Origin of the sequence: Nocardiopsis sp. NPDC006139 (genome assembly GCF_040614155.1) — a bacterium.
GTDB lineage: Bacteria > Actinomycetota > Actinomycetes > Streptosporangiales > Streptosporangiaceae > Nocardiopsis > Nocardiopsis changdeensis.
Genome location: NZ_JBEXTT010000004.1, coordinates 1 through 56,039, shown reverse-complemented (window position 1 = coordinate 56,039; position 56,039 = coordinate 1). Strand labels below are relative to the sequence as shown.

The following is a 56,039-nucleotide window of genomic DNA, read 5'->3' as shown; positions in this document are numbered from 1 at the left end:
TCCGCCTCTTGGGGGTCAGCGCCAGGAACGCGACGGTCATCGCCAGGGCCAGGCCCATGAAGGCCAGCCGGATGCCCAGGCTCGGCATCAGCGGGTCGATGTCGCGGTCGGTCAGGCTGTCCCGCCAGAACAGCCAGTCGCTGCTGAGCCGGTCGGAGATGGGCACGGCCAGCACGGCGGTGGTGCCCAGCACGACGAGCGAGGCCAGGCGCAGCCACAGCCTGTCGAGCCACAGGAAGTGCTCGCGGCGCAGGCTCAGGCCCAGCACGAAGAACGGCAGGAAGCTCACCACGCGGCCCAGGGACAGGGTGTCGCTGAGGCTGGTGGTGGCGGCGAACAGCGAGATCGCGAACGCGATGAGGACCGGCGCCCGCAGCCGCTTCCACACCGGCACGCTCAGCCGCCACAGGAACAGGGCGACGAGGAACCACAGGGTCCAGGTCGGCTTGAGCAGCGACAGGGAGTCGCCCAGGCCGCCCCGCTCGACGGTGTAGATGGACTGGTGGATCGTCCAGAAGATCAGGTAGGGGACGGCGACGGTCAGGACCAGCTTCTCCACGCGGTTGGAGGAGCCGTCGAAGGACCTCGACAGGTACCCGCTGATCACGATGAACGCGGGCATGTGGAAGAAGTAGATCCAGTAGTACAGGGCACTGACGGCCGGGATGTCGCGCAGCGGCTCGATCGCGTGGCCGACGACGACCAGCACGATCAGGAGGAACTTGGCGTTGTCCAGGCGGGCGTCGCGGTACGGGGCCGTGCCTGGCGCCCCGGCCGCCGAGCCTGCGCCGGCCGGGGCGGCGGCGCCGGGCCCGGGCTTCGTGCGGTCGGTTTCCGGTCTGGTCATGGATGAGGCCACGAGTGGACTCCGGGGTCGGTGGACTTCACAGGGGCGTGTGCGTCGACGGGTTCCGCTCCGGGACTCGGGCGGGGGTTCCACGCCGTTCGGGCGTTGCGGTGCCGCGTGGCGCGCGAGGGGGGCACCGGAACATCGGATGAATCGGATCGTGCTGCGTTACCCTACTGTGATGTAAGAAGGTGCGCCAGCGGTTCTCCGGATTTCGGCGGAATCTTCTCCCGGTCTCTGCCCGCTCCTTGGTGCGAACGGGGAGCGGAATGACCCGTGTGACACGTGAGCATGTTTCGGGTGCGAAGACGCCGTTCCGTGTGCAGACCTTAACCCATCCGAGTCGCCTGGCCGCACTTCGGGACCCCGGCGGTGGTGCGGACCGGGACGAACATGTCAGTGTGGGTGCGTGACGGTCGCGCCGATAAGCTGTGCCGTCAGGTGGCGCCCGCCGGGCGCGACAGGCCCGGTCGAGTATTGAAGAAGGCGGTGGAATACCGTGCCGCACGCGGTGGACCCCAACCGTGCAGCCCAGCACGGGGGAGTGGTCATGCGACTCCTCGACGAGCTCTTCCCCCTCGTGGAGGGGTTCTATGTCGATCTCCACAAGAACCCGGAACTCTCCCACGCGGAGCACCGCACCGCCAGCGGCGTCGCCGAATGGCTGACCCGCACCGGCTACGAGGTCCACAAGGGCGTCGGGGGCACCGGCGTCGTCGGCATCCTCCGCAACGGGCCCGGCCCCACGGTGATGCTCCGCGCCGACATGGACGCGCTCCCCGTCGAGGAGAAGACCGGGCTGCCCTACGCCAGCACCCTGCGCGCCGAGGACGAGACCGGGACCGAGGTCCCCGTCATGCACGCCTGCGGCCACGACGCCCACACCGCCTGCCTGGTCGGAGCCGCCGACCTCCTCTCGGAGACCCGCGAGGAATGGTCCGGCACCGTGATGATCGTCGCCCAGCCCGGTGAGGAGACCCTCGACGGCGCCCAGAGGATGCTGGCCGACGGCCTCTTCGAGCGCTTCGGCCGCCCCGACGTCGTCCTGGGCCAGCACCTGGGCCCCCAGCCCGCCGGGCTCATCTCCCACCGCGCGGGGGTCATCCTCGGCTCCTCGGCCTCCTACCGGATCCGGGTGCACGGCGAGGGCGGGCACGCCTCCCAGCCGCACACCGCCGTCGACCCGGTGCTGATCGCCGCCAACATCGTCACCCGCCTCCAGGGCGTGGTGTCCCGCGAGGTCAGCCCCAGCGAGATGGCCGTCCTCACCGTCGGCCGCATCCAGGCCGGGACCAAGGCCAACATCATCCCCGACGAGGCCTACCTGGAGATCAACACCCGGGCCCTCAACGACGCGGTCGCCGCCCGGCTGGAGGAGTCCATCGAGCGCATCGTGCGCGCCGAGGCCGCCGCCTCCGGCGCCGCCCGCGAGCCCGAGATCGAGCGCTTCCAGGGCGCCGGGGTCACCCGCAACGACCCCGAGACCGTGTCCGCGGTCGCCGCCGCCCACCGCGCCTACTTCGGCGACCAGTACGTCATCCACCTGCCCGACCCGTCCCCGGCCACCGAGGACTTCGGGTACTTCGGGCTGCCCGACGACCCGCAGCCCATCCCGTACGTGTTCTGGTTCGTCGGCGCCACCCCGCACGACGTGTGGGACGCCGCCCCCGGCGACACGCCCTACGAGAAGCTCGGCAACGTGCCCAGCAACCACTCGCCGTTCTTCGCCCCCGCGCGCGAGCCCGCCCTGCGGGCCGGGCTGGCCGCCCTCACCGTCGCAGCCCTGTCCTACCTGGGCAGCGACCGCGAGGGCGCCCCCGCCCCCGCGCCCGCCGGCTCGGTGTTCCCCGGCCCCGCGCCCGACGACGCCCCGGTGCCGGTGCCCGTGCCCGCCGCCGACGTGCGCCCGGCGCCCGAGGAGCCCGCGATCGACCCGGCCGGGCCGCCCTCCGGGCCGCAGGAGGCCGGCGACTACGGCAACGACGCCTACGACAGCGCCTTCCTGGCCTCCTCCTGGGACGCGCCGCCCAAGGCGGCCGACTCCACCCACGACGCCGACATGGGCGCCGTGTTCCAGGCCCAGGACGAGGAGCTGCGCGAGGAGTGGCGCAACGAGAAGGTCGAGGAGTCGACCCTCTCCGCGGACATGGCCGCGTTCCTCGACGAGGACGAGGAGCCGCGCCGGCCCCCGGCGGGCCCGGCGTTCGGCGGACCGCCGCCCCAGGGCAGCGCCCACCACGCGCCGCCCCCCGGGCCGGACGAGGAGCGGCCCGGTCCCGACCACCGCTACTGACCCGGGGTGGGGGTCCTCCCCCGCAGCTGGGGAGACCCCGGGAGCGTCCGCCCCCTGCGGCACCCGCGGGAGATCCCGCTGCTGGTGATGTGCGTCGGAGTGACCCTGTTCACCGTGGCGGGGGCGGTCAGTCGCGCCTACTCCGGCGACCCCAACGAGCCGCTGCTGCTGCTCAGCATCCCCGCGCTGGTGTACTTCGTGCGCGGCCAGCTGTACGCGCGCCAGCGGGTCAACGGGGTGCGGATCACCGAGGAGCAGTTCCCCGAGGCGCACCGGATGGTGGTCGAGGCCGCGCGGGCGTTCGGGATGCGGGAGGTGCCCGAGGCGTACGTGGTGCCCGGCAACGGGGTGCTGAACGCCTTCGCCTCAGGGCACGGGTCGCGGCGCTACGTCGCCGTCAACAGCGACCTGTTCGAGGTGGGCGTGCGGCTGGGCGACCCGGACGCGCTGCGGTTCTTCATCGGGCACGAGGTCGGGCACATCGCCGCCGGGCACACGTCGTTCTGGCGGCAGTTCGGGATCTCCGTCGCCAACGTCATCCCCGGGGTGGGCAGCAGCCTGGGCCGGGCGCAGGAGTACACGGCGGACAACCACGCCTACGCGTTCTGCCCCGAGGGCGTGCAGGGCTTCCGGGTGATGGCCGCGGGCAAGTACCTGTACCGCTCCGTCGACTTCCAGGACATCGCCGACCGCGCCCACACCGACGCCGGGTTCTTCGTGCTCCTGGTCAACCTCCTGTCCGGCCACCCCGTGAACACGTTCAGGTTCGCCGCCCTGGCCGACCGCGGCCGGCCCGGGCGGGTGTTCTGACGCTCAGGCGTCGTCGCGCCGCCGGGGCAGCCTGGCCGCCACCTGCGGCGGCAGCGGCTCGTGGCGCAGGTAGCGGCGGGTGAACACGCCCGTCCCGTGCGACAGCGAGCGCAGCTCCACCGCGTAGCGGGTGATCTCCAGCTCGGGGACCTCGGCCCGGATGACCGCCCGGCCGCCCGGGGCCGGCTCGGAGCCCACCACCCGGCCGCGGCGCGCCGACAGGTCGCTCATCACGGTCCCCAGCAGCTCGTCGTCGACCTCGACCTCCACCGAGTCCACCGGCTCCAGCATCGCCAGCTCCGCGGCGGCCGCCGCGTCCTTGAGCGCCAGCCGGGCCGCCTTCTGGAACGCCATGTCGGAGGAGTCCACCGAGTGGGCCTTGCCGTCGTAGAGGGTCACCCGGATGTCCACCAGCGGGTAGCCGGCGTCCACGCCGTCGGCCATCTGGGCGCGCACGCCCTTCTCCACGGACGGGATGTACTGGCGCGGGACCACGCCGCCCACGATCCTGTCGACGAACTCCAGGCCCGCCCCGGACTCCAGCGGCTCCACCTTGATCCGGCAGATGCCGAACTCGCCGTGGCCGCCGCTCTGCTTGACGTTGCGGCCCATGCCCTCGGCCGGGCAGGAGAACGTGGTGCGCAGCGGCACGCGCACCTCGCCGGTCTCCACCCGCACCCCGTACCGGTGCTCCAGCCGGTCCAGCGCCGCGTCCAGGTGCGCCTCGCCCAGGGTCCACAGCACCATCTGGTGGGTCTCCGGGTTCACCTCCACCCGCAGCGACGGGTCCTCGGCCACCAGCCGCGCCACCGAGTGCGACAGCCTGTCCTCGTCGGCGGAGGACGCGGCGGAGATCGCCACCGGCAGCAGCGGCTCCGGGAAGCGCCACGGCGCCACCCGCAGCGGGCGCTCCGGCGAGGAGAGCGTGTCACCGGTGCGGGCGTCGGGCAGCTTGGCCACCAGGCACACGTCGCCCGCGCCCACCGCACCCACCGGGTGGTTGTCCCGGCCCACCGGCACCGACAGGCCGCCCACCCGCTCGTCGCGGCCCGAGGTGTCCAGCTCGTCCGAGCCGGTCAGCCCCGACGGGACGCCGTGGCCGTGCAGGTGGACCACCGAGTCAGGGGACAGGGTCCCCGAGAACACCCGGACCAGGCTGGTGCGGCCCACGTACGGGTCGCTGGCGGTCGCCAGCACCTCCGCCACCAGCGGTCCGTCCGGGTCGCAGGACAGGCCGGGCACCGGCCGGGTCTGCGGGTCCACCACCTCCGGGAAGGGGCGGCGGGTCGGGTCCGGGCAGGAGACCGGCAGCTCGCGCAGGAGCTCGCGCACGCCCACGCCCGTGGTGGTGCCGATCGCCAGCACCGGGTGGAAGCCGCCCGCGGCCACGGCCTTCTGGAGGTCGGCGATGAGCAGGTCCGGGTCGAGCGCGCCGCCCTCCATGTAGCGCTCCATGAGGACCTCGTCCTCGCTCTCGGTGATGACCTCCTCCACGAGGGTCTCCCGCAGCGCCGCGGCCCGGTCGCTCAGGTTCTCCGGCGGGGTGCCGCCCCCGGCGGAGTCGTAGTCGTGGTAGCGCTCGGAGACCAGGCCCCACAGGCCGACCAGCCGCCGGTCCTCGCCGGAGCCCTCGAATGCCGGGAGGTAGGCGGCGTGGACGCCGCCGCCGAAGGCCTCGCGGCACTGGGCGACCACGTCCTCGAAGTCGGCGCGGGGGTGGTCCACCTTGGTGACCGCGACCGCGCGCGGCATGCCCACCGCGGCGCACTCCTCCCACAGCACCCGGGTGCGGCCGTCGACGCCCTCCAGGGCGGAGACGACGAACAGGGCGGCGTCGGCGCCGCGCAGCCCGGCGCGCATGGCGCCGATGAAGTCGGCGTAGCCGGGGGTGTCCAGGAGGTTCACCTTGACGTCGCCGACCATGACCGGGTTGACGGTCAGGTGCACCGAGCGCTTCTGGCGGATCTCGACCTCGTCACGATCGCTGACGGTCGTGCCCTCCTCCACGCTGCCGGGCCGGTGGATCGTCCCGGCGGCGGAGAGGAGGGCCTCGACCAGGCTCGTCTTCCCGGCGCCGGCCGGTCCGACCAGAGCGATGTTGCGGATCTGCGCGGGCCCTGCGGCCCTCGGTACGTCTACGGCTCGATCGACCATCCCCACTGCCCTGCCCTTCGGGATCCGTCCGGGGCCGGCCGGCCACCGACCCCTATGTGACCTGTGACACTCTCTCTACGGTCGCCCCTGGCCGGGATAACCACAAGGGGACGATGACCGGGATGTGCTCTATGACTCGTTTCGGACCCCTACTATTGCCCCGTGCCATGGTCCGAGACACTTCCTCAGTTCAGCCTCGCGGGGACCCTGCTGACGGTCCTGCTGCTCTTCTTCGCGGCGTTCGGCGAGCCCTATCTCGGCAGGCGGGCCTTCGCCTGGCTGTCGCGCCGCCGTGACACGGACGCGAACGCGCTGGTCAGGGTGCACGCCGTGACCATGGGCGTGCACGCGCTGTGGGGCGTGCTGGTGGTGGCCGTGCTGTTCACCTCCCCGGGGCTGGCCGCGGCCGACCTCGGGTTCCGGCTGCCGCACGCGCTGGGGCCGGTGGTGGGCGGAGCCCTGGGCGGACTGCTCGCCCTGGCCGCCCTGTGGGTGCTGGTCAACGGCCTGCCGTCGTGGCTGCGGGGCCGGCTGCCCCAGGGCGGGGCGAAGGGGCGCAAGCGCGGCGGCCGCCGCGCGGCCGCGGACCGGCCGGCGTCCCTGCCCGAACCCGAGCGGGACCGGTGGCTGCTGATCCCCTACACGCGCAACGAGCGCCTGGCCGCGGTCGGCGCCGCGGTGACCGGCGGCCTGTGCGCGGAGCTGCTCTACCGGGGGCTGTTCATCGTCCTGCTGGCGAGCATGGGCGTGCCCCTGTGGTTCGGCGCGGTGCTGTCGGTGCTGCTCTTCGCGGTGGCCTACCTGTACCAGGGCTGGTGGGGGCTGGTCAGCGCGGGGGCGTCGGGGACCCTCTTCGTGGTGCTGTACCTGGGCACGGGCAGCCTCTGGGTGCCGGTCCTGGTCCACGTGGCGCTGAACCTGCGCTCCCTGGCCTTCCCCCCGGCCGCGCTCCGCGAGGAGTCGTACGCCTACGACGACTACGAGGACGAGGACGGGGGAGGGGACGACGGCTCCGCCCCCGCGACCCCTCCGCACGGGAGCCCGGCCCTCGAATCCCCCCTCGCCCCGCCGCCCCCGGGCACCGGCCCCCACCCGGCCGCCCCCGCCGGGGCCTTGCCGTCGTCCGGCGGTCCGCAGTTCCGGCCGGATGCCCCCGGGACTCCCGCACTGGGCCCCGGCACCGGTGCGCACAGCGGCCCGCAGTCCCAGCCGGGCGCTCCTGTTGCCGATGTCTCGACGCCGGTCACCGGTCCTCACCCGCCTGCTCCCGCGTGGGGTACGCCCGCTGGGGGTTCGCCGTCGTTCGGCGGTCCGCAGTTCCAGTCGGGTGCTCCTGGGACCCCTGTGTCGGGCCCGGGCGCTGGTGCGCACAGTGGTCCGCAGTCGGGTGCCTCCGCGTGGGACGCCTCCGCCGGGGGTGCGCCGTCGTTCGGTGGTCCGGGCACCGGTCCTCGCCCTGCGGCTCCGGAGTGGGGTGCGCCTGCCGAGGCTTCGCCGTCGTTCGGTGGCCAGCAGCAGGGCGCCCCCGCGTGGGGTACGCCCGCTGGGGGTTCGCCGTCCCTCGGTGGTCCGCAGTTCCAGTCGGGTGCTCCTGGGACCCCTGTGTCGGGCCCGGGCGCCGGTGCGCACAGCGGTCCGCAGCCGGGTGCCCCCGCGTGGGATGCCCCCACCGGCGGCTCGCCGTCGCCGGACGGACCCCGCCCCGCTGCTCCGGCATGGGGTACCCCCGCTGAGGGGTCGCCGTCGTTCGGTGGTCCGCGGTCGGGTGCTCCTGCGTGGGACTCCTCCACCGGGGGCTTTTCGGCGCCGGACGGTCCACAGTTCCGTCCTGCCGCCCCCGGGGCGGGTGCTCCGATGCCGGGCACCGGTCCTCACCCCGTGGCTCCGGTGTGGGGCACGCCTGCCGAGGGTTCGCCTTCGTTCGGCGGTCCGCAGTTCCAGTCGGGTGCCCCCGGGGCTCCTGTGTCAGGCCCGGGTGCCGGTGCGCACAGTGGCCCGCAGGCGGGTGCCCCCGCGTGGGACGCCTCCGCCGGGGGCGCGCCGTCGTTCGGCGGTACGGGCACCGGCCCCCACACGGCCGGTCCCGCGTGGGGCGGCGACACCCTCGGCGGGTACGACGGCGACTTCCTCGGCGGCGACCCCGCCGACGGGGACGGGAACCGCCCGCTCTACCCCGACGAGCGCATCGACCGGCGCTTCGGCGACCGCTGACCGAGCCGCCCGGAGCATCCGTTCCGGGCCCGGGCGTCGTGTCCGACACACCCGGGGCGGGTTTTCCGAACGGGACGGATCGGGCACGATGGGAGTGTGTCCGACGCCATCGACCACCCGCAGCCGACCTCCCACCGCTACTGGCTCACCACCGCCGACGGTGTCGGCATCGACTCCGTGCTGCTGCGCGGCGCCCCCGGCCGCACCGCCGCCGTCGTGCTCGCCAACGGCTTCACCGGCAGCTACCGCAGCCCCCACACCCGGGCGATCGCCGAATCGCTCGGCTCCATCGCGGACGTCATGACCTTCGACTTCCGCGGCCACCACGGCTCCGGGGGGCACAGCACCGTCGGCAACGCCGAGATCCACGACCTGGAGGCCGTCGTCTCCCACCTGCGGGGGCTGGGCTACACCTCCATCGCCACGGTCGGCTTCTCCATGGGCGCCGCCGTCGTCGTGCGCCACGCCGCGGTCTACAAGGGCGTCGTCGCCGCCGTCTCCATCAGCGCGCCGAGCCGCTGGTACTACCGCGGCACCCGCAGGATGCGTCTGATCCACCTGGGCGTCGGCCGCACCGCGGGCCGCTTCTTCCTGCGCAGCTTCCGCAAGGTCCGCGTCGACGACCGCGGCTGGCAGACCCGGCCCGCCGAACCCCGCGAGATCGCCGGGGACATCGCCCCCACCCCGCTGCTGGTCGTGCACGGCGAGGCCGACACCTACTTCCCCACCTCCCACGCCACCGCCATCTACGAGGCCGCCGCCGAGCCCAAGGAGCTGTGGCTCGTCCCCGGCATGGGCCACGCCGAGCCCGCCGTGTCCCCGGAGCTGGCGCTCCGGCTGCGCTCCTGGCTGCGGGAGCACCTCCCCGAGACGGAGTACATGGGCTAAAAAGGGAGGATGATCCCCTCATCTCCCGTCGGTGCGGCCCCGGGCCTCAGAGGCCGCGGCTTCGCCCTGCTCATCGTCGCCACCGCCGTCGGACTGTGCGGCTTCGCCGCCGTCCTGCCCCTGGTGCCGCTGTGGGCGGTCCGGGGCGGGGCGGGGGAGTTCGGCGCCGGGAGCACCACGGCGGCGTTCATGCTCACCACCGTCCTCACCCAGCTGGCCATGCCCCGGATACTCGACCACGGCGGCTACCGCTGGGCCTTCCCCGTCGGCTCGCTCATCATGGGCCTGCCCGCCCCGCTGTTCGCCCTCAGCACCGACCTGGCCCCCCTCATCGCGATCTCCGCGGTCCGCGGGGTGGGCTTCGGCATGGCCAGCGTCGCCGGGACGGCGCTGGCCGCCCGGCTGGTCCCGCCCGAGCAGGTGGGCAGGGCCACCGGCTACTACGGGCTGGCGGTGGGCCTGCCGCAGGTCCTCATCCTGCCGGGCGGCGTCGCCCTGGCACTCGACCTCGGCTTCGACACCGCGTTCTGGCTCACCGGCCTGTGCTCCCTGATCGGCGCCGCCCTGTCGGCGGGCATCTGGTTCGCCGACGGCGGCCGCAACCGCCCGCTGCTGAGCGCCGCGCCGCGCTCGCCGGCGGCCGCCGGCCGCGGCGCCTCCCTGGCCGCTCCGCTGGTGCTCATGCTGCTGACCGCCTCGTCGGCCGGGGCCGTCGTCACCTTCGTCGCGGTGCCCCTGGCCGACACCCCCTGGCTCGTGGGCACGACCCTGGCGGCCTACGCGGCGACGGTGGTGGTCGGCCGGTGGAGCGCCGGGGCCTCCTACGACCGCTACGGCCGCACCCTGCTGCTGCTCCCCGGGATGGCGGCCGCCGTCTGCGGCACCGCCCTGATCGCGGTGGGCCTGTGGGGCCAGGCCGGCTGGGTCCTGGCCGGGGCCGCCCTGTTCGGCCTGGGGTTCGGCGCGGTCCAGAACGAGACCGTCACCCTCATGCTGAACCGCGCCGGCCCGACCGGTCAGGGTCGGGCCAGCGCGGTGTGGAACATCGGCTACGACGCCGGGGCGGGGGCCGGGGCGATGGCCCTGGGCCTGTTCATCCAGACGCTGGGCTACGGCCCCGCCTTCGCGGTGCTGGCCGTGGCGCTGGCGGCCGTCCTGCCCCTGGCACGGGTCAGTAGGCGGTGATGTGCACGTGGTCGTAGTGGTTCTGGGTGATGCTGCCCCGGTCGTTCATGAACCGCCACGAGCGGTTGCCCGAGTGCCAGATCTGCTGCTCCCAGATCACGTACTCCACGCCGAGCCGGTCGGCGTTGTTGATCGCGTAGTCGGCGATCCGCTGCCCCCACGCCTGGTTGTCCGCGGAGGGGTGGGTGCCGTAGCTGACCATGAAGTCGCAGGCCCGGCCCTCGCCGTGGTCGTCGGCGCTGCCGCGCCAGCAGCCCACCGGGAGCGGGACGCCGACGTTGCGGATGATCTCGTCGCGGATCGCGGCCATGCGGGGGGTGGTCTGCTCCCACCCGCTGCCGACGGCGCTCTGCGGGATGTCGCCGGTGCCGCCGCCCGCGGGCGGGTCGGGCACCTGTGACTCCTCGTACTCCTCGATCTTCTCCGCGACCTCCTCCTTGTTCTCCTCCAGCTCCTCGATGAGCTCCTCGGCGTCCTCGAGCTCGGTCTCGAGCTCGTCGCGGACCTCCTGGGCCTCGTCGCGGGTCTCGATCAGGCCGGAGATCTGCTCGGCCTGGCTCTCGCCGAGGTAGGTGAGGGTGGCGGCGTCCCCGTACACGTCCTGGGGGTCGCTGGAGAAGATCACGGAGAACGCGGGGTCGAAGCCGTTGCTGCTCGTCTTGTACTGGGTGGAGACGATGGCCGAGACCCCCGACCGGGAGCCCTCGAGCCGCTCCTCGATCTCCTGGAGGTCCTCCTCGGCCTTCTCGACGCGCTCCTTGATCTCGGTGAACTGCAGCAGTTCGCCCTGGTAGGTCTCTTCGAGCTCTTCGGCTCGCCGCTCCAGCTCCTCGATGTCCACCTCGTCGTCGTCCGGCTCCGCGAGGGCCGTTCCGGGCAGGGCGACGGCGAGGGCGGCGACGGCGGCCGCCAGCGACAGCGCGGCGCGCCTACCGCGCCGTGAACGGGGCGTGGGTGTCATGTCTGCTCCGAGAGAGGTCAGGGGGCATCCGGGCGGGGGGCACCGTGGCGGAGGATGCTCAGCCGACCCTATGAGATCGTGGCGTTACATGCCTAGTGCGTTGACTCACGGGACTGTGGGGGAGTGTGCGGGGATGCGTCCGAAGATACCCGTACCGGAGGACCGGAGTGACCCCTTCGCCCCGGGTTCAGCCGATTCCGCCGAAGGCACTGGGCAGCGGGCCCGCGGGCCGGGGCTCCTCCTGCGGCATGAACCAGTCCGAGCGCCGGATGTCGCGCAGCGCCTGCTTGCGCAGCTCGGGGGTGAGCCGCTCGATGTACAGCACCCCGTCCAGGTGCTGGGTCTCGTGCTGGAGGGCGCGCGCCATGAGGCCCTCCCCGGACACGGTGACCGGCTCGTTGCGCAGGTCCACGCCGGTGACGACCGCGCGCATGGCCCGCTGCGTGGGGTACCAGAGCCGGGGGATGGACAGGCAGCCCTCCTCGCCGTCCTGGGTCTCCTCGGAGAGCTCGGTCAGCTCGGGGTTGATGACGTAGCCGATGCGCCCCTCGACGTTGTAGCTGAACACCCGCAGGCCCACCCCGATCTGGGTGGCGGCCACTCCGGCGCGGCCGGGGGCGTCGACGGTGTCCAGCAGGTCCTTGACCAGGGCTTCGGTGTGCCGGTCGAACTTGGTGACGGGCGTGGTCGGGGTGACGAGGACGGGATCGCCGAAGCGGACGATGGGGCGCAGGGTCATGCCCACAGGGTAGTCGCTGCGCCACGCGGGCGTTCCGGCCGCCCGCGACGGGGCCTCAGGCGGCGGCCAGGCCGGGGCGCAGGGCGTCGTCCAGGACCATCTCGATGTAGTCCAGGGCGGCCCGGCGGCGGGCCAGGGCGCTCTCGTACAGGGAGGGCGCGCCGCTGCCCCGGCGGACGCGCAGGCACTCGTTGACGATGCGCTGCCATCTCTCGGGGAAGGCGTGCAGGGCGTAGGCGCCGGCGCTGGACTTGGAGGTGATCTCGCCGGTCTTGAGGGTGAAGTGCAGGCGGCTGACGCTGAGCACGCTCCAGGAGGGGGCCAGGGACCCCAGGACGGCGAGGCCGCGCGGGGTGACCAGGCGGCCGGCCTTCTCCCGCCACCGGCGCCACTGCTCGTCCAGGGAGCCCAGCGACCAGGTGCGCAGGCTCTCGCGCTCGTCCCACACGTCGAGTTCGAGCGGGTGGGGGCCGCGCAGGGTGACGCCGTGGCGGGCCAGGATGTGCCAGGTGACCGGGTTGACGTCGGCGGCGGCCCGGTCGCGGAACCGGCCTCCGATGACGGAGGGGACGGAGCCGCACCGCGCGGGGTCGTGGGTGAGGTCGTCCCAGGTCACGTGGATGCCGTTGAACTGGGGGCGGGGGATGTCGGCGCGGGTGCGCGCGTGCGCCTGGCGGAGCAGGTCGCCCTCCCGCGCGCCGGGGCGCCGGGAGGTGACGACGACGAAGTCGACGTCGCTGGTGTGCGGGCGGAAGTCGCCCAGGGCCACCGAACCGGTCAGGTAGAGGCCCTCCACCAGGCCGGGGGAGACCCGGTCGGCGTGTTCGAGGAAGGTCTGCGCGAGTGTCCGTACCCGAGGGTGGACGGCCATGCTCACTCCAGTCTGGACGATGCGGTGCTCCGGCGGAGCACGGGACCCGGAGTCGGGGGAACCTCCGGGGCCGATGTGCCGGGCGGGGCCGTTGAGGCTCCCGGGCCTGCGGTGACATCAGTGCTCCACTTCTCAAGTGTGGGTCCCCTTTCGGGGCGATGGCAAGTGATGGCACCGCACTCGCACCCTGCCCCCACGGGGTGAGTGGTGCGCGGTCCAGGGTGAAAGATGGGACTGTGCACCCTTGACGCACCGGCGGGGGACGTGCTATTAGATGCGCGGGCGGGGGTCCCTCCGGCCGCTTTTCGGGCACCGGCCCGCGAATCGGTACCGGGTGTCATTTCGGGCGTTATGTCGGGAGGTGTGGCGCGCACATTCTGCGGCACGTGCATCGGCACGAGGCGAATGCATGGGAATTGCTTTGCCGGGAATTTCTCCAGAGAACTTCCCGGTAAATTCCGGCGTTGCCTCGGGCGGGCCGTCCGGGGCGGTGTCCCCCGCGTTCCTCCGGTCGGCCTCCCCCGTGGCGCGGACTTTCGGGAAGTCCTACCAGGTAGGGGGTGGAGTGTGCGCGGTGCGCCGGGAGGCGCCGGGGTGACGGGGCTCCGGATGAGGTGTAGACCACTGTCCCGAGAAGTGGACACGCCCGAATTTTTCGGCGATTGTTATGGTTCACCAAGAGATGCTCTGGTGATAACCATCACAGCCATTGTCCGCTGTTTTCCTGTGCGTAACACGGGGCCACCCCCATGAAACCGTGCCCCTTTAGCCTCGCAGAACGGCAGCGATCCGAAAAGACGACGAAGGAGCCGCGCATGGTCCCCACGATGGTCCTCGTAGCCGACGACTCGCGTGACGCCCAACGACGTGAGGCCCTGTGCGGACTGGCCGAGGCGGTGGCCGGCCGGGGGGAGGCGCCCGTCGCGGCCGCCTTCGGCAGCCCCGACGAGGTGGCCGCCGCACTCCGCTCCGTCCGCGGGCCCAAGGTGGTCGTGCCGGCGTTCGTCGCCGGAGGCGACGTCGCCAGCGCCCACCTGCTCTCCCGCCTCGGCCTCGGCGGGATGCCCGACGCCTGCCGCACCCCGCCCCTGGGCGCGGTGCCCTCGATCGTGGCCGACCTGGCCGCCCGCCTGTCCGACTCCGGGTGGGGGAGGGGGGACGGTGTCGTCCTGGCCGCCGACGGCACGACCGGCACCGAGGAGCGCCAGGTCGTGATGGACGTGGCCCGCATGCTCAGCCGCCGGCTGGGCTCCCCGGTGCAGGTCGGCTACCTGCGCACCTGGGCGCCGTCGGTGTTCGACGCGGTCGACCGGCTGCGCCGCGACGGCCACGAGAACGTGGCGGTCGCCGCCTGGAGGCTCGTCGACGGGCCCGACTTCGACCTGCTGCGGGGGCTGGACGTCACCGCCATCACCACGCCGCTGTGGCCGTCGGAACTGGTCGTGGACACCCTGCTGGCCCAGCACCGGGCCGCGAAGGGGCGGCTCGTGTGAGATGTCCGGAACGACCGCGCGGACCTCACCCGAGGTGACATGATGACCCCCGAGGGCGACGGCGTCGGCGGAACGGGAGAACGCCCCGGCGAGGGGACGGCCGCGGGCCGTTACCCCTCCGACGGGTCTGGGTATGGGCCTTGAGGGCGGGAACTCCCCGCACCCGCGGCACGGCCCGGACCGCGCCCGCGCCCACGGAGCGCGCGACCGCCCGGAACGCGTCCCCTCCCCGACCCCGCGGCCGGGACGCGGGGGCGCGTACGACCCGGTGAACGGCCCGGAGCCCCGGACACGCCCGCGCGTCGGAGGCTCGACCCCGGCAGGCAGCGACGTGAGCGGACCGAAGGTGGATGTATGAACGACGTCACTACGCAGTTCGTCGACGACCGGCAGCGCCGTCGTCTGGAACGGCGCTTCGGCGTGCACGTGGGCGAATGGCTGGCCGGACTGCCCGCCGTCGTGGACGAGCTCGCCACCGAGTGGCGGCTCACCGTCGAGGGCGCGGCGCCCCACGGCCGCACCTCCGTGGTCCTGCACGTCCTGGGCGCCGACGGGCGCAGGGGAGTGGTCAAGCTCTCCCCGGACAGCGGCCTGGCGGTCGCCGAGGCCGGGCTGCTGCGCCTGTGGGAGCCGACCGGGAGGGTGCCGCAGGTCTGGGGGCTGGACCCGCGCCACGGCGCGGTGTTCATGGAGCGCGTGGAGGGCGACACCGTCGCCGCCCGGGGAGAGGTCCCGGAGATGGAGACGGTCGGGGCGCTCATCGCCGACCTGCACGCGGCCGAGGTGTCCCGCGAACGGCGCCAGGAGCTGCCGCCGCTCACCTCCCGGGTGCAGTTCGTCTTCGACCTGTGGGAGCGCGAACGCTCCGAGGGACCGGCCGGCGAGGTCGTCCCGGCGTCGGTCATGCACCGTGCCCGCGCCCTGGCCCGCGACCTCGCCAACGGCCGCGAGGGGGGTGTCCCCCTGCACGGAGACCTCCACCCCGGCAACGTCATCGACGGGGGAGAGCGCGGCCTGGTCGCGCTGGACCCGCGCGGCTGCCTGGGCGACGGCGCCGTGGACGCGGTGGACTGGGCGATGTGGAAGGCCGGCGACAGCGGGGAGGTGGAGCGACGGGTGTCCGTCCTGTCCCGCGTGATGGACGTCGACGCCGAGCGCATGATGCTCTGGGTGCGCGCCTTCGCCCCCTGCCTGGCCGTCTCCAAGATCAACCGGGGGCACCTCGGCGCCGACGAGTTCGACCTGCTCATGGGGCTGGCCGCGGGGGACCCCGCCCCCGCCCGCTGATCGGGGCCGGGGCGGGCCCCGGCCGGCCCGGGGTCAGGTCGTGTTCTCGAACCGGTACCCCCGGCCCGCCTCCGTGATGAGGTACCGGGGCCGGCCCGGGTCGGGCTCCAGCTTGCGCCGCAGCTGAGCCATGTACACCCGCAGGTAGTTCGTCTCGCTCTGGTAGGCGGGCCCCCACACGTCGTGCAGCAGGCGGCGCTGGCTCACCAGCTGACCGGCGTTGCGGGCCAGGATCTCCAGGATGTGCCACTCGGTGGGGGTGAGCCGCACCTCCTCGCCGCCGCGCACCACACGCTTGGCGCCCAGGTCCACGCTGAAGGAGTCGGTGCGTACCACCGGGGCCTCCTCCGCGCGCACCGACCGCCGCTCGGCCGCCCGCATCCGGGCCAGCAGCTCGTCCATCCCGAACGGCTTGGTCACGTAGTCGTCGGCGCCCGAGTCCAGGCAGCGCACCTTCTCCCCGGCCGAGTGCCGCGCCGACAGCACGATGATCGGGACCTGCGACCAGCCGCGCAGCCGCCGGATGACCTCCAGCCCCTCCATGTCGGGCAGCCCCAGGTCGAGCAGGACCACGTCGGGGTTGTGGTCGGCGGCCAGCCGCAGCGCGGCGGCCCCGTCGGCGGCGGTGTCCACGTCGTGCCCGCGCGCCCGCAGGTTGATCGTCATGGCCCGGATGATCTGGATGTCGTCGTCAACGACCAGGACCCGCATCGGCCCCCCTCGTGCTCTCGTCGTCCGTGCCGCCGGTACCGGTCGCGGCCCCGTCCCCGTCCGGGTCCACCGCTCTCAGGGTGAACACCATCGTCAGCCCGCCGCCGGGGGTGTCCTCGGGGGTGAGGGTGCCGTGCATCGCCTCAACGAAACCACGGGCCACCGCCAGTCCCAGCCCCACCCCCGTGCCCTGTGGCGCGTCGCCCAGGCGCTGGAACGCCTCGAACATCCGCTGCTTGCCCTCGTCCGACACCCCGGGGCCGCGGTCCACCACCCGCAGCTGCACCTCGTCGCCGTGGGTGCTGGCCGCCACCAGGACCGGGGTGCGAGGGTCGGGGTTGTGGCGCACCGCGTTGGAGACCACGTTGGCGACCGCCCGCTCCAGCAGCCCGGCGTCGGCCACCACCCGGGGCAGGCAGTCGGGGACGTCCACGGTGACGGCGTCGTGCGGCAGCCCCAGCAGCGTGATCGGGACGACCTCCTCCAGGCCCACCGGGCCCAGCTTGGGGCGCACGCTGTCGGTGTGCACCCGGCTCATGTCGAGCAGGTTGTCGATGAGCCGGTTGAGGCGGTCGGTGGACTCCTCCACGGTCTCCAGCAGCGCCTCCCGGTCCTCCTCGGTCAGCGTGATGTCGGTGGCGCGCAGGCTCGACAGGCTCGCCTTGATCGAGGTCAGCGGAGTGCGCAGGTCGTGGGAGACCGCGGCCAGCAGGGCGGTGCGTATCCGGTTGCCCGCCGCCTGGCGCCGGGCCTCGGCCGCGTCCCACTCCAGCCGCTGGTGCTCCAGGGCGATCCCGATGTGCGCCGCGAACGCCCGCAGCACCCCCCGGTCGGCCGCGGGCAGCACCCGGCCGCGCAGCGCCAGCGCCAGGGTGTCGGAGATCGACACCAGCACGTCCGCCTCCTCGGGGGAGTCGGCCGCCGGGGTCCCGACCCTGTGCACCGGCCGCCACCGTTCGCCGTCCAGCGGCCCGCCCTCGTCGTCGCCCCCCTCCCCGGCGGAGGCGTCGACCCGTTCCAGCAGGGTCGCCGACCGCTGCCCGAAGGTCTCCCGGATGCGCCGCAGCAGCGCGTGCAGGGGCTCGTTGCCGGACAGGACGCTGCCGGCCAGCAGCGTCACCGCGTCGGCCTCGGCCCGGGCCCGCGCCGCCTGCGCCGACCGGCGGGCCGCCATCTCCACCACGATCGCCACCAGCGTGCCGACCAGGGTGAACGCCACCAGCGCCAGCATGTTGTCCACCGACACCGAGGGCCGCCCGTGCAACGGCGACAGCAGCGCGGTGAGCAGGATCGCGCTCCACAGCGCCGAGACCAGCGCCGGGCGCAGGCCGCCGACGGCCGCCGTGGACACGGTGATCAGGAGCAGCAGCATCGCGTCGGAGGCCGGGCCGCTGTCGGTGAACGGCGGCAGCGCCAGCACCAGGGACATCAGGGTGGGCGCCAGCAGGGCCAGCGACCAGCCCGCCAGCCTGCGGTGCTCGCCCAGCCCGCGCCCCGGCGGCGGCAGCGGCCAGCGCCCGCTGCCCACCTCCTCGTGCGTGACGATGTGCACGTCGATGTCGCCGGACTCGCGGGCGACGATGGCTCCCACGCCCGGCCCGAACATGTACTGCCAGGCGCGCCGCCGCGACGAGCCCAGCACGATCTGGGTGGCGTGCACCCCGCGGGCGAACTCCAGCAGCCCTGTGGGCACGTCGTTGGCGACCACCTGGTGGTAGGTGCCGCCCAGCTCGGCGAGCAGCCGCCGCTGCCGCAGCAGGTCGTCGCCGGGCGCCCGGGAGATCCCCTGCGGGGGGACCACGTGCACGGCCAGCAGGTGGCTGGGCTGGGGGTGGCCGCCCCGGGAGCGGGCCGCCACCCGGGCGGCGCGGCGGATCAGGGTCTCGCCCTCGGGCCCGCCCGTCAGCGCGACGACGACCCGCTCGCGCGCCTCCCAGGTGCGGCGGATCTCGTGCTCGCCCCGGTAGCGGGCCAGTCCCGCCTCCACCTGGTCGGCGGTCCACAGCAGCGCCAGCTCGCGCAGGGCGGCCAGGTTGCCCTCGCGGTAGTAGTCGGCCAGCGCGGCGTCCACCCGCTCGGCCGGGTGGATGTCGCCGTGCGCCATCCGGCGGCGCAGCTCCTGGGGGGTGACGTCGACCAGTTCGACCTCGGCGGCCCGGCGCACCACGTGGTCGGGGACGGTGCGGTCGGGGCGGACGCCGGTGATCTGGTGGACGACGTCGTTGAGCGACTCCAGGTGGTGGATGCCCACGGTGGACAGCACGTCGATGCCCGCCTCCAGCAGCTCCTCGACGTCCTGCCAGCGGGTCGGGTTGGGGGAGCCGGGCGGGTTGGGCCCGGCCAGGTCGTCCACCACCGCCAGCCGGGGCGCCCGGGATATCACCGCCGCGGTGTCGACCGACCCCGAGGGGTGGAGCGGGACCGACTCCAGCCGGGAGAGCAGCTCCGCCGTGCGCTCCCGCCGGTGCGTGTCGACCGCCGTGACCACCACGTGGACGCCGTCGGCGGCCCGGCGGCAGGCCTCGGCCAGCGCGCCGTGCGTGGTGCCGACCCCGGGTGCCGAGCCCAGATAGATACGGAGTTTTCCTCGTCCCACGGCATCCATTGTCGTGCCGCGGGAACGCTCCGTGGCCGGTATCGGTCGGAAAACCGGGCCCTGTGGGGCGGGAGAGGCGCACGATCCGTGAAAACCTGTGACAGCGCTTCGTGCACCGCACGGAACGCCGTGTCATGGGCGCGCCCCCGCGCCCGGGACCGCCCGGACCCGCCGCCCCGGCGGGATGCGTTCCCGCCGGGGGCGGGTATCCCCCTGGGAGGCGGTCCCCGCCGCCCCCGCCAACGACGAAACCCCCGGTGAGGAGGTGCGGCGCCGATCCGCCCGGAACGGCGCCGCGGAACCGATGACGTATCCCCCCGACGACCGCTCCTTCCCCGGCCCGCCCGGCGGTCCGGCCTTCCCGGGCCCGCCCGGGGTCCCCGGTGTCCCCGGCCACGGCCCGCCGCCCGGTGCCGGCGGCGGCCTCCCGCCCGGCCTCCCGCCCGGCGGACCGCCCCCGGGCCCGCCCGGCGGGCCGCCCCCCGGACCGCCGCCGCGCCGCTCCCGCAAGGGGGTGGTGATCGCGGCCGGCGCCGTCGCGGGGGTGCTGGTGGCCGGACTCCTGGGCTTCGCGGTGTGGGAGTCGGCGGGCGGCCGCCCCTACGCCGAGCTGGCCTCCTGCCGCGACGTGCTGCCCGTGCAGGTGGTCGACACCGTCCCCGGCGCCGACGGCGCCCGGGCCGAGGGCGAGTTCGTCACCATGGACGAGCAGGAGTGGTACTCCGACGACGCCGAACTGGAGGAGGCCGGCTACATCGGCCAGCTGAGCTGTTACGTCTCCGACGACGGCGAGGAGTGGGGGCTGGTCGTCAACGCCTCCCTGTTCGACCACGAGCGCTCCCGGGAGTACTTCGAGGACACCGTCCAGGAGATGGAGGACCGGATCGGCGACCTGGACCGCGGCCGCGACGACGAGGACGTCCTGGAGTGGGCGCGCACCCCGGCGGGCGACGGCGGGATCGTGACCCTCCACGACTACGACGGCGACCGGTCGGCGGTCGCCGCCTTCCAGGACGTCAACGTGCAGGTGTACGTCCACTACACCGTCCCCGGGGACGTCGACGACGCCGAGGCGATGGAGTTCATGGAGGACTTCTCCGGGCAGCTCCGCCGCCGGCTCTCGCGCACCTCGGAGAGGGCGTGACGGAACGCCGCCGGGGCGCGGGCGCGCGGGCGGTCCCCGCGCACCCGCGCCCGGTCAGTCCCGCGCGTCCGGGATGAGCTTGCCCGGGTTGAGCACGCCCTCCGGGTCCAGCGCCGCCTTGACCGCCCGCAGCACCTCCGCGCCCAGCGGGCCGATCTCCGCGGCCATCCACGGCCGGTGGTCGGTGCCCACCGCGTGGTGGTGGGTGATGGTCCCCCCGTTCGCGACGATCGCGTCGGAGGCGGCGCGCTTGGCGCCCTCCCAGCGCGCCAGGGGATCCCCGCCCGCCGCCGTCGCCACCGTGAAGTACAGGGACGCCCCGGTCGGGTAGGTGTGCGACACGTGGCACATCACCACGACCCCGCCCTCGTCCCCCTCCAGCGCCGCGGTCAGGGCACCGGTGACGGCGGAGTACAGCGGCAGCAGGTCGGTCCAGCTCGCCGCGGTCTCCAGGGTCTCGGCGAGCACGCCCGCCGACAGCAGGGTGTCGCGCAGGTAGGGGGAGGAGAAGCGGTTCTCCCGCCAGTGCGCCACCGGCCCCGCGCCCAGCGGGGTGCCGCCCGCCCGCGACAGCACCTCGCACACCGCCGCGGAGCGGGCGGCCACCTCGGCGGCGGTGCCCTCGAACCCGAGCACGGCCTGGCAGCCCGGCCGCGCCTCGTGCCCGCCCAGGGCGGCGCCCACGAACGTCTCGGACTCGTCCAGGATCCGCGCCATGGTGGGCCGGGTGTCGGACTGGGCCAGGGCGCGCAGGGCGTCCACCCCCGTGGCGAAGTCGGGGAACGACCACGCCTCGTCCAGGACCGTTCCGGGGAGGGGGCGCACCCGTACGCCGACCTCCGTGATCACGCCCAGCGTGCCCTCCGAGCCGAGCAGCAGCCGGCGCAGGTCGGGCCCGGCCGCCGACGCCGGGGCACCGCCCGCCTCCAGGGTGCCGCGCGGGGTCGCCGCGCGCAGCGACACCACCATGTCCTCGAACCGGCCGTACCCGGAGGACGCCTGGCCGCTGGAGCGGGTGGCGGCGTACCCGCCGATGGTCGCGTACTCGTGGCTCTGCGGCAGGTGGCCGAGCATCAGCCCGTGCCGGGCCAGCAGCTCCTCGGCCGCCGGTCCGCGCACGCCCGCCTCCAGGACGGCGGTCATCGAGGTGGCGTCCAGGGAGACCAGCCGGTCCAGGCGGCGCAGGTCCAGGGCGACGACGGAGCCGAAGCGGCCGCGCAGCGGGGTCAGCCCGCCGACGACGCTGGTGCCGCCGCCGAAGGGCACCACGGCGATCCGCTCGGCGGAGCAGACCTCCAGCAGCCTCTGCACCTCGTCGTGGCCGGCGGGGTAGAGCACGGCGTCGGGCGCGGGGTCGGCCGCTCCCGACCGGCGCAGCAGCAGGTCGGGGGTGCTCTTGCCGCCCGCGTGGCGCAGCCGGGCCGCGTCGTCGGTGCGGACGTGCTCCCCGCCCACGACCGCGGCCAGCGCGGCGCGGGCCCGTTCGGTGAGGGCGGAGGGCGCCAGCTCCACCGCCTCCTCGGGGACGGGGGGACGCTCGTCGAGCCGGGCGCGCAGCACCTGGGCGATGAGGTCGCGCAGTCCGGGGTCCAGCTCCCGGGCCCTGGCGGGGTCCCCCCAGGCGAACCAGCTCATCTCGGGGGCGGTGCGGGGTGTGGTGTCGTCAGCCATGCTCTACAGTTTTACATATGGCGTCAAAACGTAACGTTGAAGACAGCATTCTCGACGCGGCCCGCGCCTGTGTCGTGGACTTCGGGGTGCGCCGCACCACGCTGACCGACGTCGCCCGCCGCGCCGGGGTCAGCCGGCCGACCGTCTACCGCCGCTGGCCCGACGTCACCGCCCTGGTCGCGGACCTGCTCACCCGGGAGCTGCGGCGGATCCTCCTGGAGGAGGAGATGGCCGCCGAGCACGACCTCGCCGAGGAGAGCGTCCGGGTCCGGCTGGTGCTGCACGCGGCCGGGGTGGCCCGGGCGATGCTGCGCCACCCGCTGTTCACCCGCATCGTCGACACCGAGCCCGAGCTCATGACCACCTACACGTTCCAGCGCCTGGGCACGAGCCACCGGGCCGCCCTGGAGATCCTCGAACCCGTGATCGCCCAGGGGCAGGCCGAGGGGTCGGTCCGCGCCGGGGACCCGGCGGTGCTGGCCCGCCTGGTCATGGTCACCGCACAGAACACCGTGACCTCGCGCCACCTGTTCGCCGACCTCCTCGACGAGGAGGCGCTCGTCGACGAGCTGGCCACCCTCGTCGACGGCTACCTGGCGCCCTGACCCCCCGCGCACGCCGTTCCACATCCCCCGGAAAGGACCGCTCTCCCATGAGCAGCAGCACCTCCCTGAACGCCGCCCGCCGGTCCGCCGACCTCGCCGCCCTGGAGGCCGGGGCGGGGATCGACGTCCTCGTCGTCGGCGGCGGGGTGACCGGCGCGGGCGCCGCCCTGGACGCCGCCTCCCGGGGACTGTCCACCGTGCTCGTCGAACGCCGGGACCTGGCCTTCGGCACCAGCCGGTGGAGCTCCAAGCTGGTCCACGGCGGCCTGCGCTACCTCGCCAAGGGGCGGGTCGGCATCGCCTACGAGAGCGCCCGCGAACGCGACCTCCTCATGCGGACCACCGCCCCCCACCTGGTGCGCCCGCTGCCCATGGTCGTCCCCGTCCACCGGGACCTGGGCGGGCTGCCCGGCGGGCTGCTGGCCCGGGCCGGGATGGGCATGGGCGACGTGCTGCGCCGCCTGGCCGGGACCCCTGCCTCGGTACTGCCCCGCCCCCGGCTGCTGGACGCCGCCCGCACCCGCAGGCTCCTGCCCGGGGTGGAGGCCGAGGGGCTGCTCGGCGGAGTCCTGACCTTCGACGGCCAGCTCGTCGACGACGCCCGCCTGGTGCTGGCCCTGGCCCGCACCGCCGCCGGGCTGGGCGCGCGGATCATCACGCGCTGCTCGGCCGAGACCGTCACGGCCGACGGCGCGGTACTGCGCGACGAGGAGACCGGCCGCCCGCTGCCGGTGCGCCCGCGCGCCGTCATCAACGCCACCGGGGTCCACGCCGACCTGCTCGACCCGGGAATCCGGCTCAGCCCCAGCCGGGGCAGCCACCTGGTGCTGGACGGCGCCGTCCTGGGGCACCCCAGGGTGGCGCTCACCGTTCCGGTGGAGGGGGCCCCGGGCCGGTTCGTCTTCGCCCTGCCCCAGCCGGACGGGCGGATCCTCCTGGGCCTGACCGACGAGGCCGTCGACGGCCCCGCCCCGCACGTGCCCGAAGTCCCCGAGGAGGACGTGGACTTCCTGCTGCGCCAGGCCAACCGGGCGCTGCGGACGCCGATCCGCCGGTCGGACGTGCTGGGGGCGTTCGCCGGGCTGCGCCCGCTGCTGCACGGCGACGCCGACAGCGCCGACCTGTCCCGCGAGCACTCGGTGACGGTCGCCCCCAACGGCGCGGTCACGGTGGTCGGCGGCAAGCTCACCACCTACCGGGCGATGGCGCAGGAGGCCGTGGACGCCGCGGTGTCCCGGCACCGGCTGCCCGCCGGTCCCTGCCGGACCCGGACCCTGCCGCTGGTCGGCGCCGCCCCCCGGGAGGAGCTGGACGCCGTGGAGGCGCCGCGCCGCCTGGTCGCCCGCTACGGGACCGAGGCGCCCGCGGTGCTGGCCGAGGCCGGGGGCGACCCCGCCCTGCTGGAGCCGGTCGCCGCCGGGATCACCGGGGCCGAACTGCGGTTCGGGGTGCGCCACGAGGGCGCGCTGGACGCGGACGACCTGCTGGAACGGCGCACCCGGATCGCGCTGGTCGACGCCGACCGCGCGGCCGCGCGGCCGGCGGCCGAGGAGGCGCTGGCGGCCGGGGCCTGAGGCCGGGGGAACGGCCGGTCCGGCGGCGAGGGCGCCGGGCCGGCCGCGGCACCCTCCCGCGGGGCGGCGCGGGAGGGCGGCAGAGGAACGCGCCACACCGACATCCCCTGTCCCACAGGGGCCGGATCGCGTATGGTCATACCGGTCCCGCGCCGCCCGTCCCCCGCGGTGCCCCGGACGCTCCCGCAGCCGCCCCCTCTCACGGTTCGCCTGCCCACTGAGCCGCCCGCCCAAGGAGTCAGCCATGCCCTCACTCGTTTCCGTGCCCGCCCTGGCCGAGGCCGAGGACACCGTCCTGGCGGGGGTCCCGGACGAGTACCGGCACTACTTCAACGGCCGCCCGGTGCCCTTCGTCAAACGGCACTGGGAGTTCCCGGGCCGCGCCGCGAACATCCCGCTGGCGCGCGCCTTCCTGGACACCTGCGCGGCCGCCCGCGACAGCGACTTCCGCTACCTGTTCGCGCTCCTGGGCACGGAGCTGGCGACCAACGCGATCAAGCACAGCAGGTCGGGGGAGGAGGGCCAGACCTTCGTGCTGCGGGTGACGCGCACCCCCACCGGGCTGACCCTGGTCTGCCGCGACAACGGCACCCCGCACGACGGCCCGCTGGCCCCGGTGGCCCCCACCGCCGACCGGCTCACCGCCGAGAACGGCCGCGGCCTGGCACTGGTCGACAGCTTCGCCACCACCTGGGGCGACAACGGCCATCCCAGCATCCGCAAGGTCTGGTTCCACCTCGCCTACGACATGACCGGCAGCTCCTGGCCCGCCGCCTGACCCCGCCCGCGCACCCGACCCCGGCCCCGACCGGGGTCTTGTCATGTCCGAGGGCGGCGTGGGAGCATACCGGCCAGTAGGTCGGATGTGACGCATCTCACCGGAAGGCGCGAATCCGGGTGTCCGTCCGGTGCTGCGCCGCACCGTCACCGAACGCGGTCCGCGACCCCCGTCCACCGAGCCGCACCCCCGGCGGCCCGACCACGAGGAGCCGGCCCCCTTGGACTCCACCATCGCCACGATCGCGCTCCCCGCCGCGCTCGCCATCATCATGCTGGGCCTGGGACTGAGCCTGACGGTCCCCGACTTCACCCGGCTGGCCCGCATCCCCGGCACCGTCGCCCTCATCCTCGGCTGCCAGATCGTCCTGCTGCCGCTGGTCTGCTTCGGCCTCGTGCTGCTCTTCAGCCCGCCGCCCGCCCTCGCGGTCGGCATGATGCTGTTGGCCGCCTCGCCCGGCGGCACCACCGCGAGCCTGTTCAGCCACCTGTTCCGCGGCAACGTCGCGCTCAACATCTCGCTGACAGCGCTCAACTCCCTCACCGCGCTGTTCACGCTGCCCCTGATCACCAACCTGTCGCTGGCCTACTTCATGAGCGGCGGCGACACCCTGGGCCTGCAGTTCGACAAGATCCTCCAGGTCTTCGCGATCATCCTCGTCCCCGTCGGCATCGGCATGCTCGTCCGGGCCAAGGCGGAGCCGGTCGCGCGGAGCCTGGAGAAGCCGGTCAAGATCGCCTCGGTGTTCGTGCTGCTGGGCGTCGTGGCGGTGGCCATCTACCAGGAGCGGGAGAACATCGGCGACTACATCGTGGCGGTGGGCCTGCTGGTGCTGCTGTTCAACATCGCCAGCCTCACCATCGGCTACTGGGCCCCGCGCCTGGTCGGCACCGGCCGCCCCGAGTCCATCGCCTCCTGCATGGAGATCGGCCTGCACAACACCACGCTGTCCCTGGCCATCGCGCTCAGCCCGGCGCTGCTCGACAGCAGCGAGATCGCCGTCCCCTCGGCGGTCTACGGCGTGCTGATGTTCTTCACCGCCGCCGCCACCGGGGCCCTGCTCGCCCGGCGCGCGGCCCGCGAGGACGCCGCGGCGGAACAGGCGTCCGCCTGACCCGGACCGGGGGCGGCCCGGCCGCCCCCGGAAGGGCCCTCAGTACCCGGTCGACCCGTCGATGCGCTCGCGCAGCAGGTCGGCGTGCCCGTTGTGGCGGGCGTACTCCGCGATCAGCTTGACCAGGCCCACCCGCAGCTGGGTGGGGCCGCCCCGGTCGGCGTCGGCCCCCAGCGCGTCCAGCGGGGAGCCCGCGGTGATCCGCCGGGCGTGCGCGACCTCCTCCCGCCACCGGGCCAGCGCCTGTGCCGGGTCGCCCGCCAGGTCGTCGAAGTCCTGGTCGGGGTCGTCGTCGGAGTAGTACAGCAGCGGCAGGTCCTCGCCCGCGAAGCGGATGCGGAACCACCACCGCTCCACCCCCGCCAGATGGCGGAGCAGCCCGTGCAGGGACAGCGTGGAGGGCGGGACCGCCCGCAGCGACAGCTGCCCGGCGGTGAGCCCCGCGCACTTGGCCTCGAAGGTGGCGCGGTGCCAGTCCAGGTGGGCGGTGAGCACCTCCCTCTCGTCGCCGGCCGAGGGCAGGGGAGGGCGGTCGGCGGACATGGGCTGTGACAGGTTCTCCGGCGGGATGTGCTCCATGCCGCCAGCATCCCGCGGGACGGGGACACTCCGGCCCGCCGACGGCCGTTTCCGGGTGCACGCTGTAGTGTCCGGTGCGCTCCGCATGCCCCAGACTGTCGGGTGAACGACGGTGCGGGCGAAGGAGGACGGCGGATGGGCGCGACGTGGGCGGCGGTCGGGAGGGCGGCCGGGTACCTGGTCGTGACACTGGGTGCGGCCCTGGTGTCACTGGTCATGCTGCCGCTGACCGCGGTCGCGGCGCTGACCGCCCCGATCGGGCGGCTGGGCCTGCTGCCCCTGTGGGTGCGGACGGTGGACGGGTGGGCCCGGTGGCACCGGGCGCGCGCCGCCCTGCTGCTGGGCGCCCCCGTGCCGGAGGCGCCCGCACCGGAGACGCGCCCGCGCAGGCTCCTGCGGGCCCCCTCCACCCTGAGACTGGGCCGCTGGCTGCCGGTCGCCCCCCTGCTCGGGCTGCCCTTCGGCCTGCTGGGCCTGACCGCCGTACTGATGCCGCCCGCCTCGCTGCAGTTCCCGTTCTGGTGGGCCCTGCCCGGCGAGACGACGTTCCTGTGGCTGACGGTGAACGACCCGGTCACGGCCGCGTGCGCCACCGCGGGGCAGCTCGTCGGCGGACTCGTCCTGCTGCGCTGGGCCCTGGTCCCCGCCGCCCGGGTCCACGCCCGGCTCACCCTGGCCCGGCTGACCCCGTCCCGCGCCGAGCTGCTCGCCGCCCGGGTCGACGAGCTGAGCCGCACCCGCGCCGACGTGGTCGACTCCCACGGGGCCGAGCTGCGCCGCATCGAGCGCGACCTGCACGACGGCACCCAGGCCCGCCTGGTGGCCATCGCCATGCAGCTGGGCGTGGCCAAGGAGGCGCTGGCCGGGCACCCCGAGGCCGTCGCGATCATCGAACGGGCCCACGAGGGCACCGAGGAGGCGATGACCGAGCTGCGCGAGCTGATCCGCGGCATCCACCCGCCGGTGCTGGCCGACCGCGGCCTGGTCGGGGCCCTGGACTCCCTGGCCGGGCGCACCTCCGTCCCGGTGCGCCTGGACGCCGCCGACCCGGGGCGCCTGCCGGCGGCCGTGGAGACCGCCGCCTACTTCGTGGTCACCGAGGCGGTGACCAACGCCGTCCGCCACGGCTCGCCGACCGCGGTCGACGTGTCCCTGTCCCGGGAGGGGGACGTGCTGCGCCTGCGGGTGGCCGACGACGGCCCCGGCGGGGTGGACGAGGAGCGCGGGACGGGCGTGCGGGGCATCCGCCACCGGGTGGCGGCCCTGGACGGGACCGTGCGGGTGTCGAGCCCGGCGGGCGGCCCGACGGTGGTCCGCGTGGAGCTGCCGTGCGGATCGTGATCGCCGAGGACAACGTGCTGCTGTCGGCCGGGCTGGAGGCCCTGCTGACCGCCAAGGGCTTCGAGGTGGTCGAGGTGGCGGGCGACGCCGAGGCCCTGACGGCCGCCGTGGACCGGCACCGGCCCGGGCTGGCCCTGGTGGACGTGCGCCTGCCGCCGGACTTCCGCGACGAGGGGCTGCGGGCCGCGATCGCCCTGCGGGAGCGCCACCGGGACCTGGCGGTGCTCGTGCTGTCGCAGTACGTGGAGCGCCGGTACGCGGGCGAGCTGCTGGCCGACGGCCGCGGCGGGGTGGGGTACCTGCTCAAGGACCGGGTGGGCCGGGTCGGGGAGTTCGTGGACGCCCTGCACCGGGTGGCGGGCGGCGGCACCGTGATGGACCCGGAGGTGGTGGCCCAGCTGCTGGTCCGCCGCGACGGCGACCCGCTGGAGACGCTCACCCGGCGCGAGCGCGAGGTGCTGGCGCTGATGGCCGAGGGCGCGGACAACCGGGAGATCGCCGCACGGCTCGTGGTCGGGGACAACGCCGTGCACAAGCACATCGGCAATATCTTCGCCAAGCTCGGACTGGCCCCCGCCGACCCCGGGCACCGGCGGGTCCGCGCGGTGCTCGCCTACCTCGACGGAGGGCGGCGGTGACCGCTTCCGGACCCCGGTGACCGGCTTCGGCCCGTGAGGGCGAAAGGAGGGGGAAGGCGGGGTATCTTCGGTCCTTTCAGTGGGAATCAGGACTGCATCCGAGTCGTCCCACGCGCCGGAAGGAGGGGTCGAGTGCCCTCCCGGAACCGCATACCCCTGACGCGCACCGTCGCCGGCGTCTACGTGCGCAGCATCCGATACACCTGCGGGGGCGGCCACTTCGCCGCGGCCTGGGCGGAGGCCGAGCCGCTGCCCGCCGGGGCCCCCGACGGCTTCGTGTTCGACGCCGCGGTGCCGCCGCGCGGCCCGCGCGGCGAGCGGATGCCCCCGGAGCTGGCCCGCGCCTTCGCCGAGGGCGCGCGGCAGGCCTGGACGCCCCTGACCGCCGAGGAGGCCGAGGAGTACGGTCCCGACGAGGGGCCGCCCCCGCTGGCCGCCCTGGTCCGGCTGGTCGACGCCCGCTGGCACGCGGAGGACTCCACCCCGAGGGCCTTCCGGGTGGCCGGCGCCATGGCCGCGCGCGAGATCTCCCGCTGCGCCGTGGAGGGCGGCCTCCCGCGCCCGGTGCTGCGCAGCCGCCGGGAGCCCTACCTCCCCTGGGAGCGCGGCCTGGTCGTGTCCGTCGGGGACTGACCGCCGGGCACACCGGGGGCGGGGGTGTGCGCCGGGGCCGGGGCGTCACTCGGCCGGGGCGTCCTGCCCGTCCTCGTCCTTGTCGGCGGTGAGGGCGTCCACCGCCACCGCGACGCTGAGCGCCAGCACCGGGTCGCCGCCGAGGTCGGAGCGGTGGGTGTTGACGTCCACCGCGTAGGTGTCGCGGATGCGCAGCAGCTTGCGGGAGATGTGCGCGATGGTGCCGTGCTCGTCGGAGACCACGTACTCCTTGCCCGGGAAGTCGCCGGTCACCTCCCACTCCGGGCCGCCCTCGATCTCCACCACGAGCTTCTCCTTGAGCGGGTCGAAGAGGCGCTCGCGCACGGTGGCCACGGTCTCGCCGTCGCGCTCGATGCGCATCTGGTCGCGCACCTTGAAGAGCTTGCGGCGGATGGTGGTGAGGACGTTGCCGTCGGTGTCCTCCAGGTGGAACGTGGTGCGGATGCGCAGGGCCTTGCCGTCGATGTGGTAGACCTTCTCGCCGTCCTCCGTGGTCACCCAGAAGTCGTCGCCGATGTCGAAGAAACGTTCGCGTACCAGGAATTTCATGCCCCCAACCTAGAGGGCCGCGACGCGGCGCACCAGGGGCGGGGGCGGCCCTGTGGACGGCGGTCCAGGCGGGCCGCGGGTCAGCGGGCCGGGCGGGGCTCCAGCTCGCGCAGCGCGGCCACCAGGGGGGCCAGCTCGGGGGTGGCCCCGGCCTCGGCGAGCGCCTCGCGCAGCACCCGGTCGTGGGTGGGCCGGGCGTGCTCCAGCAGCCGCTTCCCGGCCGGGGTGAGCTCGGTGTAGATGCCCCGGCGGTCGTCCGCGCACAGCACGCGCGTGAGCAGCCCGCGGTCCTCCAGTCGGGTGACCAGCCGGGTGGTGGCGCTGTTGGAGAGGGCGGCGGCGCGGGCCAGCTGGCGCATCCGCATGTGCCAGCCGTCCTGCCGGTCGAGGGCGTCCAGGACGGTGTACTCGACCACGGAGAGCCCGTGCTCCTCCTGGAGGGCGCGCTCCAGGGCGTTCTCGATGAGGGAGTGCACGGCGGCGAGGGTCCGCCAGCCGTGGGCCCGGATCTCGACGGCGTCGTCGGCGATGCCCATGTGCAGCCTCCCGGTGTCAGAGGCCACAGGATACCAGCTTGCGCAGGTAGAGAGCGCGTGCAACTATTTTAGTTGCGCCTGCAACTAGTGCATGCGCAACGTTCCTTGTCTCCGAGTACCTCCGGGGAGCACTCCTCATGCCGCTCGCGCTCTACGCCCTCGCTCTCGGGGGCTTCGGCATCGGCCTCACCGAATTCGTCATCATGGGCCTGCTGCCCGAGGTCGGCGCCGACTTCGGCGTCACCCCCGCGGTCGCCGGGTACCTCATCTCCGGCTACGCCCTGGCCGTCGCGGTCGGCGGCGTCGGCCTGACGGCGCTGCTCCACCGGGTTGACCGCAAACGCGCCCTGCTGCTGCTCATGGTCCTGTTCATCGCGGGCAACGCCGTCTCCGCCCTGGCCGCCGACTACGGCGTCATGATGCTCGGCCGCGTCATCGCCGCCCTGTGCCACGGCGCGTTCTTCGGCATCGGCGCGGTGCTCGCCTCCCGCATCGTCCCGCCCGGCCGCGGGGCCGCCGCGATCTCGATCATGTTCGCCGGGCTGACCACCGCGAACGTCCTGGGCGTCCCCTTCGGCACCTTCCTCGGCCAGGCCGCCGGGTGGCGCGCCACCTTCTGGGCCATCACCGCCATCGGCGTCGTCGCCTTCGTCGGCATCCTCGCCCTGGTGCCCGCCGTGCGCGAGGAGTCCGGCCCCGGCGGGCTGCGCTCGGAGTTCTCCGCCTTCCGCAGCCTCCAGGTGTGGCTGTCCCTCGCGGTCACCGTGCTCGGCTTCGGCGGCATGTTCGGCGGCTTCACCTACATCGCGTTCACGCTCACCGAGGTCAGCGGGTTCTCCTCCGGGGCGGTGCCCTGGCTGCTCGTGCTGTTCGGCGCCGGGCTGTTCGCCGGCAACCTGCTGGGCGGCCGGGCCGCCGACCGCGACCCGGGCCGCACCCTGGTCGGGCTGCTCGCCGCCCTCACCGCGGTCCTCGCCGTGTTCGCACTGGTCGCGCACGTCCCCTGGGCGGCCGTGGCCGCGCTGCTGCTCATGGGAGCCCTCGGGTTCGCCACCGTCCCCGGGCTCCAGTCGCGCGTCATGGGGTTCGCCTCGGCCGCGCCCACGCTCGCCTCGGGCGCCAACATCGCCGCGTTCAACGTCGGCAACGCGCTGGGCGCGTGGGCCGGAGGACTGGGCCTGGCCGCCGGGTTCGGGTACACCTCCCCGCTGTGGACCGGAGCGCTCATCACCCTGGCCGGCCTCGCCGCCATGGTCGCCGCCACCCGGCTGCCCGGCGGAGAACACGCCCGCCCGTCGGCGGAGTCGGACACCGAACGTCACCGCGAGGGGGCACGATAGGACTGCACCCCGAACGGAAGGGCCCACATGAGCTGGCACACCCGCCCCATGGCCGCGCTGGACTTCGAGTCGACCGGACTCGACCTCGCCACCGACCGGATCGTCACCGCCGCCCTGTGGCGCATCGACCCGGCCGCCGGCACCAAGGAGAAGCTGTCCTGGCTGGCCGACCCGGGTGTGGAGATCCCCGAGGAGGCGACCGCCATCCACGGCATCACCACGGAGCACGCCCGCCAGAACGGGCGGCCCGCGGTGGAGGCGGTCACCGAGATCGCCGCCGCGCTGGAGAAGGTCGCCGCCGACGGGCTGCCGGTGGTCGTCTACAACGCGCCCTACGACCTCGGGCTGCTGTCCGCGGAGCTGGAGCGCCACGGCCTGTCCTCGGGGTTCCTCCGGGAGCTGCGGGTGATCGACCCCCTGGTGCTCGACAAGCACACCGACCCCTACCGGCGGGGCGGCCGCAAGCTCACCGACGTGTGCGCCCACCACGGGGTGCCCCTGGACGAGAGCCAGGCGCACGGGGCCGCCGCCGACGCGCTGGCCGCGGCGCGGCTGGCCTGGCGGCTGGGCGCGACCCACGAGGAGCTCGCGTCCCTGGACCTGGACGCCCTGCACGCCGCCCAGGCGGCCTGGAAGGCCGAGCAGGCCGCGTCCTTCCAGGCCTACCTGAGGCGCGGACGCGACCCGGAGGCGGTCATCGACGGGAGCTGGCCCCTGGCGGCGGGCTGACGGGCCGCGGGCCGACCGGGGGACAGGCCGGGGCGCCGGCCGGCCGGGGCGCGGGCCGGGGGCCGCCCCCGCGGGCCACCGCCCCTACCGGTCGCCGCCGGACCGGAACCCCGGAAGGTGCGCGAACGCGTAGCGGATGTGCTCCTCCACCAGGTCCGCCGCCAGCTCGCCCCGACGCGCCTCGACGGCCTCCATGACCCCCCGGTGGTGGCCGCGCAGCACCTCCGACGTGGCCGGCCAGTCGGCGGCGCCCCGGAAGCCCTCCAGCACCCGCTGCTTCATCGACTCGCGGATGGCGATGGTCATGTCCGCGACCAGCCGGTTCCCGGCCGCCTCGGCGATCGCCACGTGGAAGCGGGTGTCGAACTCGTTGAACTCCTCACGGCCGAGCGCCGGGTCGTCCATGGCGTCCACCAGGGAGCGCATCAGAGCGAGGTCCTCGGCGGAGGCCTCCCGCGCGGCCAGCGCGGCACTGGTGCGTTCGAGCATCACCCGCGCCTCGATGACGTCGACCATCGGGAAGCTCGTCAGCGCCACGTGCAGCCGCAGCATCCGGGTGAGCGCGCCGCTGGTCATCGCGGTGACCACGGTGCCCGCCCCCTTGCCGGAGCCGACCGAGGAACTGACCACCCCGTGCGCCTCCAGGGTCCGGATCGCCTCGCGCACGGCGGCGCGGCTGACCTCCAGCCAGGAGGCGAGCTCGCGCTCGGGGGGCAGGTGGTCGCCGACCCGGAGAGCGCCGCTGACGATCTGCTCCTCGATGCGGTCGACCACGAGCTCGTAGGCCCGGCTGCGGGGGACCGGCCGCCAGGCCGGTTCCGCCCGGGGCGCATCGCCCGTACTCGCCTCGTTCACCCCGGCGGCCCTCCGCTTTCCCCTCGTCGCGTCGCGGTGCCGTCATCCTATGGGCCGAACCCCCGCCGCGGCCCTCCGGGAGACCCCGCACCCGAGGCGCGGAGCGCCCGGCACCCCGCCGTGCGACGCGCGGCGGACCTCAGCCGGCGGCCCGCTCGACGACGCTCCGCACGGCCTCGACGGCGACCCCGGGCTGGTCGACGTGGATGTAGTGGCCGCTCTCGGACGCGGTGGTCAGCCGGCTCTGCCCGGAGAGCTCCAGCCACTTCTCCTGCCCCTCGGCCCACACGCGCTCCAGCTCGTCGCCGTACTCGGCGATCTCGCCGAGGTAGGGGACCCCGTGCCGGACCACCTCCACCGGGACGTCCCCGGCCGAGCGGACCAGCGGATCGCTCTCGATCACGAGGCTCTCCGGGTTCTCCCCCTCGAACACCGCGATGTTCTGGGCGCGCACCTCGGCGCCCTCGCCGGTGGCGGACTCGGGGATCACGCCGGTGATGTCGTCGAGCATCGTCGGCGACGTGGCGTCCAGCAGCACCAGGCCCCCGACCCGCTCCGGGTGGTCGGGGGCGTAGCGGGCGGCGATCAGCCCGCCCAGGGAGTGCCCGACCAGGACGGCCGGGGCGTCGGGGGAGACGTCGTCGAGGACGGCGGTCAGGGTCTCCCCGCTGTCGGCGATGGTCTGGGGGCCGCTCGGCGGGTCGCTCTCGCCCTCGCCGAAGCGGTCGTAGGAGCAGACCCGGTCGTCCTCGGCCAGGGTCCGCTGCAGGTCGGCCATGGTGTCCAGCCCGTCTCCCATCCCGGCCATCAGGACGATGACCGGCCGGCCGTCCGCCGGGGCGCCCGAGCAGGAGACGTGCACGGAGCCCCCGTCGACGGTGAGCGTCTTCGAACCGGTGAACAGCTCCCCGTCGGTCATCACCTCGTCCGCGGCGGACTCCAGGTCCTCCCGCACCTCGCCCAGCCCCTCCTCCACGTCGGACGCCACCCCGCAGCCGGTGAGGCCGAGGCAGCACAGTGCGGTCAGGGCGGTGGCGCGGACGATACGGGACACGGTGGCCTCCGGGGAAGGGAACGGTACGGTGGACGAACAGCCGACACGCTACGGATCCGGCGGCCCGCCGGTCATCACCGCTCAGAGGGCACCTGCGCGTAGCTCGCACGGGGGACGCGGCCCGGGGCGTTGCGTCACAGCGCCACTACACTGCACCGGTGACCAGACTCCGGCACCCCCTCCTCCTGTGGCGGCGACTCGACGTCACCCTCCGGGACCTCCCCCTGGGCCTGCTGCTCCTGGCCGCCTCCCTCCTCCCGGCACTGCACCACCACGGAACCCAGGTCGGCGGCGTTCCGGACCGCCCCCTCGACGCCCTGGGCCTGGCCGTGGCCGCCCTCCAGTGCCTGCCCCTGGCCGGGCGGCGGCGGTGGCCCGCCCCGGCCCTGGCCCTGGTGGCGTGCGGCTTCGCCCTCGACCAGCTGCTCGGCTACCACCTGGTGGCGGGCACCGCGCTGCCCCTCGCGCTGATCAGCGCCGGCGCCCACCTCGACCGGTACCGGCGCACCACCCTGCTGGCGGGCACGGCGGCCTTCGCGGTGCTGGCGGTCGCCCTGACGCGGGTCGGGACGGGCGAGCCCCCGGCCGAGTGGGCGATGTTCTACGCGGCGCTGGCCCTCTCCTGGGGGATCGGGGCGTGGCTGCGCTCCACCCGCGCCGCCGAGGCCGAGCGCCGCCGCCGGGTCGCCGAGGACACCCGCGCCGCCGAGCGCGCCCGCATCGCCCGCGAACTCCACGACGTCGTGACCCACCACGTGACCGCGATGGTCGTGCAGACCGAGGCGGCCCGCCACCTGGCCGCGGCGCCCGAAAGGCTCGACGGGGCCCTGGCCGCGGTCGCCGGCACCGGCCGGCAGGCCATCGGCGACCTGCGCCGCCTGCTCGACGTGATCGACCCCGGACACACGGGTCCCCCTTCCGGCGAGGGGCTGCTCCCCCTGGTGGAGCGGACCCGCCGGGCCGGGCAGCCGGTGGAGTTCACCGAGGAGGGCGCGCGGGACGCCCCGCGCGGCGGCGCCGGCCTCGTCGCGCACCGCGTCGTCCAGGAGGCCCTGACCAACGCCCTCAAGCACGCGCACGGCAGCCGCACCACCGTCCGCGTCCGCCACCGCCCCGAGGAGATCACCGTGGACGTCGGCACCGACCGCTCCCGGTCCGCCCCCGCCGCACCCGGCGGCGGGCGCGGCCTGGCCGGGCTGCGCGAACGCGTGGAGGACCTGGGCGGCGACTTCGCCGCCGGGCCCCGGCGGGACGGGGGCTTCGCCGTCCACGCGCGCATCCCCGCGCCCGCACCGGCGGGCGGCCGGGAATGAGCGCGCCGATCCGGGTCCTGGTCTGCGACGACCAGGTGCTGATCCGCACCGGGCTGGCCACGATCGTCGACGCCCAGCCCGACCTGGAGGTCGTCGGCGAGTGCGCGGACGGCGCGACCGCGGTCGAACTCGCCGGACGGCTGCGCCCCGACGTCGTGGTGATGGACGTGCGCATGCCCGTGCTCGACGGCATCGAGGCCACCCGCCGGCTGGCCGGCGCCGGGGTGGAGCACCCCGTCAAGGTCCTCGTGGTCACGACGTTCAACCTCGACGAGTACGTCTACGAGGCGCTGCGCGCGGGCGCCAGCGGCTTCCTGCTCAAGGACGCGCCGCCGGAACGGCTGCTGCACGGGATCCGGACGGTGTCCTCCGGCGCGGCCCTGCTGGACCCCGACGTCACCCGCCGCCTGGTGGGCGAGTACGCCGAGCGCATCAGGCCCTCCCGCACCGACCCGGCCGACTCCCCGCTGACGCCCCGCGAGCTGGAGGTCCTGCACCTGCTCGCGGAGGGCCTGTCCAACGGCGAGATCGCCGCCGCGCTGTTCATCAGCCAGGAGACCGTGAAGACGTTCGTCTCGCGCATCCTGGCCAAACTCGGCCTGCGCGACCGCGTCCAGGCCGTGGTCTACGCCTACCGCCACGGCCTGGTGTCGTGAGACCGGGTGCCGTGGAAGGACCCGGTGCCCTGGAACACGAAAGGCGTCCCGAAGGACGCCTTCTCGCCTGGTCAGCGGGGTGAACCCGCTGGTCCGTCTTGTGTGCCCCCTGCGGGGCACACGGCAGATGGGAACGCGCGGCTGGTCATCGAGCAGACCGTGGAGCTGCCCGAGTACGGGCGAGGTGTCCGTGTTAACGGGCAGGGTGGTGAGCGGTGATGACGCAGTCCCGTTGGTCGCGGTGGATCACCATCGCCGCCGTGCTGATGCTCGCGGGTATCGCGGCGGTGGTGTCGTACTCGCACATGTACGAACTCGCCTTGCGCCACGGCGAGCCGGAGTGGCGTGCCGCCCTGTTCCCGCTGTCGGTGGACGGCATGATCGTCGGCGCCTCCATGACGCTGCTGAGCGACGCCCGCCACGGCCGCAAGGGCGGTCTCCTGCCCTGGACCCTGCTGATCATCGGGTCGGCCGCATCGTTGGCAGCGAACGTCGCGGTGGCCGACCCCACGACGTGGTCGCGGATCATCCACGCCTGGCCGAGCTTCGCGCTGATCGGTGCGTACGAACTGCTCATGCGCGAGTTCCGCACGGCGGCCAGGAGCGTACGCACTGCTGACGCAGAGCGTACGCACGAACATCCCGTTCCTCTCTCCGAGGGCGAACAGGCGGACGATCCGGGACTGTACGTCGTCCGCGAGCAGCACACGGACGCAGCGAACGGAACGGCATCGACTCGCGCTATGCCTGCTGAACTCCAGGTGCGTGCCTGGCGGTGGGCTCTGGAACATCAGAGTCGGCACGGCTCGTTGCCCACGGGCGAGCAGATCGCGTCCGCCTTCGGCCGAAGGCCGAGGTGGGGGAGGCTGGTCAGCCAGTGGGGACGCCAGGGGCGGTTCGACGACGCTCTGCTGAGCCTCGGAATCCGAGAAGACGAATCTGAGCCAGCGTTGACGATGGAGAAGCCATGAGTACCACCGTGTCAAGGTGGTTCGAGTGTCGCGGCGATCTGCGATTGAGGTCGTTCGTGCAGTTCAGAGGGTTCCGTTGAGGAACCTTCACGGCGGTTGGGAGCCGTTCCCCCGTCTCCCAGAAACCTCCCACCACCAGTCGGACCGCTCCCCGCACTGTGGGGGTTCCTCGATCGCGCGAGGAAGAAGTGATCTTGATGGAGCCCTCCCTGTGGTCACGAACGGTGACCATCGCCGCATATCTTCATCGAATCAACGACTCAGAACACTAGGGGTTGAGTGTGTGGGGGGTCTGTGTCCTCCGTTCCACAGAAGCATCGTGGACAGCACATAGATGACGAGCAGCCCGAGGTTGAACGCCGCTCCGCTCAACCAGGTCGCCACCGGCTCAGGAGAGACGGAGGCGATCGCCGTGCCGATGGCCAGCAGCGAGACCGGATTGGCGACCAGGACGAACCAGCGTGGCCACGCGGTCCCCCCGAGCGCGATCCGCACGCCGAGGCCCAGTAAGGCCAGGCCGATCGTCACGATCGGCAGGGTCCAGGCGATCACCAGGACCTCGTGGAATCGCTCGCCCAGGGCGAGGATCGCCTCGTGGGCCCCTGAAGGGGTGGTCAGCAGGGTCTTGTAGACCATCCCGATGTAGTAGTAGGCGGCATGGCCCAGCGGTGTCCAGGCGAAGCCGCACAACAGTAGGACGAACAGGGGCCAGGCCCACCAGCGGCCAGCCGGCAACAGCCCGCGGAACAGGTGCCAGGTCCCGGCGAGGTAGAAGACGACGCTCACGTTGGCGACGAGAACGCCCGCCGCCAGTCGGGTTTCGGAGGACGGCAGCATCATGGCCGCCTTTTCCGTGTCGACCCGGTCCGCGTAGGTGTCGAGGACGAGCGGGTAGTCGGCCACGGACGCCGTCGCGCCGATGAGGAGCACGTCTCCGAGGATCCACATGATCGCGCCGATCACCCCGGCGACACCCGTCAGGCGCAACCATCGGAGTGGGGTGCTGTTCTTCTTTCCTGCCTGATTCATAGGGGGCACGGGTCGTCTCCTCAACTCATCGTCCACTCGGGTTGTGATCGACTTCTGCCGATGCATGTTGCCCAGGGGTCCTGTGGTCAGGGGCGGTATCCCTGGGGCTCGGCCACCAACGGCATTGGTCGACCTCTGATTGACCAAACATATCAACGTAAGTTAGTTTGTTGGTATGTCCTCCGACTCCTGTGAACTCCTCTGCCTCGACCTGCCCCAGGCCGAGGCGGTCCGCGCCCTCGTGCCCGCCGACGACGAGATCCGGCCCGCCGCCGAGCGGGCCAAGGCCCTGGCCGACCCCACCCGGCTGCGGATCGCCCGCGCCCTGGCGGTGGGGGAGGAGCTGTGCGTGTGCGACCTGGCCTGGGTCTGCTCCTCCTCGCAGAACCTCGTCTCCCACCACGTCCGGCAACTGCGCACCGCCGGACTGGCGGCCTCGCGGCGCGACGGCAAGCTCGTCATGTACCGGCTCACCGACACCGGCCGCGCCCTGCTGTCCCTCCTGCTGCCCGAGGCCGACCCCGCCGTGAGAGAGGGCTGAGCCGTGTCCGACCTGTGCTGCGGTGACGACGGTGCCCCCGAGCCGCCCCGGAACCGCCCGCCACTGGACCTCGCACCCGCCCCCGCCGCCCAGGGGTCGGCCCCGGACATCCTCACCCATGAGCTCGCCGAGGTTCTGGCCATTGCCAACGGCGTCCGCACCAGCCGCCGTGAACGGATCACAGCTTCCGCCTCCGTGCTTCCGGGCACGGAGATCGATCTGGTCGGAGGGCGGAGATGAGCGTCATAGCACTCCTGATCTACTTGACCGGGCTGGTCCTGGCGTTCGGGGTACGCACCCTCACAGCCTGGCGCGCCACCGGCGACACCCGGTTCCGGCGCCCCGACACCAGGCTGTTCACCGCGGCCTGGTGGGGAACGGGCCTGTTCGTTTTGGCTTTGCTCCTGGGACTGGCGGCGCCCCTGGCAGTGATCGCCACCGGCTCCGACTCCCCGCCCCTGGCCGGATGGTCGGGCATCGTGGTCATGGCGGCCGGGCTGCTGCTGGTCCTGGCCGCCCAGACGGGGATGGGTGATTCCTGGCGGATCGGGGTCCAGGAGAACGAGCACACCGAGTTGGTCATCGGAGGGCTCTTTGCACTCGCACGCAACCCCATCTTCACCGGCATGGCCGCCGTGCTCATCGGCCTTGCCCTGGCTGTGCCCGGGATCCTGTCCGCGGCGGCCCTGTTCGCGTTGGTCGCCGGGATCCAGGTGCAGGTGCGTCTGGTCGAGGAGCCGTACCTGCTGCGCACCCACGGTGCCGCCTACCGCGCCTACGCCGCGCGCACCGGGCGCTTCGTACCCCTGCTGGGACGGCTGGCACCCACCGACGACACCGAGGAGACCCGATGAGTGAAGGATGCTGAGCTCCCTCGGAGGGGGACCGCGCGGCGAAGATCGCCCCGGGTGTGATCCTCATCGTCGGCGTGGTCACGCTCGGCGGGGTCGCCTACCTCTTGTGTTGTGCTCACCAGGGTCCTGTGAACCGGATCCGTCCGCTCGCGCCGCCTCCCTTTCCGGGGCCTGGCCGATGCCCGCCCCATCCATTGTTCGGGGAAACCGGACTGTGCCCGATTCTGAATAGTCCCAGGGTTCCTGACGTCCGTTCCGGGTCCGGAATTGCTGTATTGTCGCATCCGTGCCCGATCCCTGTGCGAAAGCAGCGCCGCGGTCCCGGATGAGGATCGTCGTCTCGCTGCTGCTCGTCATCGGGGCGGTGCTCATATCCCTGTGCCACCCGTGGGAACAACCCACCGAGCCGATCGCCCCCGTCGTGGTCGAGGCCCTCCAAGAGTCGGACGGCCACGGACCCGCAGCCGGTTTCGTAACGCTGGATGGTCACTGCGGGGAGAAGGGTGAGAGCGTAGCCGACCAGCGTGGTGTTTCCTTCTGGGGGCCGGTCCTCCTCGGTAGTGGTGTCTTCGGATTCCTCCGGCTGCCGCTCCCTCCTCGTGCCTCCTCCGCCTCCATGCGCACGCATCGGTGGCGGACCCCTGCGCCGCTCGGCGGTGTCCGTGCTCTCGTGTCCTTGTGCGTTCGGCGGGTGTAGACCGACCCCTGTGCCCGTGCGGCCCACCCGCTCTCTGCGGCAGGGGTCCCACACCGACGGCACTCCGCTGATCCGTCCGTTTTCGTCGCGCCCGTACTCAGCGTGAACGCATACGGCGGTTCACCCAGGAACACTGATTCGTTCATCTGAAACAGAGCGATCCGATCCACCCGTTTCTCCCACGGGGTCGGACCGCCGTTCAGCGACCCTTTTCTCCGTGCCTCAGGCGCGGAATCGAAAGGCATTCCATGCAGAAGAGAAAAAACTCCGGTCCCCGCCGTCGCCTCCTCTGGGGCGGTGCGTTCATCGCCTTCGGAGGGGTCCTCGCCCCGACGGCGGTGGCCAACGCCGAACCCGAGCCCACCCGCGAAGAGGTGGAGCAGCGGATCGAGGAGCTCCTGGAGGAGACCAGCACCCTGGTCCAGGACTACAACGAGGCCGAAGAGGTCTTCGAAGCGGCCGAAGCCGAAGTGGACGACCTCGAAGGGCAGATCGGTTCGGAGGAGGAGGTCTACGCCGAACTGCGCCGGTCGGTCGGGGAACTGGCCAGCACCAGCTACCAGTCCAATGACCCTGACTCTGTGGCCGCCGCCCTGTTCGTCGACAACCCCTCCGAGATCTTCGAGCAGGCCGCCGACCTCTCCTACCTTTCGGAGGCTAGCCGCCTGCGTTTGGAGGACTTCGCCGAGAGCGACGCCCGGCTCATCGCTCTCAAGGAGGAGGCGGATATCGCCTACGGCGAAGCCGAGGAGCAGTTGAAGGAGGTCGAGAAGAACAAGGAGAAGGCGGAGGAGGCCCTTGAGGAGCAGGAGGAACTGCTCGCGGCCTTCGACGGGGACGACCCGACGGCCTCGGGTGAATCACCGAACGGGCCGACGCCCGCGTACACCGGGTCTGCCTCGGGCAACGCGCGCACGGCCATCGACTTCGCCTACAGCAAGATCGGTGTGCCCTACCTCTGGGGCGGAACAGGCCCCAACGGCTATGACTGCTCCGGCCTGACCCAGGCCTCCTGGGCCGCGGCGGGTGTGAGCATCCCCAGGACCACCTACAGCCAGTGGGAGCTGCCCAACGCGGTGGCCTGGGAGGATCTCCAGCCCGGCGACATCCTCTTCTTCTTTCCCGACCTGGGCCACAACGGCCTCTATGTCGGCAACGGCATGATGGTCCACGCCCCCAGCAGCGGGAAGACCGTCTCCGAGGTCCGCCTCGCCGACTACTGGGCCGCCCAGTTCGTCGGCGCCCGCCGACCGTGACGTGCTGGTGAGGGGGTCGGCCGACCCCCTCACCAGCAGTCGGGCAGGATACCCGGCTCGACCGGAGCCGCGGCGAACAGCCCTTCTCGAATGGCCGGAACCATCACGAACCGGGCGCCGTCAACCGCGGGTGGGACCGGTCGGCTCCCGTTCCACCGGGGGAGCCGCGTACCAACCTGCGCGTCCCAGTAGCCAGACCACCAAGGCGCACACGGCGCCGAACCCGGCGAGGCAGAGCCACACCACGGCCGCCGAGACGGGTGGGTCCGCGTCGAGTCCCGCACCCACCACGAGGTTCCCCACGGTGATGCCGATCCCCGAAACGGTGTTGTACAGGCCGTAGTGCAGGGCCACGGACCCCTTCCCCGCCAGCCGCACCACGGTGTCCATCTCGAAGGGATAGGCCAGCATCGTCCCCAGTCCCAGCAGGCCCACCGTGACCGTCCCCGGGGCCGTGACCACGGCCAGCGCCAGGAGCGGCGATCCGATTCCACGGGCCGCGTCGACCGCGACCGGCGAGAGCAGCATCGGCAGGAAGGCCGCCGCCATGATGAGCACCCCGCCGGGCAGGGCCTGTTCCGGGCCCCAGCGCCGCTGGACCCAGGAGGCCAGCCGCACCTGGCCCGCGATCGTCACCAGGGCCGAGACGACGAACAGCGCGGCGACCGCCACCTGCCCGTGGACGGCATCGAGTCCTCCGGCGATCACGGCCTGCCGCGTCGCCAGGGGCAGGGCCAGGTAGACCTGGAAACCCAGGACGTAGGATCCCGCCATCGCCAGGGAGATCACCAGGAACCGGGTGTCGGCGAAGACCTTCCGGGTATCGGCGAGTACCCCCGGAGGCCGGACGTCGGCGGACTCCCCGCCGGCCCGACCGCGGCGTGGCAGGGCCAGGGCCTGGAGCACGGTCAGGACCAGGAACAGAGCCGCTGCTACCACCGCGACCAGTGAGAAGTCCACCGCGATGAGTGCCATCCCCACCAGCGGCCCGGCCAGCGAACCCACCTGGTAGAACACGTTGAACAGGGCGAAGGCCTCCACCCTGCGCTCGCCCGCGGCCTGCGCGAGGTAGGCGCGCACGGCCGGATTGAACAGGGCCCCGGCGAACCCGGTGGCCGCCGAGGCGAGCAGCAGCACGATCAAGGAATCGGCGAAGCCCAGGGCGGCGAAGCCCACCGTGCGCAGGACACACCCCGCCATGATCGCCGCCTTGTACCCGAACACGTCGGCGAGGCCGCCCCCGATGAGGAACATCCCCTGCTGGCAAAGGTTGCGGGTGCCCAGGACCAGGCCGACGGCCCACACCGCCATGCCGACGCTCTCGGTCAGGTGGAAGGCGAGGTAAGGCATGAGCATGAAGAACGCCGCGTTGATGGTCAACTGGTTGAACATCAGGAGCCGTACACCACGGTCGAAGGACCGCAGCCGTGTCCACATGGTGGTCATCGCCGCCCCTGCTTCGCCGTGTCCGCCGTCCCGGCCTTCCCGGAGTATGCGGGGATCGGGATCTTGGTGCACCGCGTCCAACCGGTGGCCGCCTGATCAGAAGGTGCGGTGATCTCGTCCGGTTCGTCGGGCGGCTCCTGTCCGAGCAGCCCGTGCTCCTCGCAGTAGTCGTCGTTGAAGACGGTGTCGAAGTAGCGTTGGGGGCCGTCGGGGAAGACGGCCGCGATGCGTTCGGTCTCGGGCCGCGTATGTGCGAGCCAGCGGGCGACGGTGGCCACCGCGCCCACGCTCCAGCCTCCGCTCGTGTAGTGGGAGGCGGCCAGGGTGCGCGCTCCGCGGACCGCCTGGGCCGGATCGATCCAGTGGACCTCGTCGAAGGCGGCGTGGTCGACGTTGCGCGGCACGATGCTGCTTCCCAGCCCCCGCATCAGGCGGGAGGAGACCGGTTGGCCGAAGATCCGCGAACCGACAGAGTCCACGCCGACGACGGTGAGGCCGGGCAGGAACCGGCGCAGCTCCCGGGCCACGCCTGCGGAGTGACCCCCGGTCCCCACACTGGCCACCAGGATGTCGATGCGCCCCAACTGGGCGATGAGCTCCCGCGCCAGGCCGCTGTAAGCACTGACGTTGTGCGGATTGCCGTACTGGTCGGGACAGTACGCGGTCGGGTCCGCGGAGAGCAGGGCGTCCACCCGGTCCCGTCGGGCCCGCTGCCACCCGCCCGTCGGGTGGGGCGTGTCGACGATCTCCAGGGTGGCACCGTAGGCCTTGAGGAGCCGCAGCATGAGCGGTTCCATCTCCGGGTCGGTCACCACGGTGACCGGGTGGCCGAAGGTGATGCCGGCCAAGGCCAGGCCCAGGCCCAGGGTGCCGCTGGTCGATTCCACGATACGGGCCCCGGGCCTCAGGGCCCCGGCGGTACGGGCCCGCTCGATCATGTGCAGGGCGGGCCGGTCCTTGATACCTCCGGGGTTGTGGCCTTCGAGTTTGGCCCAGAAGCCGCGCCGGGGGCGGCAGTAGGGTTCCCCCACCCACAGGACCGGGGTGTTGCCCACGGTCCCGGCCGGGGTGTGGCGGACGGCCGTGGCCGGGATGGCCAGGAACTGCGCAGGGCTGGTTTCGGGCACGGTCGTGCCCGTCGTGTCGGTGTGCATGGTCGTCTCTCACGTGACCGCACCACCCCCTGCCCCCCGTTGCCGGGGATACGCGGGCACCGTCTCGGACGGGCTCCCGCGGGGGCTGGCGCTGCGGATGTCGAAGGGCGCTGGCGGTCCTGCCCGGGCCGGGCCGGTGGGACCGGTGAGAGCTCCTATATGCGCCACACACAGAGGGCGGACTGCGGTGGGTCGCCGGTGCGGCGGCGCCGCATGCGCCGGGTGTTGTGCCCGCGCACGGCGTACGTGGGGACGGAGGGCCACGGGTCGACGTCCAGGGCCGCGACGACCGGGACGGTCAGAGGCGGGAAGGCGTGATCGTGGGGGCCGCGCTCCTGGGACGTGCCCAGTTCCGTGCCGCCCTTGTGGTGGTCCTCACAGGTGTCCCCGTGGGTCGCCGAGGAGGGATCCTCCGACCGCTCGGAGAACCAGAGGGACGACGTCTGCGCCACCGGTCCCTCAGGGGTGCCGTGCCCCGCCGCGCACAGCAGGTGAAGGACGGCGGCGAGCACCAGCAGCACGGGGAACGCCCTGTGCCGCCGCAGTGCTGCCGCCGTATGCCTCACACGGGAATGCTACTCAAAGTGACCCTCTGATCGCGGGTGTTCTCCATGGTGTGGCGGGGGTCACCGGGGCAGTGGTCCCGGCCATCGGTCAGGCATAGGAGTGCAGGCCGCTGATCATGTAGTTCACGACGAAGAAGTTGAACAGGATCGTCGCGAAGCCCAGCACGTTGATCCACGTCGCCTTGGGCCCGCGCCACCCGCCGGTCGCGCGCGCGTGCAGGTAGGCGGCGTAGACGACCCAGGAGATGAACGACCAGACCTCCTTGGGGTCCCAGCCCCAGAAGCGGCCCCAGGCCTCGTCCGCCCAGATCGACCCGGCGATGATGCCGAAGGTCCACAGCGGGAACGCGAACAACACGAAGCGGTGCGAGATGCGGTCCAGCAGTTCGGGGCTCGGCAGTCGCCCGGCCACCCCCAGAGCCTCCTCGCCGCGGGCCTGCTTCGCCTGGGCTCCGTACGACGCCAGGTAGGCGAGTCCGGCGACTCCGGAGACCATGAAGGCGCCCCCGGAGACGATGGCCGCGGTGACGTGGATCGGCACCCAGTAGGAGTCCAGGGCCGGAACCAGGGGGCCGGGGTCGATATAGAGCCACTTGACGCCGATGCCCAGCAGGATCAGCACCGGGACCAGCACGAACGTGCCCAGGAATCGGGCCTGGTAGCGCCAGGAGGCGTAGAGCAGACCGCCGACGGCGACCAGGCACATGGCCACCACGAACTCGAACATGTTGCCCCAGGGCCAGCGGCCCGCCGCCACGCCCCGGGCGATGATCTGGGCGATTCCCATGAGGAAGCCCAGCCCTGTGAGGCCCAGCGCGATCCCGCCCATGACGCTGCGCGGTGCGCGGGCCCGGCCCTCCCCGGTCCGCACGTCGACGTCGATGCGCGTGTCGTGTCCCTCGACGGCACCTGCGCCGACCGGCATCAGCCGTCCCGCCCTGAGCCTGGTCCGCCGCCCGTAGGCCGCCTCGGTCGCGAACAGGAACAGGGCCGCGGCGTAGGTCACGATCATGGCGATGACCAGGGTGTCGCTGAGGGAGGCCATGGTCTCGTTCACGACCATGTCGGTGGTGTTCGTCATCGGTCACTTCCTTCCCGGGGGTGTTGATCGGGTGTGTTCAGCACGGGGTGCGGGGTCCCGTTCCTCGGGTGTTCGAGGTGTGCGACGAGGCGTCGGGTGATCTCGTGGAACTCAGCGTTGTCCCCGGCGGCCTCGGTCTTGCCGAGTCCGGCCAGCTCCACGCGGGTTCCGCCCTCTCCGTCGGCGGTCGCGCGCACCCACACCCGGCGGGGGCGTACGAACAGGGTCGTCAGCAGGCCGACCACCGCTGCGGCGGCGCTGGCCAGGGCGGGCAGGCGGGCCGCGTCTCGGTTGCTCTGTAGCGCCACGTAGTCGCGGACCCCGGTGAAGGTGACGGTTCCCGAGCCGTCGGGCAGCTCCCAGCTGTCGCCGACCGCGAGGACCGGGGATTCCCCGATGGGGGCCATACGCGAGGTGTCGAGCCGGTAGACCGACTGCGCTTCGTCCATCCCCAGGTCACCGCGGTAGCCCTCCAGGGTCACCCGCGGGTTCCGCGGCGCGGGGAAGTCGGAGACGAGCTCCCCGTCGGGCGTCTCCTTCGCACTGGGCAGGAACACTCCGCTGAAGCCCAGCCCCTCGGCTCCGGTGTCGGGGACCTTGACGACCCCGTCCGAGGTGTAGGAGACGGTGTCGCGCGACAGGAACGGCACCGCGCGGTCGAAGACCAGGTCGCCGTCGGCGTTGCGGACCTCGAACACCGGGGCGTAGCCGTGCCCCAGGAGGTAGACCTGCACACCGCTCACGTCGATCGGGTGGTTGACCTCCAGCCGGTGAGTCCGCTCCGGTTCCCCCGGAGCCCCGGTATAGGTCATGTCGGCGACGAAGGAGGCCGCCTGGCCCCGGCGCCGCTCATCTTCGATGAAGGCGGCCTCGAACTCCCGCAGGTGCAGGGTGAAGGGGGCCATGTCATCGGTGTCCGTCCAGAAACCGGGATAGATCGCGTCGTAGGACGGCAGGGCGTTGGCGAATCCGTCACCCTCGACGATGAGCATGTTGCCCCGGTAACCGAAGAACGCACCGGCCGCCAGGCACACCAGCAGGCCGAGCAGGGCGACGTGGAACAGGACGTTCCCGGCCTCGCGCAGGTATCCGGTCTCGGCCGAGAGCGAGTCGCCGTGGCGGTCCGCCCGGTACCGGCGCAGCGCCCGCCGGGCCCGCGTCAGGACGATCTCGGGCGGGGCCGACGTGGTGAAGCGGGCGGAGTAGGGCATCCGGCCCAGATTGCGGGGCGTGGGCACCGGCCGGACCCGCACCGCCCGGGCGTGCACCAGGGCGCGGGGGACGACACAACCGGCCAGGGAGACGAAGAGCAGCAGGTAGACGGCCCCGTACCAGGGTGAGGCGAAGACATCGAAGAGGTACAGGCGGTCCAGCCACACCGACAGTTCGGGGTTGTCCTGCCGGTAGGCGTTGACCTGGTCCATGCTGACGACGTTCTGGGGAAGGATCGACCCGGGGATCGCCCCCAGCGCCAGGAGGAACAGCAGGATCAGGGCGGTGCGCATGGAGGTGAGCGTGCGCCAGGCCCATCGCGCCCACCCCGAGAGGCCGAAACCGCCACCGCTCCCGTCCGGGGAGGCGGCGGTCCGCGGCGGGTCCGAGAGGTGCGTCGCCATGTCAGATCACCGTCCGGAAACCCGCGGTCCACCCTTGGGCGATGACCGTCAACTCGGTCCACAGGCCGGTGACCATGGCCAGCCCGATGAGGACCAGCATCGCGCCCCCGGCGACCATGATCGTCCGCGTGCGTCGGCGCAGCCATGTGAACGCGGTGAGCGCGCGCCGGTAGAGCACCGATGCAAGGATGAAGGGTGCGCCCAATCCCAGGCAGTAGAACAGGGACAGGAGCATGCCCCGCCCCACCCCGCCCTCGGTGAACGCCAGGGACTGGACCGCCGCCAGGGTCGGTCCGATACACGGTGTCCAGCCCAGGCCGAAGAGGATCCCGAGCAGCGGCGCCCCGGCCAGACCGGCCCGGGGGACACGGTGGAACCGGAACTCGCGTCCCATCCCCGGGACCAGCCCCATGAAGGCGAGCCCGAGCAGGATCGTCAGCGCGCCCAGAACGCGGGTGATGGGCTCGGTGTAGTCGATGAGGAGGTCGCCCAGCCAGCCGATGAAGCCGCCGACGGAAACGAACACGAGGGTGAACCCGGCCACGAAGAGCAGGCTGCCGAGCACCATCGTCCGGCGGTTCCGGGTGAGGTCCTCATCGACCTCTTTCACAGCGGGTCCGCCCGAGGTGGTGCCGACGCCCCTGCGACGCCCGGCCTCGGCCCCGCTCATCCCCGAGACGTAGGACAGATATCCCGGGACCAGGGGAAGCACGCAGGGGGACAGAAAGGACACCAGGCCGGCGGCCAGGGCCAGCGGGGCGGCCAGCAGCAGCGAACCGCCCAGGACGGCGGAGCCGATCGGGTCCATCACCGCCCACCCGCCTCGGAGGCCTCCGCGGTCGGGCCCGGGGAGGGCGTGGCCTCCTGGTCGGCGGCACGTGGGCGTTGTGCCGGGTCGCCGAGCCCGTACTCGACGACGATCGGGTCCAACAGGCCGGTGAGCTGGCCGTAGGTGGTGGCGCCGATGACACGGGCGGCGATGCGGCCCTCGGGGTCGATGACCAGCGTGCTGGGGATCGCTCTGGGCGGAACGGTGTCGCGGAAGGCCTGGGTGATCTCGCCGGGCTGGTCGTACAGGCTGGGGTAGGCGACCTCCTGGGCCTTCGTGTAGGCGCGGGCCGCGGTCTCGTCGTCCTTGGTGTTGACGCCCAGGAAGTCGACCCCCAGTCCTCGGTATTCGGCGTGCACCTCGTCCAGGACCGGCTGCTCGGCCCGGCAGGGGCCGCACCAACTGGCCCAGATGTTGAGCACGAGGACGCGGCCGGTGTAGTCAGTCAGGGAGATCTCCTCCCCGTCCAGATCGGTACCGGTGATCTCGGGTGCGCCGACCCGGTCCGCGGCGGCGAAGACGGTCGCGGCCCCATCGGCGGTGCCGGAGGCGGCGTCCGCCGTTGCGGAGTCGTCGGGTGCGCTTTGGGAGCAGCCTGTCAGGGCGAGCACTGCGGCCAGGACCGCCGCCCCCGTGGTGGGTCCGGGCCGGAATGGGCCGGAGCGGGGACCGGCGTGCCGTCTTCGCGGCGGCGGTGCCGGGGGACCGCCGGGCTCTGCGGCGATATCGGGCAACGGGTTCATCTCTGAGATCCCTTTTCTGTGGGTGGGGCGGGTGTTCAGGAGGGCCGGCGCTCGGCCAGCCGCTGCAGGTAGGCGTTGTAGGCCTTGAGTTCGGCGTCGCCGTCGCGGTCGGCCTGTCGGTCCTTGCGTCGGGCCAGGCGCGCGTCGGAGCGGGTCCACAGGACGGCGAGGACGATCATCACGACGATCGTCGGGATGTCCCCGAACACCCAGGTGAGTCCACCGGCCCAGAGCTGGTCCTCCACGACGTCGATGTCCCAGGCAGGGGGCGGTGAGGCGAAGAAGCCCACGATCGGGCTTTCGGCCATCATCACCGCGATGGCGAAGAAGGCGTGGAAGGGCAGACCCGCCATGAGCATGAGGATGCGCAGCAGGAAGTTCTCCGGACCGGGCCAGGGATCCACCCGGAGTACGGGGCCGAAGAAGATCACACCGGTGGCCAGGAAGTGCAGCAGCATCAGGTAGTGGCCCCAGACGTTGCCCATCAGGGTGTCGAAGAGCGGTGTGAAGTAGATGCCGTACAGGCTGAAGATGAACGCCGACAGCGTGAAGGCCGGATGCGAGGCGACCTTGGCGATGGGGCTGTTCAGCAGCCACACCAGGGCCCGGCGCGGGGCGCCCCGGCGGCCTTTGCCCGCGGGCAGGGCTCTGAGCGTGAGCGTTACCGGTGCCCCTAGGAGGAGGAACACCGGGGCGAGCATCGTCAGGATCATGTGCTGGAACATGTGGACGCTGAACAGCGCCATGCCGTAGGCCTCGATCCCGGTGCCCGTGACCGCCCAGATCATGAGGACACCCACGGCCCAGCTCACCGTCCTGCCGACCGGCCAGCGCACGCCGCGTCTCCACAGGTGCACCACACCCAGGCCATACAGCACGGCGAGCAGCAGGCCCAGGAGTGGGAACAGCGCGTAGGGCTGGGGCTGCCAGGCCAGCAGGCCCTCCAGGGTGGGTGGAGCGCTGGGCATCCACATGGGACCGGACATCCCGTGGTCCATGTTCATGTCGTGATCCACGACCGCCTCCAAGGGGTCGAAAAGGGGGGTGGGAGAAGAGCCGTTCATCGCGGCCGAGGGCATGCGACCGCTCGCCCCGCGGCGGAATGACCCGTGGTACGGGCTCTCAGGCGGGGCGCGGTGGTCGCGGGTGGTTACAGCAGGGTGGTCCAGTAGGTCCAGAAGGCCTGGGTGATCGCCGCGGTCAGCAACAGGGCCCACAGGCACAGGACGGTGCTGTGGTAGCGGGTCAGGAGCCCGAAGTGGCGGTCCAGTCCACGGGGCAGGGGCAGATGCCGTTCCCGAACGACGTGCAGGGTGACGTACCAGAAGATCGGTACGGTCACCGCCCACACGACCATGCAGTACGGGCACAGCGCGTTGATGCGGTACAGGCTCTGGAAGATCAGCCAGTGCACGAACCCCGCGCCGAACAGGGTGCCCGCCCACAGGCCCAGGTGGAACCAGCGCGGAAGACGGGTCCCCGCCAGCAGGGCGACCCCGATGGTGGTGACCACGGAGAAGCCGATGACGCCCAGGACCGGGTTGGGGATGCCGAACGCCTCGGCCTGCGGGGTAGACATGACGGTCCCGCAGGACAGCACCGGGTTGATGCTGCACGAGGGTACGTGGCCGGGATCCTGGAGGACGCGGATCTTCTCCACCAGCAGGGTGGTGGCGGCGAGCAGGCCGACGGCCCCGCCCAGGGCCAGCAGCCAGGGCAGGACACGGGCGATCACCGTCGTCCCGGAACCTCGGATGGGCTCCTGTTCCTTCGCTTCGGCTTCGGCGGTGATCATTCGGCCAGCTCCGCGTCGATCATCTCCGCCAGTGCCTCGTAGGAGGGCATGCTCGGGGTCTGGACCCCGTTGACGAAGATGGTCGGGGTGCCCTGTACACCCACGGTGACGCCGTCGTCGAAGTCGGCCTGGACGCGCTCGGCGGTCTCCTCCGAAACCATGGCCGCGGTGAACTCCTCCATGTCCAGGTCCAGGTCCTCGGCGAATCCGGTGAACACCTCCACCTGGGACTCGGAGGACTCACCCCACTCGGTCTGGGTCTCGAACATGCGCGCGTACATCTCCTCCAGCGCGCCCTGCTGGGCCGCGGCCTCCACCGCGGCCGCCGCCGGACGGGAGTTGCCGTGTCCGGGCAGCGGGAAGTAGCGGATGACGAAGTCGATCCGGCCGTCGTAATCCTCACGGATCCGCTCCATGACGGGGAACTGGGCACCGCAGGCCTCGCACTCGAAGTCGAGGAACTCCACCACGGTGACCTGAGCGTCCTCGACCTGGTCGAGATGGCGGCTGTCCTCCCGGACCAGGACTTCCGCCGACGCGGTGGCGGGTGCGTCAGGCGCTCCGGGACGTGGAGAGGCCCCGTTCGAGGCCGGGGCGGATGACGGACCGGAGGACATGTACGCGGCGGCGGTCAGCACGATGACCAGCACGGCCAGAATGGCCAGGCTGATGGTCAGATTCTTGTTCACGGGTGTTGGCTCCTACCGGGGCCGCGGTCGTGGAACCTGCGGACCCGTGGTCACGACAAGGAAAATCGGGAGCCGCCTCGGGCGGCTTGCGCGATGTGGCGCGCGGAAGACTCTCGGCCCGCGCGCCGCCGTGATCTACACCCGTTGAACGCAGAGGAAGGTCAGCAGCCCTTCCCCGTGGCGCACGGGAAGGGCCTCTGTGGCCGGTCGGGGTGAGGTGTCCGCCGCCGGTGGCTCGAACAGTTCGAGCAGGGGCAGGAAGGTGAGGACTCTGAGCAGCGGACTCGACGGGCCGGAGGGCTGGCTCTGCGGAACCCCGCAGGGGTGGGAAGCCTGCGCGTCACCGGACCCGGATCCGTTCGCGGTCTCCACAGAGCCGACATCGGTGATGGGCTGTGAGGCCACCGGCACGACCGGGACCGCCGTGTCGTCGGACCGCACCAGGGAGCAGGCGAGGGACATCAGCACGAGCACGCTCAGCAGCACCGCGATGGTGCTCAGGCGTCCGGTGCCGATGGCGTTCCTCATGAGAGGCACTGTACCCCCGGGTGAGTACTCGGTGGCTCAGGGGCGGCTTTGGGAACGGAGGCGGTGCTGCGGACGTCCGCAGCCCGCGGGCCCGCCTCCTGCTCCGACCACGGATCCGAACATCGGGGTCACACGTGGAGGGCGCCTTCGTGGTGGGTGTGGCCGGGTGGCTCCAGTTGCAGGGTGGAGTGCTCCACGTCGAAGTGCCCGGCCAGGCACTCGTGCAGTTCGTCGAGCATCCGCCCGGTGTCGCCCAGGTCCTCGTCGGCGACGACCACATGCGCGGACATCACCGGCACTCCGGAGGTGATGGTCCACACGTGCAGATCGTGCACATCGACCACCGCGGGGTGCTCCATCAAATGGGAGCGCAGTTCGTCCAGGTCCGTGCCCTTGGGGGCGGCTTCCAGAAGGATGTGCACGGCCTCCTTGAGCAGCGACCAGGCCCGGGGCACGATGATCGCGGCGATGCCCAGGGAGACCAGGGTGTCCGCCTGCTGCCAGCCGGTGAACAGCACGATGAGGCCGCCGAGGATCACTCCGACGGAGGCGAGTGCGTCGCTCATCACCTCCAGGTAGGCGCCCTTGACGTTGAGGCTCTCCTTGGCGCCCGACCTCAGGACGAACAGCGCCACCACGTTCATCACCAGGCCGAACCCGGCGACCAGGACCATGCCGATCCCGGACACCTCCGCGGGTTCGCGGAACCGCTCCACGGCCTCCATCACGATGAACCCGCACAGGACGAACAGGACGATCGCATTGACGGCCGCGGCGAGGATCTCGGCGCGCTGGAGGCCGAAGGTGCGCTTGCCAGCGGCGGGGCGGGCGGCGATCCACACCGCGGCCAGCGCGAGGGCGACTCCCAGGGAGTCGGTGACGGTGTGCCCGGCATCGGCGAGCAGGGCGAGGCTGCCGCTGAACGCCGACCCCGTGACCTGGACCACTGCCACCACGAGCATCATGCCCAGGACCAGGGCGAGCTTGCGTTTATTGGCGGCACCGGCCGTGACCGGGCCGTGGTCGTGTCCCGCACCCATCGTTTCCCCCTTCGTCGGTGCGTCGGATGTGAGCGCCGGGCCCTTCATGCCGTCGGTCTTCGAGCGGCTCAGGTAGCGGACATCGACTTCATCGATACACTCACCACTGTTTATACAGTCTGTGCTGTCTATACAGCAATAGCTGTACAATCTTTCTCGCGTTGGTCCTGAGAGTGGCGTGCCCCAGGCTTTCTGGGACGTGGTGTCCGCGTGAGTGCCGGTCCGGAAGCGCTACAGGTCCTTGGACAGGGCCCGCAGTGACCATGCCGGTGTCGGACAGGCGCATCGCCTTCGACATGAGTGGGCCACCTGCCATGCAGTGGGTTCACCCCTGTGTGTGGACTGGTCCTACAGTGCAAAGGCGCCACCCTCGATCAGGATGACGATGCCCAGGACGATGAGGACAGCGGGGAGCAGAACGTGGCCCCAGCGGCTGAGCGCGCGGGCGATGGGGGCGCGGGTGGCCAGGAACCTGCCGACCGCGCACAGCACACCGACCAGGAGCAGGAAGACCGCCGTGTAGACGGCGAGGCCGGTGTGGTCGACGGTGATGAAGACGGGGACGTAGATGCCGATGTTGTCGCCGCCGTTGGCGAAGGTGACGGTGGCGACGGTGAGCAGGGCCGGACCGTTGTTGCTACCGGGGGCGTCATCGTCGTCATCGCCGCGCCACATCTTCCAGGCCGCGCGCAGGCCCAGCAACAGGGGGAGCAGCCCGAAGTAGGCGCGCACCGCCTCGGGCAGGAAACCCGCGCCGAAGGTGGCGGCCAGCGTGGCGGCCAGGATCGCTGTGAAGCCCAGGTACTGCCCGGCCACGATCTTCGCGGTGGTCCCGCGCTCCCCGGCGCCTTGGGCGAAGAACAGCGCGAGCACCACGATGTCGTCGATGTTGGTGACGGTGAACAGGCCGACGGCCTGGGCGATGATGATCAGGTCCACGGGGCGGGGTCCTTGCCGGACGGTTCCGGCGCGCCCTGGCGGGCGGCGGTGAGCACGATGAGCACCGCGCCGACGACGATGAAGGCGTCGGCGAGGTTGAAGGTGGGCCACCAACCGGTGTGCAGGTAGTCGGTGACCACGCCGTCCAGTCCGCGGTCGATGAGGTTGGCCAGCGCCCCGCCCAACACCCCGGCCAGGCCGATACGGCCCAGCAGGGGGGTGGTGGGGGTTGTGCGCCAGGTGTAGGCGGCCACGGCGACGGTGATGAGTCCGGTGACGGCCACGATGATCCAGGCGGGCAGGGTCGCCCCCAGGCTGAAGGCGACGCCGGGATTGTAAGTCAGGCGCAACTCCAGTACCCCCAGGAGGTGCGGGCCGGATCCGCCGGTCAGCCGGTGTTCGGCCAGGGCCTTCAGGGCCAGGTCGGTGGCGGTGAGCGCGGACGCGGCGGCCAGCACGCCCCACCGGGGGAGCGTGCCGGCCGCGGCCGGTGTCGTGGGCGTCACGCCCTGGCCTCCACGTGCTCGCGCGGCGATGCGGGGGCGCCAAGGGCCAGTCCCAGGCGGCGGGTGCGTCCGGCGCGGATGCCGTTGCCGATGACCACGACCTCGGCCACCTCGTGCACCAGCACGACCGCGGCCAGACCCAGGACGCCGAACAGGGCCAGGGGCATCAGGCCGATGATGATGGCCAGCGACAGTCCCACGCTCTGCCACATGATGGCCCGGGAGCGGCGGGCGTGCGCCAGAACGCGGGGCAGGTGGCGCAGGTCCTCGCCCATCAAGGCGACGTCGGCGGTCTCGATGGCCACGTCGGTGCCCATCGCACCCATCGCGATGCCCAGGTCGGCGGTGGCCAGGGCGGGTGCGTCGTTGACGCCGTCGCCCACCATCGCCACCGGACCGCCCGAGCGGAGTTCGCCGACGAGGCGGGACTTGTCCTCGGGGCGCAGGTCGGCGTGCACGTCGCCGGGGTCGATGCCCGCCTGGGCGGCCAGGGCGGCGGCGGTGGCGTGGTTGTCGCCGGTGAGCATCACCACCCGGTAGCCCGCAGCGCGCAGGGAGGAAACGACCTCGCCTGCTTCGGGGCGCAACTCGTCGCGCACCGCGATGGCGCCGATCACGGCGCCGGAGTCCTCGACCAGGACGGCGGTGGCCCCGGCGTGCTGCATCCGCTCCACGTCCCGGGCCAGGGGTCCGGCCTCGATCCAGCCCGGTCGGCCCAGCCGCACGGTGCGGCCGTGCAGGGTGCCGGTGAGCCCGGCACCGGTGACCGCCTCCACGCCCTCAGCACGCTCCGGTGCGGGGGCGGCGGCCAAGATGGCGCGGGCCAGGGGGTGTTCGCTGCGCTCCTCCAGCGCGGCGGCCACCGCCAGCACCCGCTCGGCCGAGTGCCCTGGGGCCGGGACGGTCTCGATGACAGCAGGGCGGTTGCGGGTCAGGGTGCCGGTCTTGTCCAAAGCAACGGTCCTGACCCGCCCCATCGCTTCGAGGGCGGCTCCGCCCTTGACCAGGGTGCCGTGCTTGGAGGCGGCGCCGATCGCGGCCACGACGGTGACGGGCACGGAGATGGCCAGCGCGCACGGCGAGGCCGCCACCAGTACGACCAGGGCACGTTCGATCCAGGTCAGCGGGTCGCCGAACAGCGACCCCAGGGCGGCGATGAGCACGGCGGCGATCATCACCCCGGGCACCAGCGGTTTGGCGATCTTGTCCGCCAGGCGCTGCCCGGCGCCCTTGCGGGACTGCTCGGCCTCCACGATGGACACGATGCGGGCCAGGGAGTTGTCTGCCGCCGTGGTGGTCACGGTGACCTCCAGCACGCCGGTGCCGTTGATGGAACCGGCGAACACCTCGTCCCCGGGGGCCGCTTCGACGGGGACGGACTCGCCGGTGATGGCGGAGGTGTCCAGGCTGGTGTGCCCGGAGGCGATGACACCGTCGGTGGCCACGCGCTCCCCGGGACGCACCACCAGGGTGTCGCCCACGGCCAGGTCGGCCGGGTCCACGGTATGCTCCACGCCGTCGCGCAGCACCCGGGCCTGGTCGGGGACCAGGTCCAGCAGGGCGCGCAGGCCGCGCCGGGTGCG

General features: G+C 72.9%; 52 protein-coding genes (1 of these 52 running past the window's edge). 23 read left to right on the top strand and 29 right to left on the bottom strand.

Translation table 11 applies throughout. The annotated features are described in order from the left end of the window. Positions 1-847 carry the 5' portion of an acyltransferase family protein gene (locus tag ABZ249_RS06415; RefSeq protein ID WP_355258097.1) on the bottom strand. The gene continues 326 nt to the left of window position 1, outside the view, so the window shows 847 of its 1,173 coding nt (coding positions 1-847); it begins with the start codon at positions 845-847; its stop codon lies off the left edge, out of view. A gap of 550 nt (positions 848-1,397) precedes the next feature. Between ABZ249_RS06415 and ABZ249_RS06410 the strand changes: the two genes are divergently transcribed. After that, positions 1,398-3,140 (top strand): amidohydrolase, encoded by a 1,743-nt coding sequence (locus tag ABZ249_RS06410; RefSeq protein WP_355258094.1) that lies wholly within the window; start codon positions 1,398-1,400, stop codon positions 3,138-3,140. A gap of 87 nt (positions 3,141-3,227) precedes the next feature. Continuing rightward, positions 3,228-3,950: a M48 family metallopeptidase gene (locus ABZ249_RS06405; RefSeq protein WP_220565324.1), complete on the top strand. Its 723-nt coding sequence runs from the start codon at positions 3,228-3,230 to the stop codon at positions 3,948-3,950. 3 nt (positions 3,951-3,953) lie between these two features. On the opposite strand, the gene ABZ249_RS06400 is transcribed toward ABZ249_RS06405, so the two are convergent. Continuing rightward, entirely contained in the window at positions 3,954-6,104 is a 2,151-nt protein-coding gene (locus tag ABZ249_RS06400) for an elongation factor G-like protein EF-G2 (RefSeq protein WP_355258091.1), read from the bottom strand. Between the two features lie 162 nt (positions 6,105-6,266). On the opposite strand from ABZ249_RS06400, the gene ABZ249_RS06395 reads away from it, so the two are divergent. The 3 genes from ABZ249_RS06395 (at position 6,267) to ABZ249_RS06385 (ending at position 10,388) form a co-directional block, all read left to right on the top strand. Beyond that, positions 6,267-8,315: a CPBP family glutamic-type intramembrane protease gene (locus tag ABZ249_RS06395; protein WP_355258088.1), complete on the top strand. Its 2,049-nt coding sequence runs from the start codon at positions 6,267-6,269 to the stop codon at positions 8,313-8,315. A gap of 96 nt (positions 8,316-8,411) precedes the next feature. Continuing rightward, positions 8,412-9,203 (top strand): alpha/beta hydrolase, encoded by a 792-nt coding sequence (locus ABZ249_RS06390; RefSeq protein WP_220563030.1) that lies wholly within the window; start codon positions 8,412-8,414, stop codon positions 9,201-9,203. 9 nt (positions 9,204-9,212) lie between these two features. After that, positions 9,213-10,388 carry an MFS transporter gene (locus ABZ249_RS06385; RefSeq protein ID WP_355258084.1) on the top strand — a complete coding sequence of 392 codons (1,176 nt, stop codon included), beginning with the start codon at positions 9,213-9,215 and terminating at the stop codon, positions 10,386-10,388. Here ABZ249_RS06385 and ABZ249_RS06380 read toward each other — a convergent pair. The 3 genes from ABZ249_RS06380 to ABZ249_RS06370 form a co-directional block, all read right to left on the bottom strand. Next, the gene (locus ABZ249_RS06380) at positions 10,375-11,349 is read right to left on the bottom strand and encodes a hypothetical protein (RefSeq protein ID WP_355258081.1); all 975 of its coding nucleotides are present in this window, start codon (positions 11,347-11,349) and stop codon (positions 10,375-10,377) included. The genes ABZ249_RS06385 and ABZ249_RS06380 overlap by 14 nt on opposite strands. Positions 11,350-11,536: 187 nt before the next feature. Further along, a complete protein-coding gene (gene def, locus ABZ249_RS06375) occupies positions 11,537-12,088 on the bottom strand; it encodes a peptide deformylase (protein ID WP_355258078.1) in 552 nt (183 codons plus the stop codon). 55 nt (positions 12,089-12,143) lie between these two features. Beyond that, complete coding sequence (locus ABZ249_RS06370) at positions 12,144-12,959, bottom strand: aminoglycoside adenylyltransferase domain-containing protein (RefSeq protein WP_355258075.1); 816 nt, start codon at positions 12,957-12,959, stop codon at positions 12,144-12,146. Between the two features lie 815 nt (positions 12,960-13,774). Between ABZ249_RS06370 and ABZ249_RS06365 the strand changes: the two genes are divergently transcribed. Both ABZ249_RS06365 and ABZ249_RS06360 read left to right on the top strand, forming a co-directional pair. Next, positions 13,775-14,452 carry a CbiX/SirB N-terminal domain-containing protein gene (locus ABZ249_RS06365; protein ID WP_220563025.1) on the top strand — a complete coding sequence of 226 codons (678 nt, stop codon included), beginning with the start codon at positions 13,775-13,777 and terminating at the stop codon, positions 14,450-14,452. A gap of 354 nt (positions 14,453-14,806) precedes the next feature. Continuing rightward, positions 14,807-15,739, top strand: a complete 933-nt coding sequence (locus tag ABZ249_RS06360) for an aminoglycoside phosphotransferase family protein (protein WP_355258071.1) — start codon at positions 14,807-14,809, stop codon at positions 15,737-15,739. Positions 15,740-15,772: 33 nt separating this feature from the next. On the opposite strand, the gene ABZ249_RS06355 is transcribed toward ABZ249_RS06360, so the two are convergent. Both ABZ249_RS06355 and ABZ249_RS06350 read right to left on the bottom strand, forming a co-directional pair. Further along, positions 15,773-16,450: a response regulator transcription factor gene (locus ABZ249_RS06355; protein WP_355258068.1), complete on the bottom strand. Its 678-nt coding sequence runs from the start codon at positions 16,448-16,450 to the stop codon at positions 15,773-15,775. Continuing rightward, entirely contained in the window at positions 16,431-19,055 is a 2,625-nt protein-coding gene (locus ABZ249_RS06350) for an ATP-binding protein (RefSeq protein ID WP_220563022.1), read from the bottom strand. Before ABZ249_RS06350 ends, ABZ249_RS06355 begins: the two co-directional genes overlap by 20 nt. A gap of 508 nt (positions 19,056-19,563) precedes the next feature. Here ABZ249_RS06350 and ABZ249_RS06345 point away from each other — a divergent pair. Continuing rightward, on the top strand, positions 19,564-20,190 hold the full coding sequence (locus ABZ249_RS06345) for a hypothetical protein (protein ID WP_355258065.1): 627 nt from the start codon (positions 19,564-19,566) through the stop codon (positions 20,188-20,190). Positions 20,191-20,244: 54 nt separating this feature from the next. On the opposite strand, the gene ABZ249_RS06340 is transcribed toward ABZ249_RS06345, so the two are convergent. Continuing rightward, on the bottom strand, positions 20,245-21,861 hold the full coding sequence (locus ABZ249_RS06340; protein ID WP_355258062.1) for an FAD-binding oxidoreductase: 1,617 nt from the start codon (positions 21,859-21,861) through the stop codon (positions 20,245-20,247). Between the two features lie 17 nt (positions 21,862-21,878). On the opposite strand from ABZ249_RS06340, the gene ABZ249_RS06335 reads away from it, so the two are divergent. From ABZ249_RS06335 to ABZ249_RS06320, 4 genes are all read left to right on the top strand, one after another. Then, on the top strand, positions 21,879-22,466 hold the full coding sequence (locus ABZ249_RS06335) for a TetR/AcrR family transcriptional regulator (protein ID WP_220563019.1): 588 nt from the start codon (positions 21,879-21,881) through the stop codon (positions 22,464-22,466). Between the two features lie 47 nt (positions 22,467-22,513). After that, entirely contained in the window at positions 22,514-24,040 is a 1,527-nt protein-coding gene (locus ABZ249_RS06330; protein WP_355258058.1) for a glycerol-3-phosphate dehydrogenase/oxidase, read from the top strand. A 244-nt stretch (positions 24,041-24,284) separates the two neighbouring features. Next, on the top strand, positions 24,285-24,818 hold the full coding sequence (locus ABZ249_RS06325) for an ATP-binding protein (RefSeq protein ID WP_220563017.1): 534 nt from the start codon (positions 24,285-24,287) through the stop codon (positions 24,816-24,818). 220 nt (positions 24,819-25,038) lie between these two features. Next, a complete protein-coding gene (locus ABZ249_RS06320) occupies positions 25,039-25,932 on the top strand; it encodes a bile acid:sodium symporter family protein (protein WP_355258055.1) in 894 nt (297 codons plus the stop codon). A gap of 39 nt (positions 25,933-25,971) precedes the next feature. Here ABZ249_RS06320 and ABZ249_RS06315 read toward each other — a convergent pair whose 3' ends face one another. Next, positions 25,972-26,511, bottom strand: coding sequence for a DinB family protein (locus ABZ249_RS06315; protein ID WP_355258052.1), 540 nt, complete (start codon positions 26,509-26,511; stop codon positions 25,972-25,974). Positions 26,512-26,646: 135 nt separating this feature from the next. Between ABZ249_RS06315 and ABZ249_RS06310 the strand changes: the two genes are divergently transcribed. The 3 genes from ABZ249_RS06310 to ABZ249_RS06300 all read left to right on the top strand — a co-directional run bounded on the left by ABZ249_RS06310 (position 26,647) and on the right by ABZ249_RS06300 (position 29,123). Continuing rightward, a complete protein-coding gene (locus ABZ249_RS06310; RefSeq protein WP_355258049.1) occupies positions 26,647-27,852 on the top strand; it encodes a histidine kinase in 1,206 nt (401 codons plus the stop codon). Further along, positions 27,840-28,490 (top strand): response regulator transcription factor, encoded by a 651-nt coding sequence (locus ABZ249_RS06305; RefSeq protein WP_355258046.1) that lies wholly within the window; start codon positions 27,840-27,842, stop codon positions 28,488-28,490. Before ABZ249_RS06310 ends, ABZ249_RS06305 begins: the two co-directional genes overlap by 13 nt. Positions 28,491-28,622: 132 nt before the next feature. Further along, a complete protein-coding gene (locus ABZ249_RS06300) occupies positions 28,623-29,123 on the top strand; it encodes a hypothetical protein (RefSeq protein WP_355258043.1) in 501 nt (166 codons plus the stop codon). Between the two features lie 45 nt (positions 29,124-29,168). On the opposite strand, the gene ABZ249_RS06295 is transcribed toward ABZ249_RS06300, so the two are convergent. Continuing rightward, positions 29,169-29,693 carry an LURP-one-related family protein gene (locus ABZ249_RS06295; RefSeq protein ID WP_355258040.1) on the bottom strand — a complete coding sequence of 175 codons (525 nt, stop codon included), beginning with the start codon at positions 29,691-29,693 and terminating at the stop codon, positions 29,169-29,171. 80 nt (positions 29,694-29,773) lie between these two features. Next, entirely contained in the window at positions 29,774-30,229 is a 456-nt protein-coding gene (locus ABZ249_RS06290) for a MarR family transcriptional regulator (protein WP_355258741.1), read from the bottom strand. Positions 30,230-30,366: 137 nt separating this feature from the next. Here ABZ249_RS06290 and ABZ249_RS06285 point away from each other — a divergent pair, with 137 nt between their 5' ends. Both ABZ249_RS06285 and ABZ249_RS06280 read left to right on the top strand, forming a co-directional pair. Then, positions 30,367-31,569, top strand: coding sequence for an MFS transporter (locus tag ABZ249_RS06285; protein WP_355258037.1), 1,203 nt, complete (start codon positions 30,367-30,369; stop codon positions 31,567-31,569). Positions 31,570-31,596: 27 nt separating this feature from the next. Further along, complete coding sequence (locus tag ABZ249_RS06280; RefSeq protein WP_220563009.1) at positions 31,597-32,298, top strand: exonuclease domain-containing protein; 702 nt, start codon at positions 31,597-31,599, stop codon at positions 32,296-32,298. An 84-nt stretch (positions 32,299-32,382) separates the two neighbouring features. On the opposite strand, the gene ABZ249_RS06275 is transcribed toward ABZ249_RS06280, so the two are convergent. After that, entirely contained in the window at positions 32,383-33,153 is a 771-nt protein-coding gene (locus ABZ249_RS06275; RefSeq protein WP_220563008.1) for an FCD domain-containing protein, read from the bottom strand. Positions 33,154-33,292: 139 nt separating this feature from the next. Then, positions 33,293-34,207 carry an alpha/beta hydrolase gene (locus ABZ249_RS06270; protein WP_355258032.1) on the bottom strand — a complete coding sequence of 305 codons (915 nt, stop codon included), beginning with the start codon at positions 34,205-34,207 and terminating at the stop codon, positions 33,293-33,295. A gap of 158 nt (positions 34,208-34,365) precedes the next feature. Here ABZ249_RS06270 and ABZ249_RS06265 point away from each other — a divergent pair, with 158 nt between their 5' ends. The 3 genes from ABZ249_RS06265 (at position 34,366) to ABZ249_RS06255 (ending at position 37,147) form a co-directional block, all read left to right on the top strand. Further along, the gene (locus tag ABZ249_RS06265) at positions 34,366-35,520 is read left to right on the top strand and encodes a histidine kinase (protein WP_355258029.1); all 1,155 of its coding nucleotides are present in this window, start codon (positions 34,366-34,368) and stop codon (positions 35,518-35,520) included. Beyond that, the gene (locus ABZ249_RS06260) at positions 35,517-36,176 is read left to right on the top strand and encodes a response regulator transcription factor (RefSeq protein ID WP_355258026.1); all 660 of its coding nucleotides are present in this window, start codon (positions 35,517-35,519) and stop codon (positions 36,174-36,176) included. Before ABZ249_RS06265 ends, ABZ249_RS06260 begins: the two co-directional genes overlap by 4 nt. 218 nt (positions 36,177-36,394) lie before the next feature. Then, a complete protein-coding gene (locus tag ABZ249_RS06255; RefSeq protein WP_355258023.1) occupies positions 36,395-37,147 on the top strand; it encodes a DUF2637 domain-containing protein in 753 nt (250 codons plus the stop codon). A 252-nt stretch (positions 37,148-37,399) separates the two neighbouring features. Here ABZ249_RS06255 and ABZ249_RS06250 read toward each other — a convergent pair whose 3' ends face one another. Next, complete coding sequence (locus ABZ249_RS06250) at positions 37,400-38,176, bottom strand: DUF6796 family protein (protein WP_355258020.1); 777 nt, start codon at positions 38,174-38,176, stop codon at positions 37,400-37,402. 175 nt (positions 38,177-38,351) lie between these two features. Between ABZ249_RS06250 and ABZ249_RS06245 the strand changes: the two genes are divergently transcribed. The 3 genes from ABZ249_RS06245 to ABZ249_RS06235 all read left to right on the top strand — a co-directional run bounded on the left by ABZ249_RS06245 (position 38,352) and on the right by ABZ249_RS06235 (position 41,524). After that, on the top strand, positions 38,352-38,717 hold the full coding sequence (locus ABZ249_RS06245; protein ID WP_355258017.1) for a metalloregulator ArsR/SmtB family transcription factor: 366 nt from the start codon (positions 38,352-38,354) through the stop codon (positions 38,715-38,717). 236 nt (positions 38,718-38,953) lie between these two features. Then, positions 38,954-39,571: a methyltransferase gene (locus ABZ249_RS06240; protein WP_355258014.1), complete on the top strand. Its 618-nt coding sequence runs from the start codon at positions 38,954-38,956 to the stop codon at positions 39,569-39,571. 945 nt (positions 39,572-40,516) lie between these two features. Then, positions 40,517-41,524, top strand: coding sequence for a C40 family peptidase (locus ABZ249_RS06235; RefSeq protein ID WP_355258011.1), 1,008 nt, complete (start codon positions 40,517-40,519; stop codon positions 41,522-41,524). 120 nt (positions 41,525-41,644) lie between these two features. Here ABZ249_RS06235 and ABZ249_RS06230 read toward each other — a convergent pair whose 3' ends face one another. The 15 genes from ABZ249_RS06230 to ABZ249_RS06160 form a co-directional block, all read right to left on the bottom strand. After that, complete coding sequence (locus tag ABZ249_RS06230) at positions 41,645-42,970, bottom strand: MFS transporter (RefSeq protein ID WP_355258008.1); 1,326 nt, start codon at positions 42,968-42,970, stop codon at positions 41,645-41,647. Further along, positions 42,967-44,124 carry a PLP-dependent cysteine synthase family protein gene (locus ABZ249_RS06225; RefSeq protein WP_355258005.1) on the bottom strand — a complete coding sequence of 386 codons (1,158 nt, stop codon included), beginning with the start codon at positions 44,122-44,124 and terminating at the stop codon, positions 42,967-42,969. The genes ABZ249_RS06230 and ABZ249_RS06225 overlap by 4 nt, the downstream gene beginning before the upstream one ends. Before the next feature lie 155 nt (positions 44,125-44,279). Further along, the gene (locus ABZ249_RS06220) at positions 44,280-44,690 is read right to left on the bottom strand and encodes a hypothetical protein (RefSeq protein WP_355258002.1); all 411 of its coding nucleotides are present in this window, start codon (positions 44,688-44,690) and stop codon (positions 44,280-44,282) included. A gap of 88 nt (positions 44,691-44,778) precedes the next feature. Beyond that, on the bottom strand, positions 44,779-45,771 hold the full coding sequence (gene ccsB, locus ABZ249_RS06215; protein WP_355257999.1) for a c-type cytochrome biogenesis protein CcsB: 993 nt from the start codon (positions 45,769-45,771) through the stop codon (positions 44,779-44,781). Then, a complete protein-coding gene (locus tag ABZ249_RS06210) occupies positions 45,768-47,276 on the bottom strand; it encodes a cytochrome c biogenesis protein ResB (protein WP_355258738.1) in 1,509 nt (502 codons plus the stop codon). The genes ccsB and ABZ249_RS06210 overlap by 4 nt, the downstream gene beginning before the upstream one ends. A 112-nt stretch (positions 47,277-47,388) precedes the next feature. Then, entirely contained in the window at positions 47,389-48,195 is an 807-nt protein-coding gene (locus ABZ249_RS06205) for a cytochrome c biogenesis protein CcdA (RefSeq protein WP_355257996.1), read from the bottom strand. Then, complete coding sequence (locus ABZ249_RS06200) at positions 48,195-48,827, bottom strand: TlpA disulfide reductase family protein (protein WP_355257993.1); 633 nt, start codon at positions 48,825-48,827, stop codon at positions 48,195-48,197. Before ABZ249_RS06200 ends, ABZ249_RS06205 begins: the two co-directional genes overlap by 1 nt. A 167-nt stretch (positions 48,828-48,994) precedes the next feature. Beyond that, entirely contained in the window at positions 48,995-49,975 is a 981-nt protein-coding gene (locus ABZ249_RS06195) for a cytochrome c oxidase assembly protein (protein ID WP_355257990.1), read from the bottom strand. A gap of 134 nt (positions 49,976-50,109) precedes the next feature. After that, positions 50,110-50,754, bottom strand: a complete 645-nt coding sequence (locus ABZ249_RS06190) for a vitamin K epoxide reductase family protein (RefSeq protein WP_355257987.1) — start codon at positions 50,752-50,754, stop codon at positions 50,110-50,112. Continuing rightward, positions 50,751-51,443 carry a thioredoxin domain-containing protein gene (locus ABZ249_RS06185; protein ID WP_355257984.1) on the bottom strand — a complete coding sequence of 231 codons (693 nt, stop codon included), beginning with the start codon at positions 51,441-51,443 and terminating at the stop codon, positions 50,751-50,753. The genes ABZ249_RS06190 and ABZ249_RS06185 overlap by 4 nt, the downstream gene beginning before the upstream one ends. 135 nt (positions 51,444-51,578) lie before the next feature. Then, entirely contained in the window at positions 51,579-51,971 is a 393-nt protein-coding gene (locus ABZ249_RS06180; RefSeq protein WP_355257981.1) for a hypothetical protein, read from the bottom strand. Positions 51,972-52,099: 128 nt separating this feature from the next. Further along, positions 52,100-53,011, bottom strand: a complete 912-nt coding sequence (locus tag ABZ249_RS06175; protein WP_355257978.1) for a cation diffusion facilitator family transporter — start codon at positions 53,009-53,011, stop codon at positions 52,100-52,102. 348 nt (positions 53,012-53,359) lie between these two features. Then, complete coding sequence (locus tag ABZ249_RS06170) at positions 53,360-53,950, bottom strand: cadmium resistance transporter (RefSeq protein WP_355257975.1); 591 nt, start codon at positions 53,948-53,950, stop codon at positions 53,360-53,362. Further along, on the bottom strand, positions 53,941-54,456 hold the full coding sequence (gene lspA / locus ABZ249_RS06165) for a signal peptidase II (protein WP_355257972.1): 516 nt from the start codon (positions 54,454-54,456) through the stop codon (positions 53,941-53,943). The genes ABZ249_RS06170 and lspA overlap by 10 nt, the downstream gene beginning before the upstream one ends. Beyond that, positions 54,453-56,039, bottom strand: a 1,587-nt coding sequence (locus ABZ249_RS06160; RefSeq protein ID WP_355257969.1) for a cation-translocating P-type ATPase, incomplete at its 5' end; no start/stop codon positions are given. The genes ABZ249_RS06160 and lspA, both read right to left, overlap by 4 nt.

Excerpts from the sequence above, each read along its gene's own strand:
- ABZ249_RS06370 (WP_355258075.1), bottom strand. The coding sequence starts at position 12,959 with ATGGCCGTCCACCCTCGGGTACGGACACTCGCGCAGACCTTCCTCGAA.
- ABZ249_RS06385 (WP_355258084.1), top strand. The coding sequence starts at position 9,213 with ATGATCCCCTCATCTCCCGTCGGTGCGGCCCCGGGCCTCAGAGGCCGC.
- ABZ249_RS06225 (WP_355258005.1), bottom strand. The coding sequence starts at position 44,124 with ATGCACACCGACACGACGGGCACGACCGTGCCCGAAACCAGCCCTGCG.
- ABZ249_RS06205 (WP_355257996.1), bottom strand. The coding sequence starts at position 48,195 with ATGGACCCGATCGGCTCCGCCGTCCTGGGCGGTTCGCTGCTGCTGGCC.
- ABZ249_RS06230 (WP_355258008.1), bottom strand. The coding sequence starts at position 42,970 with ATGACCACCATGTGGACACGGCTGCGGTCCTTCGACCGTGGTGTACGG.
- ABZ249_RS06180 (WP_355257981.1), bottom strand. The coding sequence starts at position 51,971 with ATGAGGAACGCCATCGGCACCGGACGCCTGAGCACCATCGCGGTGCTG.
- ABZ249_RS06310 (WP_355258049.1), top strand. The coding sequence starts at position 26,647 with ATGGGCGCGACGTGGGCGGCGGTCGGGAGGGCGGCCGGGTACCTGGTC.
- ABZ249_RS06400 (WP_355258091.1), bottom strand. The coding sequence starts at position 6,104 with ATGGTCGATCGAGCCGTAGACGTACCGAGGGCCGCAGGGCCCGCGCAG.
- ABZ249_RS06360 (WP_355258071.1), top strand. The coding sequence starts at position 14,807 with ATGAACGACGTCACTACGCAGTTCGTCGACGACCGGCAGCGCCGTCGT.
- ABZ249_RS06250 (WP_355258020.1), bottom strand. The coding sequence starts at position 38,176 with ATGAATCAGGCAGGAAAGAAGAACAGCACCCCACTCCGATGGTTGCGC.
- ABZ249_RS06190 (WP_355257987.1), bottom strand. The coding sequence starts at position 50,754 with ATGATCACCGCCGAAGCCGAAGCGAAGGAACAGGAGCCCATCCGAGGT.
- ABZ249_RS06410 (WP_355258094.1), top strand. The coding sequence starts at position 1,398 with ATGCGACTCCTCGACGAGCTCTTCCCCCTCGTGGAGGGGTTCTATGTC.
- ABZ249_RS06260 (WP_355258026.1), top strand. The coding sequence starts at position 35,517 with ATGAGCGCGCCGATCCGGGTCCTGGTCTGCGACGACCAGGTGCTGATC.
- def (WP_355258078.1), bottom strand. The coding sequence starts at position 12,088 with ATGACCCTGCGCCCCATCGTCCGCTTCGGCGATCCCGTCCTCGTCACC.
- ABZ249_RS06245 (WP_355258017.1), top strand. The coding sequence starts at position 38,352 with ATGTCCTCCGACTCCTGTGAACTCCTCTGCCTCGACCTGCCCCAGGCC.
- ABZ249_RS06365 (WP_220563025.1), top strand. The coding sequence starts at position 13,775 with ATGGTCCCCACGATGGTCCTCGTAGCCGACGACTCGCGTGACGCCCAA.
- ABZ249_RS06235 (WP_355258011.1), top strand. The coding sequence starts at position 40,517 with ATGCAGAAGAGAAAAAACTCCGGTCCCCGCCGTCGCCTCCTCTGGGGC.
- ABZ249_RS06255 (WP_355258023.1), top strand. The coding sequence starts at position 36,395 with ATGACGCAGTCCCGTTGGTCGCGGTGGATCACCATCGCCGCCGTGCTG.
- ABZ249_RS06240 (WP_355258014.1), top strand. The coding sequence starts at position 38,954 with ATGAGCGTCATAGCACTCCTGATCTACTTGACCGGGCTGGTCCTGGCG.
- ABZ249_RS06295 (WP_355258040.1), bottom strand. The coding sequence starts at position 29,693 with ATGAAATTCCTGGTACGCGAACGTTTCTTCGACATCGGCGACGACTTC.
- ABZ249_RS06175 (WP_355257978.1), bottom strand. The coding sequence starts at position 53,011 with ATGGGTGCGGGACACGACCACGGCCCGGTCACGGCCGGTGCCGCCAAT.
- ABZ249_RS06210 (WP_355258738.1), bottom strand. The coding sequence starts at position 47,276 with ATGCGCACCGCCCTGATCCTGCTGTTCCTCCTGGCGCTGGGGGCGATC.
- ABZ249_RS06290 (WP_355258741.1), bottom strand. The coding sequence starts at position 30,229 with ATGGGCATCGCCGACGACGCCGTCGAGATCCGGGCCCACGGCTGGCGG.
- ABZ249_RS06330 (WP_355258058.1), top strand. The coding sequence starts at position 22,514 with ATGAGCAGCAGCACCTCCCTGAACGCCGCCCGCCGGTCCGCCGACCTC.
- ABZ249_RS06325 (WP_220563017.1), top strand. The coding sequence starts at position 24,285 with ATGCCCTCACTCGTTTCCGTGCCCGCCCTGGCCGAGGCCGAGGACACC.
- ABZ249_RS06350 (WP_220563022.1), bottom strand. The coding sequence starts at position 19,055 with ATGGATGCCGTGGGACGAGGAAAACTCCGTATCTATCTGGGCTCGGCA.
- ABZ249_RS06405 (WP_220565324.1), top strand. The coding sequence starts at position 3,228 with ATGTGCGTCGGAGTGACCCTGTTCACCGTGGCGGGGGCGGTCAGTCGC.
- ABZ249_RS06335 (WP_220563019.1), top strand. The coding sequence starts at position 21,879 with ATGGCGTCAAAACGTAACGTTGAAGACAGCATTCTCGACGCGGCCCGC.
- ABZ249_RS06280 (WP_220563009.1), top strand. The coding sequence starts at position 31,597 with ATGAGCTGGCACACCCGCCCCATGGCCGCGCTGGACTTCGAGTCGACC.
- ABZ249_RS06355 (WP_355258068.1), bottom strand. The coding sequence starts at position 16,450 with ATGCGGGTCCTGGTCGTTGACGACGACATCCAGATCATCCGGGCCATG.
- ABZ249_RS06380 (WP_355258081.1), bottom strand. The coding sequence starts at position 11,349 with ATGACACCCACGCCCCGTTCACGGCGCGGTAGGCGCGCCGCGCTGTCG.
- ABZ249_RS06340 (WP_355258062.1), bottom strand. The coding sequence starts at position 21,861 with ATGGCTGACGACACCACACCCCGCACCGCCCCCGAGATGAGCTGGTTC.
- ABZ249_RS06285 (WP_355258037.1), top strand. The coding sequence starts at position 30,367 with ATGCCGCTCGCGCTCTACGCCCTCGCTCTCGGGGGCTTCGGCATCGGC.
- ABZ249_RS06315 (WP_355258052.1), bottom strand. The coding sequence starts at position 26,511 with ATGGAGCACATCCCGCCGGAGAACCTGTCACAGCCCATGTCCGCCGAC.
- ccsB (WP_355257999.1), bottom strand. The coding sequence starts at position 45,771 with ATGACGAACACCACCGACATGGTCGTGAACGAGACCATGGCCTCCCTC.